The organism is Streptomyces sp. McG3, from assembly GCF_018619185.1.
Lineage (GTDB): Bacteria > Actinomycetota > Actinomycetes > Streptomycetales > Streptomycetaceae > Streptomyces.
In genome coordinates this window covers 1-56,394 of record NZ_JAAXYC010000016.1, presented here as the reverse complement: position 1 = coordinate 56,394, position 56,394 = coordinate 1, and the positions used below count along the sequence as shown (strand labels likewise).

Genomic DNA, 56,394 nt, shown 5'->3' with positions numbered 1-56,394 from the left:
CCCGGGGCCCCACGCACCGCCCCAGGCGCACGCCGCCCTCGCACCGAACCCGCCCCAAGGAGCCCCTGGGCAGCCCCAGGGAGCCCCCGAGCACCAGGGGCAGCACCCCGCACCGCAACCGCACGCGCAGCAGCACACGCAGTGGCTCCAGTACGACCCGTGGGGCGCTCCCGGACAGCCGCTGACCCGGCCGGGACCCCCCGAGGGCACCGAACCCGGCCGCAGGAGGAAGCGCCGTGGCGGGGCCTTCATGGGGGTGCTCCTGCTGACCCTGGTCGCCAGTGGCATCGGCGGCGGCGTCGGCGCGTACATCGAGCGCAACGGCGGCCTGACCACCGTCGAGCTGCCGCAGGCGGGCCGCGACAACGGCGACCGGGCCCCCGAGAGCGTCGCGGGCATCGCCGCCAGCGCCCTGCCCAGCGTGGTCACCCTGCACGTCAGCGGCACCGCCGAGTCCGGCACGGGCACCGGCTTCGTCCTCGACGGCCGGGGCCACATCCTCACCAACAACCACGTCGTCGCCCCGGCCGGTTCCAGCGGGGACATCACCGTGACGTTCAGCAGCGGCGAGACGGCCTCCGCCGAGCTCGTCGGCAAGGACAGCGGCTACGACCTCGCGGTCGTCCGGGTCCGCGGGGTCTCCGGACTCAAGCCCCTGCCCCTGGGCAACTCCGACAACGTCCAGGTCGGCGACCCGGTGGTGGCCATCGGCGCCCCCTTCGACCTGTCCAACACGGTCACCTCGGGCATCATCAGCGCCAAGCAGCGGCCGATCACCGCGGGCGGCGAGAAGGGCGACGGCAGCGACATCAGCTACGTCGACGCCCTCCAGACCGACGCCCCGATCAACCCCGGCAACTCAGGCGGTCCGCTGGTCGACACCCAGGCCCACGTCATCGGCATCAACAGCGCCATCCGCGCGGCCGACAGCGCCCGGGGACCCGAGGCGGGCGGCCAGTCCGGCTCCATCGGCCTCGGCTTCGCCATACCCATCAACCAGGGCAAGCGCGTCGCCGAGGAGCTGATCAGCACCGGCAAGGCCACCCACCCGGTCATCGGCGTCACGCTGGACATGAAGTACACCGGCGACGGGGCCAAGGTCGGCACGAAGGGGGCCGACGGCGCGCCCGCAGTGGCGAAGGACGGCCCCGCCGCCAAGGCGGGCATCCGGTCCGGCGACGTCATCACCCAGGTCGAGGGCCAGCGGGTGCACAGCGGCGAGGAGCTGATCGTGAAGATCCGGGCCCACCGCCCCGGCGACGAGCTCGACCTCAAGCTGACCCGCGGCGGCGAGGAGCGGACGGTGACCCTGACGCTGGGCTCGGCGAGCGGCACGTGACGTCCACCGCGAGGTACCGCCCGGACACCTTCGACAGGTACCTTTGAGCGGTCCGGGCAGCTGGGAGCCCCGGGCCGCGATCGCACGGAGAACACGCGGAGAACACGAGGAGCAACAAGGTGTTCAATGACATTGGCGCACTGGAGCTGTTGACGCTCGGGGTGCTGGCCGTGCTGGTCTTCGGCCCGGACAAGCTGCCCAAGCTGATCCAGGACGTCACGCGCACCATCCGTAAGATCCGCGAGTTCTCGGACAGCGCCAAGGAAGACATCCGCTCGGAGCTCGGCCCGCAGTTCAAGGACTTCGAGTTCGAGGACCTCAACCCCAAGACGTTCGTCCGCAAGCAGCTGATGGACGGCAACGACGACCTGGGGCTGAAGGACATCCGCGAGAGCTTCGACCTCCGCAAGGAGATCTCCGACGTCACCGACGCCGTCAACGGGCGCACCCCGACCGCGTCCGATACCGCCAACAGTGCGGCGAACGGCTCGGCGGGCGCGGCGGCCGACGGCTCGACGACCAGCCTCACCAAGACCGGCGAAACCGCTCCTGACCTGCTGAAGAAGACCCCGCAGCAGGACCGGCCCGAGCGCCCGCCGTTCGATGCGGACGCCACCTGACCCCGGTCAATCCCGACTCGTCCGGACGGTATGGCTATTCTCCATCTGTCCGGTTGCGAGGATGCCCAAGCCCGCGGGGGGCGGGCCGCTCCGGATCCTGACTGATCGAGGAGGCGGCCGCGCAGATGGAGACGACGAGTCGGATTGATACGGACGGTGTCCCGGGCACGGCCACGGCGGAGGAGGTGCCGGAGACACGGCGTACCGTCGACGGCTACCGGGAAGCGACCTTCCCCTGGTACGGCCTGGACGAGGCCTTCACCGGCCCGCGCTGGCTGATGCAGGTCGGCACCGCGGCGGACGGCACGGTGCAGCACGGTGCGACGGGGCACGGCGACGAGCCGTCGGTGAAGTCGGACGGCTCCGCCGACAAGGAGCGGTTCGCGGCGGTGATCACCGTGGCCGCGAGCCCGGTGAGACGCAGCGGTGACGGTACGGGCGTGCTGGACGCCACCACGGTGTCCTCGGCGGCCTGGCTCGCGGGCTCCGGCCTGCTGGCGTACACCTGGCCGCCGCAGATGGACCACACCCTGCGCGACGACTGGCTGGACCAGCAGACCGAGACGGCGTTCACCCTCGCCGACGACCTCGGCAGCGCGCCCTGGTCGACCCTCTCCCTGCCGGTGGACGGGGTGCCGGTGGAGTTCCACTACCGCGAGTCCGAGTTCGGCTGGGTCCTCGCCGGGTCCGCCCACGAGGGCGTGCACATCGGGGCCTACGGGCGGGGGATGAGCGCGTACGGTCTCGGCTTCGCGGCCATCAAGGACATCGGGACCTACGCGTAGCGACGCGACAGGGCGGGACGTACGCGTAGCGACGCGACAGGGCGGGTCCTACGCGCGGCGACGTGACAGGGCGGGCCGGATGACCACCGGCCCGCCCTGTGCCGCCCCGAGGAGCGTCAGAACTTGTTGCGCGGGGTGATTCCCAGCGACATGCCCGACAGGCCGCGCTGACGGCCGCCCAGCTTCTCCGCGATCGAGCGCAGCGCGCTGCCGGCCGGCGAGTCGGGGTCGGACAGGACGACCGGCTTGCCCTCGTCGCCGCCCTCGCGCAGCCGTACGTCGATCGGGATCGAGCCGAGCACCGGTACCTCGGCGCCGATCGTACGGGTCAGCCCCTCCGCGACCCGTGCGCCACCGCCCGAGCCGAACACGTCGACCATCTCGTCGCAGTGCGGGCACGGCATGCCCGACATGTTCTCCACCACGCCGACGATCTTCTGGTGGGTCTGCACGGCGATCGAGCCGGCCCGCTCGGCCACCTCGGCCGCCGCCTGCTGCGGGGTCGTGACGACCAGGATCTCCGCGTTCGGCACGAGCTGCGCGACCGAGATCGCGATGTCGCCGGTGCCCGGCGGCAGGTCGAGCAGCAGGACGTCCAGGTCGCCCCAGTACACATCGGCGAGGAACTGCTGGAGCGCCCGGTGCAGCATCGGACCGCGCCAGACCACGGGCGCGTTGCCCGGGGTGAACATGCCGATGGAGATGACCTTCACGCCGTGCGCGGACGGCGGCATGATCATGTTCTCGACCTGGGTGGGCTTGCCGTCCGCACCGAGCATCCGGGGCACGCTGTGCCCGTAGATGTCCGCGTCCACGACGCCGACCTTCAGTCCGTCGGCCGCCATCGCCGCGGCGAGGTTCACCGTGACCGAGGACTTGCCGACGCCGCCCTTGCCGGAGGCCACCGCGTACACCCGGGTCAGCGAGCCGGGCTGGGCGAAGGGCACCTCCCGCTCGGCGGTGCCGCCGCGCAGCGAGCTCGCCAGGTCCTTGCGCTGTTCGTCGCTCATGACGTCGAGGGTCACCTCGACCCGCGAGACGCCCTCGACCCGGGCGACCGCCTCGGTCACGTTCCGGGTGATCGTCTCGCGCATCGGACAGCCGGAGACCGTGAGATACACCGTGACAGCGACTACACCGTCAGGATCGATCTCGACCGATTTCACCATGCCCAGCTCGGTGATCGGGCGGTGGATCTCCGGGTCGTTCACTGTCGCCAGTGCCTCAAGCACCGCGTCTTCCGTAGCCATACAGACGATGTTACGGCGCGGAGCGCTACGGGCGGGTAGCCCTTCAGCGGTCGCCTTCGTCACTCTCGGCCGGGAACAGCACCTGCCGGTCCTCCATGTCCCTCACCATGTCCTGCAGTTCCGAGCGGATCCAGTCCCGGGTGGCGACCTCGCCCAGGCCCATGCGCAGGGCCGCGATCTCCCGTGTCAGGTATTCGGTGTCGGCGATGGAGCGCTCGTTCTGCTTCCGGTCCTGCTCGTGCGTGACCCGGTCGCGGTCGTCCTGCCGGTTCTGCGCGAGGAGGATCAGCGGCGCGGCGTAGGAGGCCTGGAGCGACAGCATCAGCGTCAGGAAGATGAACGGGTACTGGTCGAAGCGCAGATCCTTGGGCGCGAAGATGTTCCACAGCACCCAGATGATGATGATCAGCGTCATCCAGACGATGAACCGCCCGGTCCCCAGGAACCGCGCGATCCGCTCCGAGAACCGGCCGAACGCCTCCGGGTCGTACTCCGGCAGCAGCCGCCGACGCGGGTCCTTCGGCTGGTCCAGCCGGGTGCGCGGGGGCCGCACCAGGCCCGAGGCGCCGGTCGACCCCGCCTTCGCCCGCTCATCGCCCGCCATGACCGATCCCCTCCTCCCCGTGCAGATCCGTCTCGCGCCAGTCGTCCGGCAGCAGGTGGTCCAGGACATCGTCCACGGTCACCGCGCCCAGCAGCGAACCGGTCTCGTCCACGACGGGCACCGAGACCATGTTGTACGCGGCCAGATAACTGGTGACCGTCGGCAGCGGGGTGTCCGGCGACAGCGGCACCAGGTCGCTGTCGACGATCGAGCTGACCAGGGTGAACGGCGGGTCGCGCAGCAGCCGCTGGAAATGCACCGTGCCCAGGTACTTCCCGGTCGGGGTGTCGTCGGGGGAGCGGCACACGTACACCTGCGCGGCGAGCGCCGGGGACAGGTCCGCCTGCCGCACCCGGGCCAGCGCGTCGGCCACCGTGGCGTCGGGCAGCAGCACGATCGGCTCGGTCGTCATCAGACCGCCCGCCGTCCGCTCCTCGTACGACATCAGACGGCGGACATCGGCGGCGTCGTCCGGCCGCATCAGCGCCAGCAGCCGTTCCTTGTCCTCCTCCGGCAGCTCGGAGAGCAGGTCCGCCGCGTCGTCGGGGTCCATCGCCTCCAGGACGTCGGCGGCCCGCTCCTCGGCGAGCTTGCCGATGATCTCCACCTGGTCGTCCTCGGGCAGCTCCTCCAGGACGTCGGCGAGCCGGTCGTCGTCCAGGGCGGCGGCGACCTCCACCCGGCGCTTGGGCGAGAGGTGGTGCAGGGCGTTCGCCACATCGGTGGGCCGCAGCCGCTCGAACGTGGCGACCAGGCTCTCCGCGCCCTGGCCGTGCTCGTCCAGCGAGAAGCCGCTGACCGCCGACCACTCCACTGTCAGGGTCTCGCCCTTGCGGCGCAGCGCCCCGCCGCGCCCCTTGCGGACGAAGTACTTGTCGATCTCCCAGTCGCGGCGGGCCGGCAGCTGCTGGATGGCCACGTCCAGGACGGTGACCTCCTCGCCGTCCTGGTCATGGCCATCCACCAGCCGCACCCGCCGGTCCAGGAACTCGCCGAGGACGAGACGTTCCGTGGGCCGCTGTTCGAAGCGCCGCATGTTGACGACGCCGGTGGTGATGACCTGGCCGGACTCGACGCCCGTCACCCGGGTCATCGGCAGGAAGATCCGCCGGCGGCTGATCACCTCGACCACCAGGCCCAGGATGCGCGGCGGGCGTCCGCCGACCCGCAGCATCGCCACCAGATCACGGACCCGGCCGACCTGGTCCCCGTTCGGGTCGAATACGGGTACGCCGGACAGGTGCGAGACGAAGACCCTGGGGGTGACCGCCGCCATCCTCGGCCTCCTTCGTCCGTCCGTGTCCACTGTGTCGTCACGTATCCCGTGACCGTCCGCGCCCGACCGTCCCGGACGGGCCCCGCGGGCCGGCGGAATCCGTCGGTACGCCGGGATCAGGCTAGCCCGTACCGCCGCACCGCGCCCCGGCGGACCGGTCCGTACGGCTGGCTGCCGGGAGGCACGCGCCTCCCGGGTACGCTGCCGTCTGCCACCCCCCGATCGCAGTTGAGAGGCAGTGCGCCCGTGACCTCTTTCGCCCCGGCCGTGCGGAACCATCGCCGGACCGCCCTCGCTCTCGTGCTGTGCGGAGGGCTCACCGCGGCCCTGGCCGCCTGCGGCACGGAGGAGGACCCGGACAAGGGGACCAACGGCGTCGCCAAACTCTCCGCCACCGAGATCGACGAGAAGGCCAGAGCGGCGGCCGGAGCGGCGAGCGCCGTACGCCTGTCGGGCACGCTCGTCAGCAAGGGCGGCACCTACCGGCTGGAGATGAAGCTCAACGCCGAGGGCGGCATGGGCTCGGTGACCTCCAAGCAGCAGAGCTTCGCCCTGCTGCGGGTGGACGACGAGCTCTACCTGAAGGCGCCCGCGGAGTTCTGGACCCACGAGGAGAGCGGCGGCGGCGGCGAGGGCGGGTCCTCCGACGTGGCGGCCGCCGACAAGCTGGGCGGCAAGTACGTGAAGGTCCCCGAGGGCGACCCCAGCTACCGCCAGCTGCGCGGCTTCACCGACAAGAAGGTCCTGCTCGACGGGCTCCTCGCGCTGAACGGAAAGGTCAGCAAAGGCGGCCGGGACACGGTCGCCGGGCACCGCACCATCCAGATCCTGGGCGGCAAGGGCGAGGGCGGGGCGTTCGACGTCTCGCTGGAGGACCAGCCGTACCCGGTCCGGGTGGCCCGGGGCGGCGGCGGGGGCACGGTCACGCTGGCCGACTGGGGGCAGGCCTTCCCGCTGGAGGCGCCCCAGGAGGACGACACCGTCGACTACGGCGGCCAGCTCCCCAAGTCCTCCGGCTGAGCGACCCGTACCGCGAGGCCCTGGCTCAGCGCTTCCCGCGACGCTTCAGCAGCAGCCGGGGGAGCGCGGCCGGGGCCGGCTGCCGGGTGGTGGCCCCGGTCGGCAGCGGGACTGCCGCCAGCGAGGTGTCCGGCAGCGCGGTGCTGACGGTGTCCGGCGTCAGCCGCACCACGGTGCACTCGCGCGCCCACCGCTCCGTCATCGACTCGGCGTCCGGCGCGTTCAGCCGCTTGCCCTTCAGCTCGGCGACCGCCGCCTCCCACTCCTCGGAGTGCGGCGGGAGGAAACGGCACGCCGCACCCCAGGCGACGATCCGGCCCCCCTTGTCCTTGCTGCGTACGGTCACCTCGGCGCGGCCGCCGTCGGCCAGGCCCTCGGGCAGGGGCTGCTCGCCGGGGCCGCCGCCGACCAGGTGTGCCGCGCCGTCGTGCCAGATGTGCCAGACGGCTCGGGCCGGCCCGTCGCCCCGCACCCAGACGAGACCGGACTTCTTCGTGGCCTCCTCGACGAGGGCCCTCTCCAGCAGGTCGGCGGCGGCATCGGGCGCGACGGCGTCAGTCATGGGCGCGAGCTTAGACCCACCGGCGATCGGGGGGCGGCCGCGCTCAGAGCCAGCCGTTGCGCTTGAGGATGCGGTGGATGGAGAAACAGACCACCCCGATGACGCCGAGCACCAGCGGATAGCCGTACTTCCACTGGAGCTCGGGCATGTGCTCGAAGTTCATGCCGTAGACACCGCAGATCATCGTCGGCACGGCGATGATCGCCGCCCAGGAGGTGATCTTGCGCATGTCCTCGTTCTGCGTGACGGTCGCCTGCGCCAGATTCGCCTGGAGGATCGAGTTGAGCAGCTCGTCGAAGCCGAGGACCTCCTCCTGGACCCGGGCGAGGTGGTCGGCGACGTCGCGGAAGTACTTCTGGATGTCGGGGTCGATCAGCCGCATCGGCCGCTCGCTCAGCAGCTGCATGGGCCGCAGCAGTGGCGAGACGGCCCGCTTGAACTCCAGCACCTCGCGCTTGAGCTGGTAGATCCGGCCCGCGTCCGAACCGCGCGGGCTGCCCTTGGCCGGGGTGGAGAAGACATCGATCTCCACCTCGTCGATGTCGTCCTGCACCGCCTCGGCCACCGCGATGTACCCGTCGACCACATGGTCGGCGATGGCGTGCAGCACGGCGGAGGGGCCCTTGGTGAGCAGCTCCGGATCGTCCTGGAGGCGGTGGCGCAGAGCGCGCAGGGAGCCCTGACCGCCGTGCCGGACGGTGATGACGAAGTCCCGGCCGGTGAAACACATCACCTCGCCGGTCTCCACGACCTCGCTGGTCGCGGTCAGTTCGGCGTGCTCCACGTAGTGGATCGTCTTGAAGACGGTGAACAGCGTGTCGTCGTAGCGCTCCAGCTTGGGCCTCTGGTGGGCGTGTACGGCGTCCTCGACGGCCAGCGGGTGCAGCCCGAACTCCCGGGCGATGCCCGCGAATTCGGCCTCGGTCGGCTCGTGCAGACCGATCCACGCGAAGCCGCCCTCCTCCCGCACCTGGAGCATCGCCTCGTGCGGCGTCGGGGCCGCGGGCGTCGCCAGCCGGCGGCCGTCGCGGTAGACGGCGCAGTCGACGACGGCGCTGGAGGCGGACGGGTCGCGGGTGGAGTCGTACGCGCTGTAGGGGGCGCTGTTCTTACGGAGGGACGGGCGCAGGGACGGGCGCACGGCGGCGCGCAGGTCACGGATCATCGACATGGCTGGCTCCTTCACGGAGGGCCGTCGGCGAGGGCGTGGAACAGCCCGGAACGAGGACGTGTGCTCACGTCCGCAAAGCGGGCGGCACCGCGCGGGCGCGATGACGGCGTTCGCTACAGACAGGCAAAAACGAAGGGCTCTTCCGTCGCGCGAACTGCTGTCGAGGAGTCATCCGGATACGACGGCGATGTCGGCACCGGGCGACCGACGAGGCGTCGGATCAACGGGAAATGCGAGGCGCGGAAGAGCGGTTGGTACTGCACGGTCGACTTGGATCCATAGCAGTCCCCACCTCCTCCGGCCGGTCCCCCGTGGGGGACGACGTGTCGTCGGGACGAAGAAGAGCAACGCTTCTGCGTGCTGTCCCGACCGGCGGCCAGGCTATCAGCCGCCCAAGGCCCAATCCCGTACTTTGCCCATTCCCTACGCGATCTATGCTCGCGGCATGGCAGAAATTCTCGCTCTGGTCGAGGCCCGGCTCCGTTCCGCTCTCGGGGATCCGGACGCCCGCGCCGACGTGACGTTCCTGGGCACCGACCGCATCGAGGTGCTGCGCTTCCTCGACGGCGACGTGGTGCGCTACGCGACGCTCGGCATGTCCGGTCAGCCGATGGCCGACCCCACCTCCCCGCTCGCCGACCCGGTGAAGGGGCCCCGCGCCGAGCTGATCCTCTCCGTACGGGGCGGACTCGCCGACACCGACCAGGTGCTGCGCCCGCTCGCCGTGCTGGCCGCGTCCCCGCAGGTCGAGGGGTTGATCGTGGCCGCCGGCGCCTCGCTGGACCTGGGGGAGCCGCTGTGGACCGGGGCGCCGTTCACCTCGGTGCTGGTCGCGGAGTCCGGTGGTCTGGTGGAGGACCTGGAGCTGGACGAGCCGATGGACCCGGTGCGCTTCCTGCCGCTGCTGCCGATGACGCACAACGAGGCCGCCTGGAAGCGGGTGCGCGGCGCACAGGAGCTCCAGGAGCGGTGGCTGACGCACGGTACGGACCTGCGCGACCCGCTGCGCACGTCCGTACCGCTGGACTGACCGGTCCGCGCGGTCAGTCGGCGAAGACCGCCACGCCGTCCTCCCGCGCGTGGACCGGCTCCAGCTCCTCGGCCTCGTGGGTCAGCGCCGTACGCCGTACGCCCACGACCGCCGCTCCGACGAGGGCGGCGAGCGCGGCCACCACGAACGGGATGTGGACGTCGGTCCACTCCTCGATCTTCGGGGCGAGGAAGGGGGCGGCCGCCGCCGCGAACCAGCGGACGAAGTTGTATCCGGCGCTCGCCACCGGGCGCGGCGCGTCCGAGACCCCGAGGGCCAGCTCGGTGAAGACGGTGTTGTTCATGCCGATGAACGCGCCGGAGACGATCGTGGCGACGACGGCCGTGCCGTGGCTGCCGTAGCCGAGGACCAGCAGATCGACGGCGAGCAGCACCAGGGACGCCCCCAGCACCTTGAGCGAGCCGAAGCGGCGCTGGAGACGCGGGGCGACCAGCACGGAGAAGACGGCCAGCAGCAGGCCCCAGGCGAAGAAGACCGCGCCGGACTTGTACGGGGTCATGTCCAGCACGAACGGTGTGAAGGCCAGGATCGTGAAGAACGCGTAGTTGTAGAAGAACGCCGAGGCCGCGACCGAGGCCAGCCCGCCGTGCCCCAGCGCCTTCACCGGGTCGAGCAGTGACGTCTTGCGGGCGGGCTTCGGCTGCTCCTTGAGGAACGCGGCGATGCAGAGGAAGCCGATCGCCATCAGCGCCGCCGTGCCGAAGAAGGGGTAGCGCCAGCTGGCGTCCCCGAGCAGCGCGCCGAGCAGCGGCCCGCACGCCATGCCGAGGCCGAGCGCCGACTCGTACAGCAGGATCGCCGCCGCGCTGCCGCCCGCCGCCGCCCCGACGATCACCGCGAGGGCGGTGGAGACGAACAGGGCGTTGCCCAGGCCCCAGCCGGCCCGGAAGCCGACCAGTTCGGCGACGGAGGACGAGGTGCCGGACAGCGCGGCGAAGACGATCACGAGGGCGAGGCCGGCCAGCAGGGTCCTGCGGCCGCCGATGCGGCTGGAGACGAAGCCGGTGACCAGCATCGCGAAGGCGGTGATCAGGAAGTACGAGGTGAACAGCAGCGACACCTGACTCGCCGAGGCGTCCAGCCCCTGGGCGATGGACGGCAGGATCGGGTCCACCAGGCCGATGCCCATGAAGGCCACCACCGAGGCGCCCGCCGTGGCCCAGACGGCCCTCGGCTGGCGCAGGATGCCGCCCCCCGTCGCTCCTTCGTCGAACGGATCCTCTCCCTGCATGGGTTCTCTCCTTCTCCTCCGGCCTCCGGAGTTCTTCGGCTCCGGATCGATGCGTTATGCACAGAATAAGTTAGGCAAGCTAATAAGTGCAAGCTACATCTATTCTCCCCGGTCAGGGCCACGCTGCGGACGGGTGATCGTCCTTGACGCGAGGACCGGCGGGGAGGACGGTTGGTCCCTATGAGGGGCGAACCCAGTTGCCCGAAGTGCGGTGGCCGGGTCAGGGCGCCCGGTCTCTTCGCCGACGCCTGGCAGTGCTCCGTGCACGGCCAGGTCCATCCGATGCAGCCGGTCATCCCGCCGAGCGTCGAAGGTCTCGGCGTCGTGGTGCACCGTGCTCAGGTCCCCGTCTGGATGCCCTGGCCGCTCCCCGTGGGCTGGCTGTTCACCGGGGTCGCCAGCGCGGGCGACGACCGCAGCGGCGGCCGCGCGAGCGCCGTGGCCTGCTCGGGGCCAGGACCGCTGGGCGGGATGGGCGAGCTGCTGCTGGTCGCCGAGGAGCTCGGCGTCGGGCTCGGCGCCCGGTACGCCGGGATCGAGGGCCCGGACCCCGGCCTCCACCTCGACGTCGACTCCGCCCCCGACGCCAAGGTGCACGCCGCCGGCCGCCCCACCCCCCTCTGGCACGTGAAGAACGCTCCGCCTGACCGCGCCGTCTTCGCGGGCGAGGCGCGGGGGCTGTGGCTCTGGGCGATCCTGTGGCCCGAACAGTCGGGGCTGCTGATGTACGACGAGCTGGTGCTCACCGACCTGCGGGACGCCGGGGGAGAGGTGGACCTCGTCCCCTGCGGCGCGATCACCCCCCGCCTGCTCACCGCCCCCGAGGCGCCGCCCCGGCAGGCGACGGGCGAGCGGTAGGAGCGGCGAGCGCGGCGGGCGGCGGGGGCGGCTCCGGCGCGGGCCAGGGGCGGGGCCGTGGGCGGCCGGAGACCCGGAGCGCGGCGGTTATCCTTGAGCGGTCCCCCGTCCGCCCGCGATCCCCGGAGTCACGCGTCGTGCGCATCGACCTGCACACCCACTCCACCGCGTCGGACGGCACGGACACCCCCGCCGAGCTGGTCGCGAACGCCGCCGCCGCGGGGCTGGACGTCGTCGCGCTCACCGACCACGACACCGTGGGCGGCCACAAGCAGGCCATCGACGCGCTGCCCGAGGGGCTCACCCTCGTCACCGGCGCCGAACTCTCCTGCCGCGTCGACGGCGTGGGCCTGCACATGCTGGCCTACCTCTTCGACCCCGCGGACGCCGAGCTGGAGCGCGCCCGGGAACTCGTCCGCGACGACCGGGTGCCGCGCGCCCGGGAGATGGTCCGCAAGCTGCGCGCCCTCGACGTCCCCATCACCTGGGAGCAGGTCGCCCGCATCGCCGGGGACGGCTCGGTCGGTCGCCCGCACGTCGCCGCCGCCCTCGTCGAACTCGGCGTCGTACCCACGGTCTCCGACGCCTTCACGCCCGACTGGCTGGGTACCGGAGGCAGGGCGTACGCGGAGAAGCACGAGTTCGACCCCTTCGAGGCGATCCGCCTGGTGAAGGCGGCGGGCGGGGTCACCGTCTTCGCCCACCCGGCCGCCGTGAAACGCGGCGCGGTGGTCCCCGAGTCCACGATCGTCGCGCTCGCCGAAGCCGGTCTCGACGGCGTCGAGGTCGACCACATGGACCACGACGAGCCCACCCGGGCCCGACTGCGCGGCCTCGCCCGCGAGCTGGGGCTGCTCACGACCGGTTCCAGCGACTACCACGGCACCCGGAAAACCGTCGAGCTCGGCGCCTGCACCACCGACCCCGAGATCTACGGCGAGATCACCCGGCGCGCCACGGGAGCCTTCCCGGTGCCGGGCGCCGGCGGAGCCGGTCCCCGCTAGAGATCCGGCGGATCACGGCCGGACAGCTCCTGGGCCCCGCCCACTTTCACCGCACCACCTTCCTTACTCCCCGCGCGCCCCTGTGCGTACCGCCGCGTGCCCGACACGGCGACGGCCGCCGCCCGGACCCCGCGCCACCTCCGTACCGCCCGCTCTCCTCTCGCAAGGCTCACTGTGTTCGACGTCGCTGTCTTCGGATCCCTTTTTCTCACCCTATTTGTGATCATGGACCCGCCCGGGATCACGCCGATCTTCCTCGCGCTCACCGCGGGACGCCCCGCCAAGGTGCAGCGCGGGATGGCGCTCCAGGCGGTCATGGTCGCGTTCGGCGTGATCGCCGTCTTCGGTCTGCTCGGCCAGCAGATCCTCGACTACCTGCATGTCTCCGTGCCCGCCCTGATGATCGCGGGCGGACTCCTGCTGCTGCTGATCGCGCTCGACCTGCTGACCGGCAAGACGGACGAGCCGACGCAGACCAAGGACGTCAATGTGGCGCTCGTACCGCTGGGCATGCCGCTGCTGGCCGGGCCCGGTGCGATCGTCTCGGTCATCCTCGCGGTGCAGCACGCCGACGGCGTGGGCGGCCAGCTCTCGGTATGGTCCGCGATCGTCGCCATGCACGTGGTGCTCTGGCTGGCCATGCGCTACTCGCTGGTCATCATCCGCGTGATCAAGGACGGGGGTGTGGTGCTGGTGACCCGGCTCGCCGGCATGATGCTCTCCGCCATCGCCGTCCAGCAGATCATCAACGGCGTCACCCAGGTCATCCAGACCTCCTGAACCTCCCCCAGGCACCACAGCGCCCCCGCACGGACGTTCCGTACGGGGGCGCTTCGTCTTTAGCGGCGCAATGCGATGAGGCGCGGGGCCTCGTGGGGCGTCATGAGCCCAGATGCGTTACGAAGCCGAGCTGTCGGCCGGCCGGATGTAGATGCGCTGGCCCATCGCTGCGGCCTGCTGCACGATCCGGTTGACGGAGGCGGCGTCCACGACGGTGCTGTCCACGGCGGTACCGTCGACGTCGTCGAGTCGCATGATCTCGAAGCGCATAGGGCTTCCCTTCGTCTGATCCTCCTGCTGGAGAACTGCTGGCGCCGGTGGGGCGTCCCACCGGCAAGACCAGGAACGCGAGGCTTCCCTCGCGTTCCACGTGGGTGACAACGGCTTGTCCCCTGCAAACATTCCCTACGCTAAGGAAATTTTTTGGATGTCTAAGTACCCGTCGGTAGTCACGCCACCACAGACCATGAGGTTCGCATGAACGAGGCGGACCCGCAGTCCATCGCCGGAGCCGGTCTCGGCGCCCGGCTGGACCGCACCAACGAGCTGCTCCAGCGGATGCTCATCGAGGTCTCCAAGACCCCGTCGACGCACGCCATCTTCGTGGACGCGGGCTATGTGTACGCCGCGGCCGGGCTGCTCGTCACCGGCACCGAGGACCGGCGCTCCTTCGATCTCGACGCCGAAGGGCTGATCGAGGCCTTCATCGACAAGGCCCGCACGATCTTCGCGGACAGCAGGCTGCTGCGGGTCTACTGGTACGACGGGGCCCGCCGCCGCATCCACACCACCGAGCAGCAGGCCATCGCCGAACTCCCCGATGTCAAGGTGCGGCTCGGCAACCTCAACGCCAACAACCAGCAGAAGGGCGTCGACTCGCTCATCCGCACCGACCTCGAATCCCTCGCCCGGCACCGCGCCATCAGCGACGCGGCGCTCGTCGGCGGTGACGAGGACCTGGTCTCGGCGGTCGAGGCCGCCCAGGGCTACGGGGCGCGCGTCCACCTCTGGGGCATCGAGGCCGCCGAAGGACGCAACCAGGCCGAACCGCTGCTGTGGGAGGTCGACAGCCAGCGCACCTTCGAGCTCGACTTCTGCCGCCCCTACGTCACGCGGCGGCCCGTCACCACGTACGAGGACGACAGCCCGGCCCCCTCCCGGGAGGACGTCCGCTTCGTCGGCGCACAGATCGCGGCCGCCTGGCTCGCCGCGCGCGGCCGGGAGTCCCTGGCCGACCTGCTGCCCGGCCACCCCTATCTGCCGGGCTCCGTCGACCAGGACCTGCTGGTGGAGGCGGAACGCCTGCTCCAGCACTCGCTGCGCGGCCACGCGCACCTGCGACGGGCGCTCCGCGACGGCTTCTGGCAGCACCTGCAGTCGCAGTACTGACGGAAGCGGGGCTGGCCGGTGGCGGCGCCTCCGACGGCCGGTGGGACGCGTCGGGGGGCGCCGCCGGCGCGTCAGACGGCCGGCAGGCCGTCCCAGAACGCGGCCAGCGCCTCCGCGGTCTCCTGCGGGCGGGCGGTGTTGGGGGAGTGCTCGGCGCCGGCGATCGTGGTGCGGCGGGCGCCGAGACGCCGCGCCATGGAGTCGAACAGCTCCACCGGCCACACGTCGTCGCGCTCCCCGGACAGGACGTGGACGGGCAGCCCGACGGCGGCCAGCTCGTCCACCCGGTCCGGTTCGGCGGCCAACTGGGCCCCGGTGGCGATCAACTGGGCCGGATGGTGGGCGAGCCAGCGGTGGCGCATGTCCGCACCGTCGCCGGTGTCCGCGTCCTGCGGCGGATCCAGCGCCCGCATCGCCTCCCACACCTCGTCCATCGACAGCACGGACAACGCGTCGCTCAGCATCTTCACCTTGTCCCGCTGGGCCGCGACGACCTCGGCGGGGCCCGAGGACATCAACGTCAGCGAGCGGAACGGGGTGGCGTCCAGCAGTACGGCGGCGCGGGCGATCTGCCCGCCGAGCGAGTGCCCGAGCAGATGCAGCTCCCCGCCCCCGTCGCCCAGGGCCGCCGCCTGAGCGAGCACATCGCGGGCCAACTCGGCCTGGGCGTAGCTTTCCTGACGGTCCGTCCCCTTCGATTCGTACTGCCCCCGGCCGTCCACCGCGACCACCCGGTAGCCCGCCGCGCACAGCGGCTCCAGCAGCGCGATGAAGTCCTCCTTGCTGCCGGTGTATCCGGGCAGCAGCAGGGCGGTGGCCCGTGCCGGGGTCCCCGGTACGGCGTCCAGGACGGCGAAGTCGCCGCGCTCGGTCGCCAGGACACGGGCGCGGGCGCAGGGCGGCGGGGCGAAGGTGGGCGGGCGGCTCATACGGCGAGGCTATCCCCGCCGCACCCGTCCTCGCCTCACCGGGCGGCTCATCCGACGGAGGCGCCGGGAGGCCCTCATGGCGGCATCGGGCAGCGGAACGGCCCCGGCCCCCGCGTGTGCGGGGGCCGGGGCCGTAGGTGGTGCTGTGTCGCCGGGAGCGTCAGCTCTCGGTCGTCGTCGCCGACGCCTTGCCCGCCGGGCGGGTGGCGCGACGGCGGCGCGGCTTCGTCTCGGCGGCGGCCTCGCTCACCACGGCCTCGGCCTCGGAGACCACGGCGGCCTCCTGGGTCGCGGTCGAGGTGACGCTGCGGGTGGCACGGCGGCGGCGCGGCTTGGCGTCCGCCTCGGCGGCCGGGGCCTCGACGGCGGGCTGCTCGACGGCGACCGCCTTCGCGGCGGCCTTGGTGGCGGCCTTCGCGGTGACCTTCTCCGCGGTCGGCGCGGTCTCCGCCTTCGCCCGGGACTTCGTCGTCCTGGTCGCCCGGGCCTTGGGCTCGGCCGACGTGGCCGCGGCCTTCGGCTCCGACTTGGTCTTCGTCGTGGCGCGGGCCGGACGACGACGCGTCTTCGCCTCGGGCTCCGGCTCGGCGGCCGGGGCGATCTGGAAGTCGACCTCGTCGGCCGGCTTCACGATCCGGGTGCGGCGGCGCGGCTTGACGGCCGCCTGCTCGACGACCGGCTCCGCGACGCCCGCGGCGACGGCCACGGTCTGGAACTCGGCCGGGGCCGGTGCGGCCGGAGCCGCGGCGACGGGCGAAGCCGTCTCCTCGGCCACCGGCTTCACGGCGGCGCGGCTGCGACGACGGCGCGGCTTGGTCTCCGGCACGGCCTCCGCGACCGGCTCGGCCACGGGTACGGCCACCGGTGCGGCCTCGATCACGGGCGCTGCCTCGGCCACCGGAGCGGGGACCACCGGAGCCTCGGCGACCGCCACGGCCGCCTCGGTGCCGGCCTCGGGGACGCTGACGCGGGTACGGCGGCGACGGCGCGGCGTACGCGGTGCGTCGTCGGACGCCCCGTCGCCGGCCGGTGCGGCCGGAGCGGCCTCCTTGGCGGGTGCGGGCACCGTCGCGGCGCCCTCCTCGGCCGCGGAGCCGCCACGGGTGCGGCGGCGCTGACGCGGCGTACGGGTGCGGGGCTCGCGCTCCTCACGGGCGGGGGCCGGTGCGGCGGCCTTGCGACCGCGGCCGCCGGTCTCGCCGAGGTCCTCGACCTCCTCGGCGCGCAGACCGGCACGGGTCCGCTCGGCGCGCGGCAGCACACCCTTGGTGCCCGCCGGGATGCCCAGCTCCTCGAAGAGGTGCGGCGAGGTGGAGTACGTCTCGGGCGGGTCCGGGAACTTCAGGTCCAGGGCCTTGTTGATCAGCTGCCAGCGCGGGATGTCGTCCCAGTCGACCAGCGTGATCGCGATGCCCTTGGCGCCCGCGCGGCCGGTGCGGCCGATGCGGTGGAGGTAGGTCTTCTCGTCCTCCGGCGACTGGTAGTTGATGACGTGGGTCACACCCTCGACATCGATACCGCGCGCGGCGACGTCGGTGCAGACCAGCACGTCGACCTTGCCGTTGCGGAAGGCGCGCAGCGCCTGCTCGCGGGCGCCCTGGCCGAGGTCGCCGTGGACCGCTCCGGAGGCGAAGCCGCGCTTCTCCAGCTGCTCGGCGATGTCGGCGGCCGTGCGCTTCGTACGGCAGAAGATCATCGCGAGCCCGCGGCCGTCGGCCTGGAGGATGCGGGAGAGCATCTCCGGCTTGTCCATGTTGTGGGCGCGGTAGACGTGCTGGACCGTGTTCTTCACGGTCGTGCCCTCGTCGTCGGGCGACGTGGCGTTGATGTGCGTCGGCTGCGACATGTAGCGGCGCGCGAGGCTGATGACGGCGCCGGGCATGGTGGCCGAGAACAGCATCGTCTGGCGCTTGGGCGGCAGCATCGTGATGATGCGCTCGACGTCGGGCAGGAAGCCCAGGTCCAGCATCTCGTCGGCCTCGTCGAGGACGAGCCCGCGGATGTGGGAGAGGTCGAGCTTGCGCTGGCCCGCCAGGTCCAGGAGACGGCCCGGGGTGCCGACGATCACGTCGACGCCCTTCTTGAGGGCCTCGACCTGGGGCTCGTACGCCCGGCCGCCGTAGATCGCGAGAACGCGGACGTTACGGACCTTGCCGGCCGTGAGCAGGTCGTTGGTGACCTGCTGGCACAGCTCGCGGGTGGGGACGACGACGAGCGCCTGCGGCGCGTCGGTCAGCTGCTCGGGCTTGGCGCGGCCCGCCTCGACGTCGGCGGGGACGGTCACACGCTCCAGGAGCGGGAGACCGAAGCCGAGCGTCTTGCCGGTGCCGGTCTTGGCCTGGCCGATGACGTCGGAGCCGGAGAGGGCTACGGGGAGCGTCAGCTCCTGGATGGGGAACGGGGACGTGATGCCGACAGCCTCAAGGGCTTCGGCCGTCTCGGAAAGAATGCCGAGGTCGCGGAACGTAGTCAGGGTGCTGCCTCTTCTGTGAGACGCGGTCCGAGGCGAACGCTGGGGGTCGTACCGTGCCGGGGTTGGTCATCCGGCCGTGGATGGGCCGGGTGGCGCGGGACCACTGCCGTCGCTCGAGCGCTCGTGCCGCTGAGGGGGCCCCTCAGCCGCAGTCGTACGTGTCGTACGCACCGCGTGGAGGGCTGTCGGGTCGGAGCCGATCGGGCCACCGACCGGGCATCCTCATTCAAGGGCGCGCCTCTGGCACAGCACAGTGCTCAGTAAGCGCAATACCACTGTACCCCGGATTCGCGCATGTGTGTTGGACGAATTCATCGGAACGGTATGAGGCCCCCGGCTGACCAGGCCCTTCCGCCCTGCGCGGAGCGGGCTATCGTTCCGTTCATGGAGACGCCTGACCACGCCACTGAGACCCCCGCCGAAGCTTCCGCAGCCACCGGGATCGCCGCCCAGGACTGGGCCACCGCCGCAGCCGACCCGCAGTACCGCGCCGCGGTCGTGGACCTGCTCGGCGCCCTCGCCTACGGAGAGCTGGCGGCCTTCGAGCGGCTGGCGGAGGACGCGAAGCTCGCGCCGACACTCGGCGACAAGGCGGAACTGGCGAAGATGGCCGCCGCCGAGTTCCACCACTTCGAGCAGCTCAACCAGCGGCTCACCGCCGTGGACGAGGACCCCACCGCCGCGATGGAGCCGTTCGCCAAGGCGCTCGACGACTTCCACCGCCAGACGGCGCCGTCCGACTGGCTGGAGGGCCTGGTCAAGGCGTACGTCGGCGACTCGATCGCCAGCGACTTCTACCGTGAGGTCGCGGCCCGGCTCGACACCGACACCCGGTCCCTGGTGCTGTCCGTGCTCGACGACACGGGCCACGGGAACTTCGCCGTGGAGAAGGTGCGCGCCGCGATCGAGGCCGACCCGCGGCTCGGCGGCCGGCTCGCGCTGTGGGCGCGCCGGCTGATGGGCGAGGCGCTGTCGCAGGCCCAGCGGGTGGTCGCCGACCGCGACGCCCTCTCGACGATGCTGGTGGGCGGCGTCGCGGACGGCTTCGACCTGGCCGAGGTGGGCCGGATGTTCTCCCGGATCACCGAGGCCCACACCAAGCGGATGGCGGCGCTGGGACTGGCCGCGTAACACCCCGCGACCAGGGCCTTTCGTCCGGATCAGGTCGGGCTGGCGATCCGGCCTCATGCAGACGCGGGCCCCTGGGCCGCCGCCGACCGGGCGAGGCGGCGGCCGCGTGGTCGGATCAGGAGCGACAGCGTCACCGCCCCGACGGACACGGCTCCGATCAGCGTCGTCAGGACATGGCCGGTACCCAGCGCGGCGTGCGTCAGATACGCGCCGAACAGGGCGCCCAGCGCGCCGGTGAGATATACCGCACGGCCGGACGGCAGTCGGTCGGCCAGTGATCGGAGCGCCGCCCAGGACAGGGCGAGTCCGAGGACGGCGGCGCCGAAGGATTCCCAGATCACAGAGGATCACCTCGCGGGGGTGTGCGGGGCGGGCAAATCGGTCGTAGGCGGTACTACCCCCAGCCTGCGGGGAGCAACCCTCCAGCGGACCGTTCCGACCCGTACGGGATCCGGGGCGGGCGCAGACCCGCACACACCACAGGAGCGGCCCGGCGGGGATGTTCCCGCCGGGCCGCTCCTGTGATCAACGCGTCCGTGGACTACAGCGCCCCGAACCCCACCCGCCGGGTGGTCGGCTCACCGATCTCCACATACGCGATCCGGTCGGCCGGCACCAGGACCTTGCGGCCCTTGTCGTCCGTGAGGCTGAGCAGCTCCGCCTTGCCGCCCAGTGCCGCGGCGACCGCGCTCTCGACGTCCTCGGCGGAAAGCCCGCTCTCCAGAACGATCTCGCGGGGCGTGTGCTGGACCCCGATCTTGACCTCCACGGCTATGTCCCTCCGACGGTCAGTCCTTGCGCGGCGAACCGCGCCGTACGCAGCCACATTAGCCCGGCGGGAGGGGAGCTCAGGGCCCGACCGGCAACGCCCGCAGCGAACACGGCGTCGGACGTTCCCCGCCGGAGGGCTCAGGTCTGCTCGACGCCGTGCAGCGGGAAGCCCGCGATGCCCCGCCAGGCCAGCGAGGTGAGGAGCTGGACGGCCGTGTCGCGGGGGATGGTGGACCGGCTGGAGAGCCAGTAGCGCGCCACCACCTGGGAGACGCCGCCGAGGCCCACGGCCAGCAGCATGGACTCGTCCTTGGACAGACCGGTGTCCCCGGCGATCACGTCGGAGATGGCCTCGGCGCACTGGAGGGAGACCCGGTCGACCCGCTCGCGCACGGCGGGCTCGTTGGTCAGGTCGGACTCGAAGACCAGCCGGAACGCGCCGCCCTCGTCCTCCACGTACGCGAAGTAGGCGTCCATCGTCGCCTCGACGCGCAGCTTGTTGTCCGTCGTGGAGGCCAGCGCCGTGCGCACGGCCTGGAGCAGGGACTCGCAGTGCTGGTCGAGAAGGGCCAGGTAGAGCTCCAGCTTTCCGGGGAAGTGCTGGTAGAGCACCGGCTTGCTGACTCCGGCTCGCTCGGCGATGTCGTCCATCGCGGCGGAGTGGTAGCCCTGCGCGACGAAGACCTCCTGTGCGGCGCCCAGCAGCTGATTGCGCCGGGCGCGGCGGGGAAGGCGTGTACCCCGCGGGCGCGCGGCCTCTGTCTGCTCGATGGCTGTCACGCCGCCTCCCAAATATGTGTTCCAGCACAGCCGGTCCGTGCACGCTGCGCCGTACAGCCATCGTACTTTTGGGTAACCCGGGTGTGCGCGGCGCGGACGCAGAATTTCATGGACCGGACGGCTGTGGAAGCCACAGTTCTTCCTGGTCGTGAGCAAACCGGGGCGTACTACCGGTAATCGTCCTCATCCAAGGGAATCACCCTGCGCTGCTCCGCCACATCGGCCTCGTTGGCGGTGTCCGGATCGACGCTCTCCGCCCGTTCGTCCTCCTCGGGGCGGACATCCGCCCGCTGCTCGGCGGCGTCCGCCTCCGGAGCCTCGGGCCCCGCCTCTTCCGGTTCGGCGTTCTCGAAGGTGTCCGGGTCGCTCGGGTCGACCGTCATGTGCAGCTCCCTTCCTTCCCCTGAGCGTAGGAGCTACCCGTCCACCCCGCGATGCGGCCTGTGATGGCGAACACATGAATGGGGGCGTGATCGTCTCGTAACATTGCCGCATGTCTTCGACCGAGCTGCCGGGTGTCCAGGCCGCCGCCGCCGCGGTGGCTCCCATGGTCAGTGCCGTCCGGGTCGCCGACGGCGAACGGCTGCGCTCCGTGTCGCTGCCGGGGATCGGCCTGAACGTCCGCTGCCGGCCGGGCGACCGGACCGGACTGCCCCCCGCGCTGTACGTGCACGGCCTCGGCGGCTCGTCGCAGAACTGGTCCGCGTTGATGCCGCTGCTGTCCGGCCTGGTCGACGGCGAGGCGGTCGACCTGCCCGGATTCGGGGGCTCGCCGCCCCCGGACGACGGCAACTACTCGGTGACCGGACACGCCCGCGCGGTGATCCGGCTGCTGGACGCGGAGGAGCGGGGGCCCGTCCACCTGTTCGGCAATTCGCTGGGCGGCGCCGTCGCCACCCGGGTCGCCGCCGTCCGCCCCGACCTGGTGCGCACCCTCACCCTGATCTCGCCCGCCCTGCCGGAGTGGCGGGTGCAGCGACCCGCTGTCCCGACCGGTCTCCTCGCGGTGCCGGGAGTCGCGTCCCTGTTCTCCCGGCTGACGAAGGGCTGGACGGCGGAGCAGCGGACGCGCGGAGTCATGGCACTCTGTTACGGCGATCCGGCACGGGTCTCCGACGAAGCCTTCCGCAACGCGGTGGCCGAGATGGAGCGACGGCTGGAGCTGCCGTACTTCTGGGACGCGATGACGCGTTCGGCCCGGGGCATCGTCGACGCGTACACCCTGGGCGGCCAGCACGGACTGTGGCGCCAGGCCGAGCGGGTGCTCGCACCGACCCAGCTCGTGTACGGCGGACGGGACCAGCTCGTCTCGTACCGGATGGCACGCAGGGCGTCCGCGGCCTTCCGCGACGCCCGGCTGCTGACGCTGCCCGACGCGGGGCACGTGGCGATGATGGAGTACCCGGAGGCGGTCGCCCAGGCGTTCCGGGAACTGCTGGACGATTGCGGCGGGAGCTGATCCGGGGCGTGGGACGACACAGTCGAAAGGGCTCCGGGGCGATCCGCCCGGACGCCGCCGCAACGGATCCGGGCGGCGAGCGCGCCGCGGCGAGGCCCGCGCCGGGCGGCGGCCGGCGCAGGCGGACCGCTCCCGCGCCGACCGGTGGCGGGCAGGGCCCGTTCTCCCCCGACGCCCCGCAGGTGCGCGGCGGCCACCCCGAACAGCGTGAGCCGGGCGGCGGCTGGGGCACCGGACCCGTACCCCGCTACGGCCAGGGGCAGGACGCCCCCGCGCCGCTCAGCACCCCCCGTCCGCAGCCGTCCGAGCAGTACCCGGGCCGGCGCTCCGGTCCGGACAGCCGTCCCGCCGACGCCCGGCCGCATCCCGGCGGGTCCGCCGGGCCCCAGGACGCCGACGCCCGGCAGCAGGCCGTGGCCCGCCAGGTGTCCGCCCAGCGCGCGGCCCAGCGCGCCGCGGACGGCCGGGCGGCGCAGCAGCCGACGCCCGCCGGCACCCCGGTGCCGGGCCCGCGCCGGGAGTTCGTCGACGCCTTCGACGCCGACGCCCCGCCGGACGGACCCGCCGCGCCGCCCTCCGGAACCCCGGACGGCGTGGACGACACCGGCACCGATGCCGGGGAGCCGGACGAAGGCGCCGCGCCCCGGGGCGGCAAGGGGCGGACGTTCACCGGCATCGCCGCCGCCGCGGTGACCACCGTGCTCGCGGTCGTGGTGGCCGGGCAGGTCGCCGAGGACTCCGGCGGCCGCACGGCCGCCGCGCGCGCCGCCGATGTGGAGCGGCAGGGCCCGGGCGGCGAGGCCTCGCGCTCCGACGCCCGCCCGACCCCGGAGCAGCCCTCGGTGAAGCCCGAGGTGAAGCCCCTCTCGTACGCGGCCAAGATGGCGCAGCCGTTTCCGCTGGCCGCGGACCTGAAGGCGAGCGGCACGTTCGAGGCGGTGCCCGGTCTCGCGAAGGCCCCCGGAAAGGGGCAGAAGCACCGCTACCGGATCGATGTGGAGAAGGGCCTCGGCCTCGACGCCGGCCTGTTCGCCGAAGCCGTGCAGAAGACGCTCAACGACGACCGGAGCTGGGCGCACAACGGCGCGATGACCTTCGAACGCGTCTCGTCGGGGACCCCGGACTTCGTGATCACGCTCGCCAGCCCCGGGACCACCGGCGACTGGTGTGCGAAATCCGGTCTCGACACCACGATCGACAACGTCTCCTGCGATTCCGCCGCGACCGACCGCGTCATGATCAACGCCTATCGCTGGGCGCAGGGCGCCGCCACCTTCGGCCCGGAGAAACTGCTGTCCTACCGTCAGATGCTCATCAACCACGAGGTCGGCCACCGGCTGGGCCACAACCACGTGAGCTGCCGCACCCCCGGCGCCCTGGCCCCGGTCATGCAGCAGCAGACCAAGACCCTGAAGCTCGAAGGCGTCTCGTGCAAGCCCAACCCCTGGGTGCACCCCGAGGGCTGACCCCCGCGCTTCCCCGCGTCGGGCCCGCGGCGGCGGCGCGCGGGAGGGCCCGCAAGGAGCTGGCCCCGGCCTGACTCTCCGTAACAACCGACCGCTGTATCGCGACGGAACGCGACCGGGGCGGGAAAGTTACGACGGTTCACCCCTTTCGGTGGCGCGACGGACAACCGTCCGTCGCGCCACCGGCGTATCCGCTTACGGTCGTCCCGCTGCGAGTCGCCATTTCAACGGCGGCCGCCCACAAGGGAGATCGGGGGTGTATTCGTGCGGATCGGACTGCTCACCGACGGTGGTTATCCGTATGCGACCGGTGAGTCCAGACTCTGGTGCGACCGACTGGTGCGCGGGCTGCCGCAGCACGAGTTCGACCTGTTCGCACTGAGCCGCTCCGCCCACCAGGAGGACCAGGGCTGGGTCCGGCTGCCGCCCCAGGTCAGCCGGGTGCGCACCGCGCCGCTGTGGACCCCCGAGGACGGCACCCTGCGCGGCAGCGGCGAACGCGGCCTGCTGGCCCGGCTGGTGACCGGGGGCGCACAGTCCTACGGGCGGCGCGACCGCAGGCGCTTCACCGACCGCCTCACCGCCCTCGCCACCGCGATCTGCACCCCCGACGAGGCCGGTACGGAAGCGGGCGAGGGCCCCGGTACGGAACTGTTCGCCGAAGGGCTCTACGGCCTCGCCGAGCTGGCCCGCGAGCGCGGCGGACTCCATCTCGCCCTGCGCTCCGAGGACACCGTCCGGATCCTGGAGGCCGCCTCCCGCGCCCGGGGCACCGGCCGCACCGTGCAGAGCGCCACCGTCCCCGACCACCTCGCCTTCGCCGCCGAGCTGGAACGCGCGCTGCGCCCGCTCTCGCTGGACTGGTACGACCAGGAGAGCCTCGGGGCGGTCGACCTCTGCCATGCGGCCTCCGGTGGAGCGGCCGCCCTCCCGGGGCTCCTGGCCAAACGCTTCTTCGGGGTGCCGTTGCTGGTGACCGAGCACGGCGTCCCGCTGCGCGCGCACTACCTGGCCGCCTGCGACACCCCGTACGGAACCCCTGTGCGCGCCCTCCTCGCCGGATTCCACGGCCGCCTCACCACCGAGGTCTACCGGCAGGCCGCGCTCGTCACCCCCGGCAACACCCACGTCCGCCGCTGGCAGCAGCGCTGCGGAGCGGACCCCGCCAAGCAGCGCACGGTCTACCCGGGCATGGCGGCCGAGCGCTTCGGCCAGGTCGGCGAGGACGCCGAACGCCTCGCCGCGGCCGGCGAGGGCGAGGGCGCCGGCGGCCCCGACACACTGGTCTGGGTCGGCCGGATCGAGCCGTCCAAGGACCTGATCGCCCTCCTCCACGCCTTCGCCGAGGTCCGCCGCGCCGAGCCCGGCGCCCGGCTGCGCGTCTTCGGCGCCCCGGCGGACGGCGACGAGGCCACCGCCTACCTCGCCCACTGCACGGCCCTGGCCGCCCAGCTCTTCCCGGACGAGGCCGCCGGCGCGCACACCGAGGGCGTCAGCCCGGTCACCTTCGAGGAGATCGGCGGCCCCGAGGTCCCCGACCTCGCCGAGGCCTACGGCGCGGGCGGCGTGATCGTGCTGTCCAGCGTCGTCGAGGGCTTCCCAGTCAGCCTCGTCGAAGCCATGTTCTGCGGTCGGGCCACCGTCTCCACCGACGTGGGAGCGGTCGTCGAAGTCATCGGCGGCACCGGCCTGGTGGTGCCCCCGCGCAACCCCAAGGCGCTCGCCGACGCCTGCGTCGCGCTGCTGCGCGACCCCGAGCGTCGAGCACGCCTGGGGGCCGCCGCAAGGGCCCGCGCGCTCGAACTCTTCACCGTCGAACAGAACCTCGCGGCATTTCGCGGCATTTACCTGGAGCTGATCTCGCACACCCCGGTACGCCGCGAGGCCGACACCGTGGACGCCGACGGCGACCCGCTGCCCTTCGCCACCCCGCCGGAAGCCCGGCTCCTCGGCCACTGGACCCAGCCCGGGCCGCACCTCCGTCCACAGCCCAACCGCCGTCCACAGCCGGACCCGGGGCAGCCCGACGTCCCCGTGCCGAACCGGGCGTCCGCGCCCGGGAGCCGGCTGCCGGACCGGCCCGGGGAGCCCGAGCCGCAGCACACGCGGGAGCCGGAGCCCGAGGGCGTCTGCGCGATCGCGGCCGGACCGGCGGGGGACGGCGATGCGTGACCAACCGGCCCTTCGCGGACCGGTCCTCTGCGGACCGGCCCTTCACGAACTCGCCTTCCACGAACTGGCCTTCCACGAACCCGCCCTCCACGAACCGAGCCTCCCCGGCCCCGGAGGCCGCCCCGACCACGGAGACCCCCCGATGACCCGTCCGGACGACCCGGCGACCCCCGCTGCCGCCCCGGAACGCCCCGCGGAGATCCGGCCCCGCACCACGGCGCGCCGGGCGCCGGGCGCCGCCGCCCGCCGGGGCCCGGCCGACCCGGTGAAGTCCCTCCTCCACCACCACCGCGACCTGTGCGAACGGGCCGTGGACCCCCTGGAGATCGCCGCCGGACTGGAAGCGCACGGCCTCACCGACCGCACCGCCGCCCGCTACCGCCACCGGGACGTCTTCGCCCTCGCCGAGGAGCTGTACGCCCGCATGCCGCCCCGTACGCGGGAGCCCGCCGCCGGCGGGGCCCCCGGCCCCGGTCCCGACACCGACGCGCGGGCCGCGTGGACGCTCCTCGCCCTGCTCCCGGGCGCCGCCTGCCTGGCGACCGCCGGGGTGCTCCGGGTCACCGAGGGCGTCCTCGGCGACGGGACGCGGGCCCTGGTCACCGTCGTCGGCGCCGTCCTGGCCTGCCTGGCGCTCCGGGCGTGCCTGGGCCGCGGCCCCCTGCGCGCCCCCGAAGGAGCGGGCCGCGCCGGGATGTACGGCTGCTGGCTGCTCAGCTACGCGGTGTACGGCGAGGAACTGCTCGCCCAGGTCATGACCGGTGGCCCGGACGGTCCGTGGGACGGCACCGCGGCCCCGCTGCTCGGTCTCGCCGCCGCCGTCGCCCCGGCGGCCTGGTGCGCCCATCTCTTCACCGTCCACGCCCACCGCAAACTGTCCGGCAGCCGCGCCCTGGAGGAGTTCGGCGCGGGCGTGCGGCCCCTGCTCCTGGCGGCCGTCACCCTCTTCCTCGGCGCACTGCTGCCCCTGCTGTACCTGGCCGACCTCGGCCTCGGCGGAGGCACCCCCCTGGCTGCCGCGGCCCTCGGGGTCCTGTTCTTCGTGGCCCGGCTGCTCGCCGCGCACGGGCTGCCCGAACCGGGCACCGTCGCGCTCGCCGCCGCCTGCGCCGTCGAGGCCGGGGCCCCGGCCCTCGTCCTCGCCGCCCGGCTCCCCGGCCTCGAACCCCTCGCCCAGCCCGTGAACGCCCTCGTCTCGGCGGGCGGGACCGGAGCCGTGTCCGCCCTCGCCTGCGGCGGGGCCGCCGTCGGCCTGCTGCTGCACGCGGCGTTCGCGCTCTCCCGCGCCTCCGCCCACACCCGGACCTGAGCCTGCCCCACCGACGTACCAACGCCTGCCCCACCTACGTACCACCGCACACGCCCCACCGACGTACCAACGCCAGCCCCACCTACGGACCACCGCAGGACCCGCCCACCGGCCACCGCACCAGCCACTCCGACCGTTCCACCGCTTCACCGCCCCACTCCCGCGGAGCCGACGCCGCGGGCTCGTCCAGCACCGCACGACCGACTCGATGACCTAGGAGAAACCCGCCATGACCCCCCAATCCCCCGCACCGGCAGTGAGCCGTCGGCACCGAGGCGGTGCGCGATGAGGGTGCTGCTGCTCGGAGCCAACGGATTCCTCGGCCGCTTCGTCGCCGACCGTCTGCTCGCCGATCCGGCCGTCCACCTCACGGCTCTCGGCCGCGGCGACGACGCCGACGTCCGGTTCGACCTCGCGGGCGGCAGCCCCGGGGCGCTCACCCGCTTCCTGGACGCCGTCCACCCCGGTGTCGTCGTCAACTGCGCGGGCGCCACACGCGGCGGGGCCCGCGACCTCACCCGGCACAACACCGTCGCCGTCGCCACCGTCTGCGAGGCCCTGCGCCGCAGCGGCTGCGGGGCGCGGCTCGTCCAGGTCGGCTGTGCCTCGGAGTACGGGCCCTCGCAGCCGGGGTCCTCCACCGCCGAGGACGCGGTCCCGCGCCCCGGCGGCCCGTACGGCGTCAGCAAGCTCGCCGCCACCGAACTGGTCCTCGGCTCCGGCCTCGACGCCGTCGTCCTGCGGGTCTTCTCGCCCGTCGGCCCCGGCACCCCCGCGGGCTCCCCGCTCGGCCGGCTCGCCGAGGCGATGCGCCGGGCCATGCAGTCCGGCGACGGCGAACTGAAGCTCAGCGGCCTCGGCGTGCAGCGGGACTTCGTCGACGTACGGGACGTGGCGCGGGCCGTCCACGCCGCCTCGCTCTCCGCAGCCCAGGGCGTCGTCAACATCGGCACCGGGCGGGCCGTCCGCCTCCGCGACGCCGCCGCCGTCCTGGCGAGAGTCGCCGGCTACGCGGGCGCGCTCCACGAGCTGGACACGCCCCCCGCGCGCCTGCCCATCGGGGCTCCGCGCACCTCCGCCGAGTCCGTCATGGAGCACCTCGCCGCCACCCCGTCCCCGTATCCCGACGGCTGCGGCGCCTGGCAGCAGGCCGACGTCCGCACCGCGCGGGACCGGCTCGGCTGGCGGCCCCGGATCAATCTGGAGGAGTCCCTGGCGGACATCTGGATGGAGGCGGCGTGCCGCATCTGACCGCTCCCGCCGACGCCCGCCGCACCGCGGGCGGCGAACAGCTCGGCTTCGGCGTCCCCGGCTACGCCCACCCGCTGCTCGCCCCCGCCGAATGGGCCGAACTGGCCCGCCCCGGCACCCCGCTGCACTGGGCCGTCCTCAACATCGCGGACGGCCCCGGCTCCCGGCCCGACCCGCACTGCCTGGAGGCGGCGGGCCGGCTGCGCAACGCCCGCGAACGCGCCCTGCACGGCGGCTCCCCGGACGACACCGTCCGGGCCTCCGGCGGCAGGCTGCTCGGCCACCTCGACCTGGCCTGGGGCGAGCGGCCGTTCGAGGAGCTGATCGCGGACGCCCGGTCCTTCGTCGACTGGTACCGGATCGGCGGCTTCTACCTCGCCCGCTGCCCCGCCGAGCGGGCCGGCCTGCCGGCCGTCCGCCGGCTCACCGGTACGCTCCACGCCCTGCTGGCGGAGAGCGACAGCGCCGACGACGGGGGCCGCCTGGTGCTGGGCCACGGCACGCAGCCGTATCCCGGGTACGCGGAGGCGGCCGACCAGCTGGTCACCTTCCGGGGCCCGTGGACGGACTACCGCTGGTCCCAGGTGGCCGAGTGGACGGCCGACTATCCACCGGAGCGGTTCGCCCACTTCGTCCACGGGGTGCCGCGCACCCATCTGGAGGAGGCCATGCGCATCGCCCGCTGGCAGGGCGCCGGGACGATCTTCTTCACCGACCGGACCGACCGGACCGACCGCGACGACCGAAGCGGACAAAGCGACCCATTCGCGGCGCTGCCCAGGTACTGGGACGAAATCGTCTCGCGGATCGGACCTGGTATCTCGGAATGAGAAGGGGCGTGGCAGTGTTACGGGGAGAACAACCGTACGTAGTCGACCGTAAGAAGTCGGTCTACGTAGAATCCGACCACCTGCATTGTTGAGGTTCCTGTGTCGCTGCCACCCCTGGTCGAGCCAGCTGCTGAGCTCACCGTCGACGAGGTCCGCAGGTACTCCCGCCACCTGATCATCCCGGATGTCGGGATGGACGGACAGAAGCGCCTGAAGAACGCCAAGGTGCTGTGTGTCGGCGCCGGCGGCCTCGGCTCGCCGGCCCTGATGTATCTGGCCGCGGCCGGTGTCGGCACGCTCGGCATCGTGGAGTTCGACGAGGTCGACGAGTCGAACCTGCAGCGCCAGATCATCCACAGCCAGGCCGACATCGGCCGGTCCAAGGCGGAGTCCGCCAAGGACTCGGTGCTGGGCATCAACCCGTACGTCAACGTGGTCCTTCACGAAGAGCGGCTCGAAGCCGAGAACGTGATGGAGATCTTCGCGCAGTACGACCTGATCGTGGACGGCACGGACAACTTCGCCACCCGCTATCTCGTCAACGACGCCGCGGTGCTGCTGAACAAGCCGTACGTGTGGGGTTCGATCTACCGCTTCGACGGCCAGGCCTCCGTGTTCTGGTCCGAGCACGGGCCCTGCTACCGCTGCCTCTACCCGGAGCCCCCGCCGCCGGGCATGGTCCCCTCCTGCGCCGAGGGCGGCGTGCTGGGCGTGCTCTGCGCGTCCGTCGGCTCCATCCAGGTCACCGAGGCCATCAAGCTGCTCGCCGGGGTCGGCGACCCGCTGGTCGGCCGCCTGATGATCTACGACGCCCTGGAGATGCAGTACCGCCAGGTCAAGATCCGCAAGGACCCCGACTGCGCGGTCTGCGGCGAGAACCCCACCGTCACCGAGCTCATCGACTACGAGGCCTTCTGCGGCGTCGTGTCCGAGGAGGCCCAGGAGGCGGCGCTCGGCGCGACGATCACTCCCAAGCAGCTCAAGGAGTGGATCGACGCCGACGAGAAGATCGAGATCATCGACGTCCGCGAGAAGAACGAGTACGAGATCGTCTCGATCCCCGGCGCGAAGCTGATCCCGAAGAACGAGTTCCTCATGGGCACCGCCCTCCAGGACCTCCCGCAGGACAAGCGCATCGTCCTGCACTGCAAGACGGGCGTCCGCAGCGCCGAGGTCCTCGCGGTCCTCAAGTCCGCGGGCTTCGCCGACGCGGTGCACGTCGGCGGCGGCGTGATCGGCTGGGTCAACCAGATCGAGCCCGAGAAGCCGGTGTACTAGCACCACCCGTACGGGAAAGGGGCCCGGTCCGCGCGCTGCGGGCCGGGCCCCTCCGTGTGTCCGGCCGGGCCAGGGCCTCTCGTTCGGATCGGCCCGGGCTCGCGGGGTCCGGGGTCCGGCCTGGTCCAACGAAAGACCCTAGGAGCAGGTCTTCCCGTCCTCCGGGACCTTCCCGTCCAGGAAGTAGTCGTCGATCGTCGAGGTCACACAGTCGTTGCCGCCGTAGGCCCCGTGCCCCTCGCCCTTGTTGGTCAGCAGGATGCCGACGCCCTTGCCCAGCTCGTCCGCCATCCGCCGTGCCCCCTCGTACGGGGTCGCCGGGTCGCCGGTCGTCCCGACGACCAGGATCGGGCCCGCGCCCGGCGCACTGGTCTGCGGTGTCTCGTGCTCCCCCTCTACCGGCCACTGGGCGCACCAGCCCGCGGTGTCCCAGGCCAGGAACGGGCCGAAGACCGGTGACAGCTTCCGGAACTCCGGCAGCAGCGCGCGGGCCTCGTCCACGGTGGGGCGGGACGCCGAGTCGGCGCAGGAGATCGCCCGCTGCGCGTGGTTCTGGGCGTCGTAACGCCCTTGCTCGTCCCGCCCGTTGTACGAGTCGGCGAGCCGGAGCAGACCATTGCCCGTTCCGGCGTTCTCCGCCTCGTCGAGCGCGGCGGTCAGGGCGGGCCAGCCCGACTCGGAGTACAGGGGGGTGACGATGCCGGTGATGGCGAGCGACTCGCTCAGTTCGCGGCCCGAGTCGGTCCGCAGTGGGCTCCGGTCTATGCGGGCCAGCAGACGGGCGATGCGCTCGGAGCCCTCCTCCGGGTCCTGGCCGCGGTCCTTGAGGTAGTTCGCCAGGGCGCGCTGGAAGCCCGTGGTCTGGTTGCGGGCGTGCCCGGTCCCGTCGGCCGTCGGGTCGACGACCGCGTCCAGCACGGTGCGGCCCACCCTGTGCGGGAAGAGGTGCGCGTACGTTCCGCCCAGCTCCGTACCGTAGGAGAAGCCGAAGTAGGACAGCTTCTCGTCACCCAGGACCTCGCGGATCAGGTCCAGGTCGCGGGCGGCGTTGGTGGTCCCTACGTGCGGCAGGAGCGCGCCCGAGCGGCGCTCGCAGCCGGCGCCGAAGTCCGCGGCGTCCTCGATGAACGCCGTCTCCTCGGCCGCCGTGTCCGGCGTCAGGTCGACGCTGCGGTGGGCCTGCTCCTGCTCCTTGTCGGTGCGGCAGCGCACCCCGGAGCTGGCCGCGACCCCGCGCGGGTCGAAACTCACCAGGTCGTAGCGGGAGTTGAGCTTCGCGTACGCGTCGGCCGAGCGCGGCAGTATTCCGACGCCGGACCCCCCGGGCCCGCCGAAGTTGAACAGCAGCGAGCCGAGCCGCCGCCCCTTGTCACGGGCCTTCTTGCGGACCAGCGCGATGGAGAGCGTCTCCCCCGAGGGCTCCGCGTAGTCCAGCGGCACGTCCACGCTCGCGCAACGCCAGACGGAACCGGGGGCCTCGCCGGTCCCCGGTGCGGGGCAGCGCTTCCAGTCGAGGCGCTGCGAGGTGAGGGCGGAGGGCAGCTGCGGTGTCCTGGGGGAGTCCTTCAGGTCCGTCGGCTCGGGCGCGGCGGAGGCGTCGGCGGGGCGGCCGTGGGCCGGCTCGCTCGCCTCCGGCTCCGAACTCAACAGGCCGCAGCCGGCGAGCAGTCCGGCCGAGAGGAGAGCTGCTCCTGTCCTGACGGCGGCCCGATGGACACGGCGGTGCGCACGCATGATCCGGCTTCCCTCCCCTAGGAGGGGCGTCTTGCCGGTCAGGGCCGGGCCCGCGACGCCCCCTGGCCCGAAGCCGGTGGTGACACCTCGGGCGGCTGTGATGTGCGGCCATGCTAACCGCCGTGCAGGACAGGGGAGTCGGGGGTCGGAGTCACCCGCAGACGGTGCCGGACTTCGGCACCGTACCGTTCAACAGATAGCCGTCGACCGTCCGTTGCACACACGCGTCCTTGCTGTTGTACGCCCCGTGACCCTCGCCCTTGTAGGTGAGCTCGACGCCGACGCCCTCGCCCAGCTTCTCCACCATCGCCTTCGCGCCCGCGTACGGGGTCGCCGGGTCACCGGTGTTGCCGATGACCAGGATCGGGGCGGAGCCGGGGGCAGCGACGTCCGGGGTCTTCCAGGCGCCCGCCACCGGCCAGCCGGTGCAGCTCATCAGGCCCCAGCCCAGGTAGTCCCCGAACAGCGGGGACGCCTTGCGGAACGCGGGCAGCGCCGCCTTCGTCTGCTCCAGGGAGAACCGCTGCTCGCTGTCCGCGCAGTTGATGGAGATGTTGGCGGCGTTGGAGTTGTCGTACCGCCCGTCCTCCGAGCGGCCGTTCAGCGAATCGGCCAGGGCGAGGAGCAGCCCGCCGTTACCACCGCCCGCCTCGTCCAGGCCCTGCTCCAGCAGCGGCCAGGTCTCCTTGGAGTACAGCGCGGACGCGATGCCGGTGGTGGCGAGCGTCTGCGTCAGCGCCCGGTCGCCGAGCCCGTCGACGGGCTCCTCCTCCAGCTCGGCCAGCAGATCGGCGATGCCCTGCTCGACCTCCTCCGGGGTGGCCCCGGGCAGTGCGCAGTCGTCGCGTTCCGCGCAGTCCTTCGTGAAGTTGTCCAGGGCCAACTGGAATCCCTCGGCCTGGCCGATGGAGGACTGCTCGGCGTCCTTCGTGGGATCGACCACCGCGTCGAAGACCGCCCGGCCGACCTTGTCGGGGAAGAGGTGGGCGTAGACGCCGCCCAGCTCGGTGCCGTACGAGATGCCGAAGTAGTGCAGCTGGTCGTCGCCCAGCACGGTGCGCATCAGGTCCATGTCGCGGGCGGCGTTCGTCGTTCCCACGAAGGGGAGTTCGGGGCCGGAGTTCTCCTCGCAGTCCGCGATGAAGTCCTTCTGCCCCTGGACGAACTGCTTCTCCTCGGCCGCGTCGTCCGGGGTGGAGTCCTCCTGGTAGAAGGCGTCGAGCTGGGCGTCGTCGGCGCACTCGACGCCCTCGCTGCGGCCGACCCCGCGCGGGTCGAAGCTCACCAGGTCGTACCGGGTGCGGAGCTTGTCGTACTCGGTGCCGAACGCGGGCAGCGTCGCGACGCCGGACGCGCCGGGTCCGCCGAAGTTGAACACCAGCGAGCCGATCCGCCGCTTCCGGTCCTTGGCCTTCGCCCGCACCAGCGCCAGTTCGATCGTGCGGCCGTCCGGCTCCGCGTAGTCGAGGGGTACGTCCATGAAGGAGCACTCCCACACCACGCCGCCGGGCAGTGGCGACGGTGACTCGCCGCCGCCCTGGGCGGAGTTCGGAGGCGGGCACGGGGACCAGGCGAGCTGCTGCGACGCCAGGTCCTCGGGGGTGGAGGACGGCGAGGCGGTCGAGGCCCCGGTGGGAGTCGAGGACCCCTCCCCGTCACCGTCGTCCGAACAGGCGGCCAGCGGCAGCAGCACGGTGGCGGTGGCGGCGAGGGCGGCGGCACGCAGAGCGGGGGAAGTCCTCATGCCCCCATCGTGCGGCGGGCCGCCGGGGAGCGCGGCCGGGCGCGGTCCATGCGGGTGGCGGAGGCCCGCTGCCGCCGCCGGGCCGCCCGTCCGGCTACAGCTCGCCCTTGCGGGTGAGCTGGTTGAAGCAGATCCACCCCGGCAGCACCGGCAGCCACAGCGTCATCACGCGGTACAGCAGCACCGCGGGAGCCGCGACCTCCGCCGGCAGGCCGACCGCGATCAGGCCCAGCGTCAGCGCACCCTCCACCGCGCCCATCCCGCCCGGCGTCGGGGCCGCCGAACCGATCGCGTTCCCCGCCAGGAAGACCACCGCGATGCTCGCGTAGCTCAGCTGGGGGACGCCCGGGCCGCTGAACGCCCGGATCGAGGCGTCCAGGCAGAGCACGAACAGGCCGGTCAGCAGCAGCATGCCGCTGATGCCGGTGAGCAGCTTCTGCGGCCGCTGCACCACGTCCAGCATGCGCGGCACGACCCCGGCGAACAGCGAGCGCACCCGGGTCACCACGAACTTCCGCAGGAACGGGATCGCCGTCACCACCAGCACCAGCACCGCGACCGTCAGCAGACCGGCGATCACCGTCCGGGACGGGGTCAGCGAGTCCGGGGTCCTCTCCGTACCGGTGAGATAACCGAACAGCGCCAGCAGCATGATGTGGGCGCCGAGCCCGAAGAGCTGCGAGGCCCCGACGCTCGCCACCGCGAGCCCGGGGCGCACCCCGGCCCGCTGGAGGAAGCGGGTGTTCAGCGCCACGCCCCCGATGGCGGCCGGGGCGACGATCTTCACGAAGGAGCCGGCCACCTGCGCCTGCACCGTCTTGCGGAACGGCACCCGCTCCGGCACGAAGCCCAGCAGGCTCATCGCCGCCGCCACGTAGCTCAGCGCGGAGAAGCCGAGGGCGGCCGCCACCCAGCCCCACTCGGCCTGCTCCACGACCACCCCGAAGTTGGCCTGGGTGACCTGTGAGATGAGGAAGTACGCGGCGATGGCCCCGGCGATGAAGCTGAACAGGGTGCGCGGCTTGATGCGCTCCAGACGCACCGGTTCGACCGGGGCCTGCGGGCGGATCAGCAGCACCTGACGCCGGATCTGGGCGAGCAGATCCTCCTCGCGGGCCTCCTCCAGCGCGTCGTCGATGGCGCGCTTCTCGGCCTGCTTCTCGGTGCGCAGCGACTTGCGCTCCGCCTTGTGGTCCGCCTTGAGGTCTGCCTTGGGGCCGGTCCTGGTGCCCGCGTTCTGCTCCGCCTGGTGGTCCGTGCCGTGATCCGTGAGGGTCTCCCCGGCGGCCTCCGCGGCGGCCTGCGCCTTCGCCTGCTTGGCGGCCTGCGAGGCCTCCACCACCGCTTCCCGCTCGCGCTGCGAACGCTCTCGGGCGATCCGGCGCAGCGTCGCCCGGGTGGAGCGGCTCAGCGCGATCGGCTGGAGCAGCGGCAGACAGTCCGCCACCGCGTCCGGGCCGAGCACGGCCAGCGCCCCGGCGACCGACCGCTCGGCCCCCACCCGCAGTCCCAGCGTGGTCAGCAACTGGGCCACGTCCATCCGCAGCACCAGATCGCCGGCGGCGATCTCGCCGCCGCGCAGATCCGTCACGAACGCCCTGCCCGACCGGTCCACCAGGAGCGCGTCACCTGTCAGCCTGCGGTGCGCGATCCGCCGTGACTGGAGGGCCTTCACCTGACGCCAGGTGCCGCGCACCAGGTCGTCGGTGATCTCCTCGTCCTCCATCGAGTCCAGCGTCCGGCCGCCGATGTGCTCGTAGACGAGCATCACCGCGTCGGGGCCCAGCTCCGAGGTGGCGATCAGCTTGGGCGCGTTCGCCCCGGCGGCGATGGCCGCGTACGCGAGCAGCGCCTCCTGCTCCAGCGCCTGGCGCAACGACTGGATCGAGCGCCGCTGGGTGATCCCGCGCAGCGTGAGCCGCCGCCAGGCCCGGTAGAAGAAGCCCTGGGCCTGCTGTTCCCGGTCGACGACGGTGACGTCCAGCGGGGGGCCGTCCTCCAGGGTGACCAGATAGCGCCGCCCCCGGTCGTTCTGGTCGGCGTGGTCCGTGGCGTCCTCGGTGCGCATCGCCGCGACCGGGCGGAAGCCCACGTGCCGCAGCCCCGCCATCAGGTGCTGGCCGGTGGGGCGGACGTTCGGCGAGCCGACCGCGTACAGCGTCCCGTACGCCACGGTCCAGCCGATCAGCACGGTGAGGATGATCGAGAACGGGGTGGTGTACCCGCCCACCAGCATCGCGAACGCGTCGAGCAGCAGCACCACCCACAGCACCACGCGCCAGCGCGGCCGCCGTGCCATCCCGACCGCGGTCATGTACGCGATGACCGGCGCGAGATAGCCGTGCACCGGGTCGGTGAGACCGCCGGCCGTCTGCGGCTGGGTCAGCGCGTCCTGGATGGTGCCGGGCGCGGAGCGCGAGACCCAGAGGTCGGTGGCGAGCGTCACCCCGTGGGCGAGCACGGCCGCGAGCACCCCGTCCGCGATGCGCAGCCCGTCGCGTTTGATGAGACGTTCGATGGCGAAGGCGACGGGCACCAGCAGCACGGCGATGCTGGACACCAGGCCGGCGATCTTGATCAACAGATCGGGCGCCTGTTCGGTGCCCTTGGAGATGTCGTCCTCCAGGCCGGTGGTGGTGCCCTGGGCGAACGCGGCGATCGAGAACAGCACCGCGATCGCGAGCACCCCGATGAGCAGCCGCATCAGGTCGGAGGGGCGGTGCACCCGGGCGGGCAGCAGCGGCTCGTCACCGGAGACGCGGTCGGTCAGAGCGGCCTCGGCCGAGGCCAGCGTCGAGCCGGCCAGATGTCCGGTGGTGGACGTCGTGGGGCCGTCGGCACGGGGCGCTCCGGAGGACTCGGAATCACCCTGCGGGCGCTCCCCGGCATCGGAGGCGTCCGCCGCCTTCGGTGGCTGCACGCCCTGCTCCTTCATCGCCTCTGGTCTGTCTTCGTGGTCTGGTATCACCGGTCACCGCCCGCATGATGGTGGCACGGCCCGTAGACGGAGGAGGGCATCAGGGTGCATCGCACGGGCGCGGGAAGCGCAACATACGCTCCTTTCCACCCGTGTGCACGCGGTGTGCCCGGACGGATACCGTTTCGGCCGGGCTGTCGGTGGCGTACGGCAGGATGGGGCGGATGAGCCAGGACCAGACGGGCGAGGGCGGGACCGGCACCGCCCCGACCGGCGCCGAAATGCCGGAGTACGCGGAGCGCGTCCTCGATGTGACCGACCTGATCCCGCCCGGCCGGGTGATGACCTACGGCGACATCGCGGAGTGGCTGGGCGAGGGGGGACCCCGCCAGGTCGGCCGGGTCATGGCGCTGTACGGATCGGCCGTGCCGTGGTGGCGCGTCGTCCGCTCCGACGGGACCCTGCTCCCCGCCCACGAGCTGCGGGCGCTGGACCACTACCGCGCCGAGGGCACCCCGCTGCGCGAGGCGTCGCACCGGGCGGAGGGGCACATCCCGCGCATCGACATGCGGCGCGCCCGCTGGGACGGCGGCGTGCACCCGGAAGGCGGCGGCGGTGAGGGCGGGCAGACGGGAGCCGCGCCTGATGAAGGGCGCGGTCCGGGCGGTGACGCCGGCGGCGCGGGCGGTCGGGGCGAGAAAGCTCACACCTGACAGCTTCCGCCATCGGCCCCCGGCGGATACGGCCCGACGCGGCAGAGCACGCGACGACGGCACCGCACGTGACGAGTGACGCGGCACGGCCGCCGCCTCCCGTGCCGTCGCCGGAGTAGCGTCGTCATCGCGCGGCACGCTCCGCCCCTTCCCTCTTCCCCGTCCGCACCGAACCCGTCCCTCATCACCCGTACATCCCCGTACACCCACCAGGACCGGCGATCCACGTGAGTTCCTCCTCCACCCGGCACAGTCCGCACCGTGAGTCACGGCCGCGGACCACGGGTGCGTACCGTCTGGTGCGCACTCCGCCCGGCTCGGTGGATCCTCCTCTGCTGGACGCAGGCCAGCGCGCGGTGGTTGACCACCCGGGCGGCCCGCTGCTGGTCCTCGCCGGGCCCGGCACCGGCAAGACCACCACCCTCGTCGAATCCGTCGCCGCGCGGGTGAACCGCGGCGCCGATCCCGCCCGCATCCTCGTCCTCACCTTCAGCCGCAAGGCCGCCGTCGAGCTGCGTGACCGGATGGCCGCCCGCCTCGGGGCGGCCCGCGGCCCGCAGGCCACCACGTTCCACTCGTACTGCTACGCCCTGGTCCGGGCCCACCAGGACGCCGACCTGTTCGCCGATCCGCTGCGCCTGCTGTCCGGGCCCGAGCAGGACGTCACCGTCCGCGAGCTGCTCGCGGGCCAGCTCGACCTGGAGAAGGAGGGCCTGGCCCACGTCCGCTGGCCGGACGAGCTGCGGTCCTGCCTGACCACCCGCGGCTTCGCCGACGAGGTGCGCGCGGTGCTCGCCCGCAGCCGCGAACTGGGCCTCGGCCCGGACGCGCTGGCCGCCTTCGCCCGCCGCACCGGCCGCCCGGACTGGACGGCGGCGGCCCAGTTCCTCGCCGAGTACCTCGACATCCTCGACGCCCAGGGCGTCCTGGACTACGCCGAGCTGGTGCACCGCGCGGTCCTGCTCGCCGAGCGCCCCGAGGTGGCGGAGCGGCTGGCCGGGAGCTACGACGCGGTGTACGTCGACGAGTACCAGGACACCGACCCGTCCCAGGTGCGCCTGCTGCACGCGCTGGCGGGCAACCGGGGGCGCGCGCCGGGGTACGCCGAGGAACGCGGGACGGCTGCGCGCGGCGGGCGGACGCTGATCGCCTTCGGCGACCCCGACCAGTCGATCTACACGTTCCGGGGCGCCGACGTGAACGGCATCCTCGACTTCCCGGACACCTTCCGCCGGGCGGACGGGGGCCCCGCGCCCGTGGGCGTCCTCACCACCTCCCGCCGCTCCGGGGCCGGACTGCTCGCGGCGACCCGGCTGCTCACCCGCCGGATGCCGCTGACCCGGCTGCCCGCCGGCATGGTCCGCGCCCACCGCGACCCGGCCGCCGTCCGGGACGGCGGCCAGGTCGAGACGTACACCTACCCGACCGCGTCCACGGAGCTGGAGAACATCGCGGACCTGCTGCGCCGCGCCCACCTGGAGGACGGGGTGCCGTGGCAGGAGATGGCCGTGCTGGTACGGGCCGGAGGCCGCTCGCTGCCCGCCGTCCGCCGCGCCCTCACCTCCGCCGGAGTCCCCCTGGAGGTCGACGGCGACGACCTGCCGCTGCGCCACGAACCGGCCGTCGCCCCCCTGCTGACGGCGCTGCGGACGGTGGCCGCGGCCGCGCTGCACACCGCCCGCGCCGACGAGGAGCAGGACGAAGCGGCCCCCTGGCTCGACTCCGAGACCGCCCTCACCCTCCTCACCTCCCCGCTCGGCTCCATGGACGCCGCCGACCTGCGCCGCCTCGGCCGGGCCCTGCGCGACGAGGAGCGCGCCGCCGGGATCCGGGTCCCCGCGCCCTCCGACGCCCTGCTGGCCCGCGCCCTCGCCGAGCCCGAACGACTCGTCACCCACGACCCGGCGTACGCCCACGGCGCGCAGCGTCTCGGCGCGCTCCTGCGCAAGGCCCGCGAACTCCTCGAAGGCGGCGGCACCGCCGAGGAGGCCCTGTGGACCCTGTGGAACGGCACCCCCTGGCCGGGCAGGCTGGAGCGGGCCGCGCTGCGCGGCGGGGCGGGCGGGCGCAACGCCGACCGCGATCTCGACGCGGTGTGCGCCCTGTTCGAGACGGCCGCCCGCGCCGAGGAGCGCACCGGCGGGCGCGGGGCCCTCAACTTCCTCGAAGAGGTCGACGCCCAGGACATCGCCGCGGACACCCTCTCGCGGCGGACCGCCCGCCCCGACGCCGTACGCCTGATGACCGCCCACCGCTCCAAGGGCCTGGAGTGGCGGCTCGTCGTCGTCGCCGGGGTCCAGGAAGGCGTCTGGCCCGACCTGCGCCGCCGGGGCTCCCTCCTGGAGGCCGACCGGATCGGCCGCGACGGACTCGCCGAACCCCTCACGCCCGGGGCCCTCCTCGCCGAGGAACGCCGGCTCTTCTACGTCGCCGCCACCCGCGCCCGCGACCGCCTCGTCGTCACCGCCGTGAAGGCCCTCGCCGACGACGGCGACCAGCCCTCCCGCTTCCTGACCGAGCTGGGCGTCGAACCCCGCGACGTCACCGGCCGCCCCCGCCGCCCCCTCGCCGTCGCCGCGCTCGTCGCCGAGCTGCGCGCCACCACCGTCGACCCGGCCGCCTCCGACGCGCTGCGCGAGGCCGCCGCCCACCGCCTCGCCCGGCTCGCCGCGCTCACCGACGACGAGGGGCAGCCGCTGGTGCCCGCGGCCCACCCGTACCGCTGGTGGGGCCTGGAGGAGCCGACCCGCTCCGCCGTCCCGCTCCGCGACCGCGACCAGCCCGTCACCCTCTCCGGCAGCGCGCTGGACCAGCTCGCCAACACCTGCGCCCTCCAGTGGTTCCTGGGCCGCGAGGTGAAGGCCGACGCCCCGGCCACCGCCGCCCAGGGATTCGGCAACGTCGTCCACGTACTCGCCGACGAGGTCGCCTCCAGCCGGACCCCTGCCGACCTGGACGTCCTCATGGAACGCCTGGACTCGGTGTGGAACGGCCTCGCCTTCGACGCCCCCTGGAAGTCCGAACAGGAGAAGGACCACGCCCGGGCCGCCCTGGAACGCTTCCTGCACTGGCACGTCCTGGACCGGGGCGGCCGCACCCCCACCGCGAGCGAGCACGACTTCGACGTGACGCTGGAGGCGGGCGAGTACGCCGTCCGCATCCGGGGCTCGATGGACCGGGTCGAACAGGACGCCGAGGGCCGGGCGTACGTCGTCGACTTCAAGACCGGCAAGGGCGCGCCCACCAAGGACGAGGTCGCCGCCCACCCCCAGCTCGCCGTCTACCAGCTCGCCGTCCGCGAGGGCGCGGTCGACGAGGTCTTCGACGGCCGGCGACCCGAGCCGGGCGGCGCCGAGCTGGTCCAGCTCCGCCAGCCCGCGCCCAAGAAGGAGGGCGGCGACGCCTTCCCCAAGGTCCAGGCCCAGGAGCCGCTGGCGGGGGAGTGGGTCTCCGGCCTGCTCGCCACCGCCGCCGGAAAGGTCCTGGACGAACGCTTCACCCCCACCACCGGCACCCACTGCTCCCACTGCGCCTTCCGCGCCTCGTGCAGCGCCCAGGCGGAGGGCCGTCAGGTGGTGGAGTAGGGCCTTTCGTGGGCATCGGCCCGGGTTGTCAGCGGCTCCGGTTACCGTTGTCCGGGTGTCCCCACGCATCACCGATCCCGAGCAGCTCAAGGAGCTCCTCGGGATCCCGTTCACCCCGGAGCAGACGGCCTGCATCACCGCGCCGCCCGCCCCGCAGGTGATCGTGGCCGGGGCCGGATCGGGCAAGACCACGGTGATGGCCGCCCGTGTGGTCTGGCTGGTGGGCACCGGACAGGTCGCGCCGGAGCAGGTCCTCGGCCTCACCTTCACCAACAAGGCGGCGGGCGAGCTGGCCGAGCGCGTCCGCAGGGCGCTCATCGCCGCCGGGGTCACCGACCCCGACGTCATCGACCCGGACAACCCCCCGGGCGAGCCCACCATCTCCACCTACCACGCCTTCGCCGGCCGCCTCCTCACCGAGCACGGCCTGCGCATCGGCCTGGAGCCGACCACCCGCCTCCTCGCCGACGCCACCCGCTACCAACTCGCCGCGAAGGTGCTGCGCGAGGCCCCGGGCCCCTATCCGGCGCTCACCCGGTCCTTCCCCACCCTGGTCAGCGATCTCCTGGCGCTCGACGGGGAGCTGTCCGAACACCTCGTACGGCCCGGCGCGCTGCACCGTCACGACACCGAACTGCTGAGCGCCCTGGAGCACACGAAACTCAGCAACGCCGACCTCCGCAAGATCCCCGAGACCGCCGAGGCCCGCCGCTCCCTCCTCGGCCTCACCGAGCGCTACCGAACCGCCAAGCGCAGCCGGGACCTGCTGGACTTCGGCGACCAGATCGCCCTCTCCGCCGAGCTGGCCCTGACCCGGCCCGAGGTCGGGAAGATCCTGCGCGAGGAGTTCCGGGTGGTCCTCCTCGACGAATACCAGGACACGTCGGTGGCCCAGCGGCTGCTGCTCTCCGCGCTGTTCGGAGCCGGTACGGAGTCCGGGGAGAGCGGTCACACGCCCACCGGCCACGCGGTGACCGCCGTGGGCGACCCCTGCCAGGCGATCTACGGCTGGCGCGGCGCGTCCGTCGCCAACCTCGACGACTTCCCCGAGCACTTCCCGCACTCCGACGGCGCCCCCGCCACCCGCTACAGCCTCAGCGAGAACCGGCGCAGCGGCGGCCGGCTCCTCCAGCTCGCCAACGGCCTCGCCGAACCCCTGCGGGCGATGCACGAGGGCGTCGAGGCGCTGCGCCCCGCCCCGGGCGCCGAGCGGGACGGCATGGTCCGCTGCGCCCTGCTGACCACGCACACCGAGGAGATCGACTGGCTCGCCGACTCCCTCGCCCACCTCGTGCGCACCGGCACCCCGCCGGGCGAGATCGCCGTCCTGTGCCGCACCGCCGGGGACTTCCCCGAGATCCAGGCGGCGCTGGTCGCCCGGGACATCCCGGTCGAGGTCGTCGGCCTCGCCGGGCTGCTCCACCTTCCCGAGGTGGCGGACCTGGTCGCCGTCTGCGAGGTCCTCCAGGACCCGGGGGCCAACGCCTCCCTGGTCCGCCTCCTCACCGGACCGCGCTGGCGCATCGGCCCCCGGGACCTCGCGCTCCTGGGCCGCCGCGCCCGCCTCCTCGTGCACCGGGCCGGCCACGCGGACGACGCCGACGCGGACCAGCGGCTCGCGGACGCGGTCGAGGGCACGGACCCGGCCGAGGTGATATCGCTCGCGGACGCGCTGGACACCTTCCTGGTCGTGGGGGACGCGGCCGACGACGGGCTGCCGTTCTCCGCCGAGGCCCGGGTCCGCTTCGCCCGCCTCGCCCGGGAGCTGCGCGACCTGCGCCGCTCGCTCGCGGACCCCCTGATGGACGTCCTGCACCGGGTCCTGGCCACCACCGGACTGGAGGTCGAGCTGTCCGCGTCCCCGCAGGCGCTGGCCGCCCGCCGACGGGAGACCCTCGCCAACTTCCTGGACACCGCGGCCCGGTTCGCCTCCCTCGACGGCGAGGCGACCCTGCTCGCCTTCCTCGGCTTCCTGCGGACCGCCGCGCAGTACGAGAAGGGCCTGGACAACGCGCTGCCCGGCGGCGAGAACACCGTCAAGGTCCTCACCGCCCACAAGTCCAAGGGCCTGGAGTGGGACGTCGTCGCCGCACCCGGACTGGTCACGGGCCAGTTCCCGAGCGACCGGGCCCGGGAGGCGTGGACCGCCCAGGCCCAGGTGCTCCCGCACGCCCTGCGCGGCGACGCGGCGACGCTCCCGGCCCTGGACACGCACGACGGCCTCGACGCCCAGGGGATCAAGGCGTTCAAGGCGCAGATGAAGGAGCACCAGCACACGGAGGAACTGCGCCTCGGCTACGTCACCTTCACCCGCCCCCGCTCCCTGCTCCTCGGCTCCGGCCACTGGTGGGGCCCGTCCCAGAAGCGGACGCGGGGCCCGTCCGCCTTCCTCGACGCGCTGTACGAGCACTGCGCGGCGGGCCACGGGGAGATCGAGGCCTGGGCGGACGAGCCCGCCGAGGACGAGGAGAACCCGGCCCTCGCGGAACGGGACGCCGACCTGGCCTGGCCGCTCCCGCTGGACGCCGACGCCCTCGCCCGCCGCCGCGCCGCCCGGGACACGGTGCTGGCCCACCTGGAGCGACTGGCCACCGGTGAGCCTTCGTACGAGCCCGATGACACACCGGTCGACGCGGACCTGTTCGACGCGGACCTGTTCGAGGAGGAGCCGTTCGACGCGGAGCCGGTCGACGAGGACTGGGACTGGGACGCGCTCCCCACCGAACGCCCCCCGGGCGCACCCGAGACGGCACCGGCGACCGCGCAGGACACACCGGCGACCGTGCTGGACACGGACACGGACACGGACACGGGACCTGACACCGCACCGCATCCACCCCCGCACATCCCGGCCGCCCGCCACCCCCAGGACGCCGGTCCCGCGGAACGGCTCACCCCCGAGGAGGCCCGCACCCTCGCCTCCTGGGACCGGGACCTGGACTCCCTGGCCGGGGAGCTGCGCCGCGCCCGCGCCACCGTGCGCGAGGTCCTCGTGCCCGCCGCGCTCTCCGCCACCCAACTGCTGCGCCTGGCCGATGACCCCGACGGCTTCGCCCGGGAGCTGGCCCGGCCCATGCCCCGTCCGCCCCAGCCCGCCGCCCGCCGGGGCACCCGGTTCCACGCCTGGGTGGAGTCGCGGTACGAGGAACTGCCGCTGCCCATGCTCGGCCCCGACGAACTGCCCGGGGGCGACGAGAGCGACGCGGAGATCGCCGACGAGCGGGACCTCGCCGAGCTGAAGGAGGCGTTCGAGCGCACCGCGTACGCCCGGCGCACGCCGTACCGGGTGGAGACCCCGTTCCAGATCACCCTGGCGGGCCGCGTCATCCGGGGCCGCATCGACGCCGTCTACCGCACGGGCGACCGGTACGAGATCGTCGACTGGAAGACCACCCGCCACCGCACCGCCGACCCGCTCCAGCTCGCCGTCTACCGCCTCGCCTGGGCCGAACTGCACGATCTGCCGCTCGAAGAGGTCACCGCCGCCTTCCTCTACGTACGCAGCGGGGAGACCGTCCATCCGCGCGGACTGCCCGGCCGGGCAGAGCTGGAGCGCATCCTGCTGGACGAGCCGGCCCCCGAGGACGGATAGGCTCAAGAGCATGAGCGAGACCCCGGACAGCGCCGTCCGTACGTACACCGAACAGCATCGCGCAGCCTTCCTCGACGACCTCGCGGAGTGGCTGCGCATCCCGTCCGTGTCCGCGCAGCCGGAGCACGACGGGGACGTACGGCGCAGCGCGGAGTGGCTGAGCGCCAAGCTCAAGGAGACCGGCTTCCCGGTCACCGAGATCTGGGAGACCCCCGGAGCGCCGGCGGTCTTCGCCGAGTGGCCCAGCGAGGACCCGGACGCCCCGACGGTCCTGGTCTACGGCCATCACGACGTGCAGCCCGCCGCCCGCGAGGACGGCTGGGCGACCGACCCGTTCGAGCCGGTGATCCGGGACGGCCGGATGCACGGACGCGGCGCGGCCGACGACAAGGGCCAGGTGTTCTTCCACACCCTCGGGGTCCGCGCCCACCTCGCGGCGACCGGCCGCTCCACCCCCGCCGTCCACCTCAAGCTGCTGATCGAGGGCGAGGAGGAGTCGGGCTCCCCGAACTTCCGCGCCCTGGCCGAGCGGCAGGCGGACCGGCTCGCCGCCGACGCGGTGATCGTCTCGGACACCGGCATGTGGGACGAGGACACCCCGACCGTCTGCACCGGCATGCGCGGCCTCGCGGAGTGCGAGATCGAGCTGTACGGCCCCGCCCAGGACATCCACTCCGGATCGTTCGGCGGAGCCGTCCCCAACCCGGCCACCGAGATCGCCCGCCTCGTCGCCGCCCTCCACGACACGGACGGCAAGGTCGCGGTCCCCGGCTTCTACGACGGGGTCACCGACCTCACCGACACCGAGCGGGCCCTCTTCGCCGAGCTGCCCTTCGACGAGGCCACCTGGCTGCGCACCGCGAAGTCGGGTGCCGCGGCCGGCGAGGCCGGTTATTCCACGCTGGAGCGCGTCTGGGCCCGCCCCACCGCCGAGGTCAACGGCATCGGCGGTGGCTACCAGGGCGCCGGCAGCAAGACGATCATTCCCTCCTCGGCCCTGGTGAAGATCAGCTTCCGGCTGGTCGACGGCCAGGACCCCGACCGCGTGCAGCAGGCCGTCCGGAGCTGGGCCGAGTCCCGCATCCCGGCGGGCGTCCGCCACCGGATCGCCTTCCAGCCGGCCACCCGCCCCTGCCTGACCCCGCTGGACCACCCCGCCCTCCAGGCGGTGGCCCGCGCGATGGGCCGGGCCTTCGGGAAGAAGATCCTCTTCACCCGCGAGGGAGGCTCCGGCCCCGCCGCCGACCTCAGGGACGTGCTCGGCGCACCCGTCCTCTTCCTCGGCATCTCCGTACCCTCCGACGGCTGGCACGCCCCCGACGAGAAGGTCGAGCTCGACCTGCTGCTCAAGGGTGTGGAGACGACCGCCCACCTGTGGGGCGAGCTGGCCACGGCACTGCGCTGAATGCCCGGAACTCCTGAACGCCCGGAACCGGAACTCCGCTGAATCCTCTGCACACCCTCCACGTACCTGTGCACACCCGATCCACCCAGGGGGAGTAGGAAGCACCTGTGAGCACCTTCGACAACGCCACCGCAGACCGCCCGATCGGCCTCACCGCGCCGAGCGGCATCGACCGCGCGGCACACCACCGCCTCGACGAGGCGTGGCTGGCCGTGGCGTGGAGCCACCCGACGACCCGCGTCTTCGTCGTCTCCGGCGGGCAGGTGCTGATCGACGACACCCCCGACGGGGGCACCGAGATCGTCATGACCCAGGCCTTCGAGGCCCCGGTCACCGAGACCCACCGGTATTTCCTCGGCACCGACGAGGACGGCGTCAGTTACTTCGCGCTCCAGAAGGACTCGCTGCCCGGCCGCATGGACCAGTCGGCCCGGCCCGCCGGGCTCCGCGAGGCGGGACTTCTCCTCGGCCCCCGCGACGCGGGCCTGATGGCGCACGCCGTCGCCCTGGAGAACTGGCAGCGGCTGCACCGCTTCTGCTCCCGCTGCGGCGAGCGCACCGTCATCGCGGCGGCCGGCCACATCCGCCGCTGCCAGGCCTGCGGCGCCGAGCACTACCCGCGCACCGACCCGGCGGTCATCATGCTGGTCACCGACGATCAGGACCGGGCCCTGCTGGGCCGCCAGGTGCACTGGCCGGAGGGCCGCTTCTCCACGCTCGCCGGGTTCGTCGAGCCGGGGGAGTCGATCGAACAGTCCGTGGCCCGCGAGGTCTACGAGGAGGCCGGGGTCACCGTCGGCGAGGTCGAGTACATCGCCAGCCAGCCCTGGCCGTTCCCCTCCAGCCTGATGCTCGGCTTCATGGCGCGGGCGACCACCTTCGACATCACCGTCGACGGCGAGGAGATCGAGGAGGCCCGCTGGTTCTCCCGCGAGGACCTCACCGCCGCCTTCGAGTCCGGCGAGGTCATGCCCCCGTTCGGCATCTCGATCGCGGCCCGCCTGATCGAGCTCTGGTACGGCAAGCCGCTCCCGCGGCCCGGCAGCGCGAAGCGGACCGACTGAGCACCCCCGGACACACGACTGCCCCCGGCGGTGCCGGGGGCAGTCGTACGCGCGACGGGCGGTCGTCCATCGGCCGGGATCAGGCGGCGAGCGCCTGCTTCACCTGGGCGAGGGACGGGTTCGTCATGACCGACTCGGTGCCCGAGGGGGCCACGATCAGCAGCGTGGGGACCGTCTGGTTTCCGCCATTCGCCTTCTCGACGAACGCGGCCGACTCCGGGTCGTGCTCGATGTTGACCTCGTTGTACGCGATGCCCTCGCGGTCCATCTGGCTCTTCAGCCGACGGCAGTAGCCGCACCAGGTGGTGCTGTACATCGTCACAGTGCCCGCCATGTCGCTGGCGCTCCTTCGTCTCGTCCCTACGCTGCGCGGCCGGCAGCGTCACTCGCGGTCCGGCCGCTGTCGGTGGCCCTTCCGCATGGATAAGGAACGTACGGGACGCGGCCACCATTCCCACCACGCCCCCGTACCGGCCCCCGTGCCGCGCCAGCCGGTACGACGAATACCTCACCCCTGTGGACAACCGCCGCATCCGCCCCTGGGGACCTGGCAGCATGGCGGGGTGACAGCAGCAACGCACTCCACCCTCTTCCCCCAGGTTCCCGAGACCCCGGACGCCGTGCTCGACGGGCTCGACCCCGAGCAGCGCGAGGTGGCTCTGGCCCTGCACGGACCGGTGTGCGTGCTGGCCGGAGCCGGTACGGGCAAGACCCGCGCGATCACGCACCGCATCGCGTACGGGGTGCGTGCGGGCATCCTCCAGCCGGCCACCGTGCTCGCCGTCACCTTCACCAACCGGGCCGCCGGGGAGATGCGCGGCCGCCTGCGACAGCTCGGCGCGACCGGCGTCCAGGCACGGACCTTCCACTCCGCCGCCCTCCGCCAGCTCCAGTACTTCTGGCCGAAAGCAGTCGGTGGCGAGCTGCCCCGGCTGCTGGAGCGGAAGGTGCAGCTGGTCGCCGAGGCCGCCGCCCGCTGCGAGCTGCGGCTCGACCGCAACGAGCTGCGGGACGTCACCAGCGAGATTGAGTGGGCCAAGGTCACCCAGACCGTCCCCGCCGACTATCCGGCTGCCGTCGCCAAGACCCAGCGGGACGCCCCCCGCGATCCGGCGGTCCTCTCCCAGATCTACTCCACGTACGAACAGCTCAAGCGCGACCGCTCGGTGATCGACTTCGAGGACGTGCTGCTGCTCACCGTCGGCATCCTCCAGGACCGGAGCGACATCGCCGAGCACGTGCGCGGCCAGTACCAGCACTTCGTCGTCGACGAGTACCAGGACGTGAGCCCGCTCCAGCAGCGGCTGCTCGACCTCTGGGTCGGCGACCGGGACGATCTCTGCGTCGTCGGCGACGCCAGCCAGACGATCTACTCCTTCACCGGGGCCACCCCCGACCACCTGCTGAACTTCCGCACCCGCCACCCCGGGGCGACCGTGGTCAAGCTGGTGCGGGACTACCGCTCCACCCCCCAGGTCGTCCACCTCGCCAACGGCCTGCTGAGCCAGGCCCACGGCAAGGCGGCCGACCACCGGCTTGAGCTGGTCTCGCAGCGCGACAAGGGGCCCGAGCCCGCCTACACGGAGTATTCCGACGAGCCCACCGAGGCCGAGGGCACCGCCCGGCGGATCCGCGATCTCGTCGCCGCGGGTGTGCCGGCCGGTGAGATCGCCGTCCTCTACCGCGTCAACTCCCAGTCCGAGGTCTACGAGCAGGCACTCGCGGACGCCGGGGTGCCCTACCAGCTGCGCGGCGCCGAGCGGTTCTTCGAGCGGGCCGAGGTCCGCGAGGCGGGCACCGCCCTGCGCGGCGCGGCCCGCGCCGGAGGCAACGACTCCCTCCTCGACGGGGCGGAGGACCTGGCCTCCCAGGTGCGGGCGGTCCTCTCCACCAAGGGCTGGACCAGCCGGCCGCCCGCCGGGTCGGGAGCCGTGCGGGACCGCTGGGAGTCGCTGGCCGCGCTGGTGCGCCTCGCGGAGGACTTCGAGACGGCGAAACCGGGGGCGACCCTGACCGACCTGGTGCGTGAGCTGGACGAGCGGGCGGCCGCCCAGCACGCCCCGACGGTCCAGGGGGTGACCCTGGCCTCGCTGCACTCGGCGAAGGGCCTGGAATGGGACGCCGTGTTCCTGGTCGGCCTCACCGAGGGCATGATGCCGATCGCCTACGCCAAGACCGACGAGCAGGTCGAGGAGGAGCGGCGCCTGATGTACGTCGGAATCACCCGCGCCCGCGTCCACCTCTCGCTCTCCTGGGCGCTGTCCCGGTCACCGGGCGGCCGGGCGAGCCGGCGGCCGACCCGCTTCCTGAACGGGCTGCGGCCGGGCTCGGCGGGGGCCGGCACGCGGGGCGGCGTCGGCGGTGGCGGCGGGATCGACCGGGGATCCGGCCGGGCCGCCGTCGAGCGGACCCCGGCCGTCGAGCGCAAGCCCAGGAGCCCGGTGCGCTGCCGGGTCTGCGGACGCACGCTCACCGACGCGGGTGAGATGAAGCTGATGCGCTGCGAGGAGTGCCCCTCGGACATGGACGAGGCGCTGTACGGGCGGCTGTACGACTGGCGCGCGGCCCAGGCGGCCCTGCTGGGGCAGCCGGACTTCTGCGTGTTCACCGAGAAGACGCTCATGGCGATCGCCGAGGCCGTGCCGTCCACCGAGGGCGAGCTGGTCGTCATCGCCGGCGTCGGCAACCGGAAGTTGAGCCGCTTCGGCACCGATGTTCTGGCCATCTGCGCAGGTGAGGCGATTGATGGTGAGCCCGAGGAGGGCGCGGACGAGACCTGATGAAAACTCGTCCAGAAAATAGTTTGCGCCTGCCCCAGTCGTCACCATAGGTTCTTAACCACGGGAACAGCGACTTCTCTGAAGCCCTGATTCCGTGCTGTACTTATCCGAATACGCAGGACCGGTCCCGGCCGGTCCCCCTGAGACGCCGAGAGGAGGCGATTGAAGTGATCAGCATCATCGAAACCCAGAAAATGACCGATCTCTCGGTCGTCTCCGCCTGCTCGCTCGGCCTCACCCGCTCCTCGGTTGCCTCGCTTCGCGCCACCGGTCTGTCCGGCATCTCCGCCGCCCGTCCGCTGTCCCTGGTGAGCCTCCCCGTGACGCGGGAGCGTAATGAGCGACCGATCGAGGCACCGGCGGCAGCAGTAGCGAAGGCAGCACAGGCTCAGGCCTATGCCTTTGCGGCAGCCGGTGCCGGAGCCGAGAAGCAGACGCAGCACCACCACACGATGTGGGCCTTCCGTGGGCCTGAACCCTGGAGCGATCCAGCCTGATCCAGCATCAGGCCGGCGCCTTCAGGGCCGCGGAACCCCACTCGGGATCCGCGGCCCTTTTGTTTTGTCCGAACGGACAGGACGGAGCGAAGGAGCCTCGGGACAAGCAGGACCTGGTACCAGCAGCCGCCAACCGGCCCACAGGCCGGCACGACCAGACGAGGACACCACCCACCGTGCACATCGAAACGCACGCCCCGTCAGTACCGCTTTCCACCCCGATCTCGCCGCCCGGCTCCACGGAGGACTCCGCCTTGACCCCGCTCACCACGCTCACCGCGCTCGACGACGCCATCGAGAACCTCGGCGTACCCGTCCCCTGCCGTTCCTACGACCCGGAGGTCTTCTTCGCCGAGTCGCCGGCCGACGTCGAGTACGCCAAGTCCCTCTGCCGCACCTGCCCGCTCGTCGAGGCCTGCCTCGCCGGGGCGAAGGACCGCCGCGAGCCGTGGGGTGTCTGGGGCGGTGAGCTCTTCGTCCAAGGCGTCGTCGTGGCCCGCAAGCGTCCGCGTGGCCGTCCGCGCAAGAACCCGGTCGCAGCGTGACCGCGACCTGTGGGGTCCCCGCCCCCACACGCAGGTTCCGCCTCGGAACGATCGACCGTCCCCAGACCCATGACCCCCGGAATCAGGCACCGATGATCACCCCCACGAAGGAGCCCGTCGGCTCCGCCACCCCCGACGTCACCATCATCGGCGCGAACGACTCGCGTCAGAACAGGACCCGCGAAATGCAACTCATCCCAGAAGCCATGGCGCGTGCGCATATGCGCGACCGCCTGCGGGAGGCCCAGGAGGACCGCCAGTCGGCCCGCCTGATCGCCGCCCGCCGGATGCAGCGCCGGGCGGAGCGCGCCTCGCTGCGCGCCCGCCGCGCGCTGGCCATGGCGGTCATGCACTGACCGTGCACCCGCGTGCACCCATCACCTCACCGCGGGGCCGTCCGGACACGGACGGCCCCGCGGTGCGTTGTACCGTCGCCCATCCGGTCACGGGGATATCGTCAGGAGGTGGACGAGGAGACCCATCCCCCCGAACGACCCGCCGGGCACGGCGTGGTGTGCGCCCGCTGCGGCACCGTCGCCGAGGGCGACACAGCCCCTCCGACCTGGCTCTGTTCCGTCGAGGACGGACGCCGCCTCCTCTTCTGCGAGGGCTGCGCCCGCCTCCACATCCGCGCGATCGAGAGCCGCCTCGACTCACTCTGGTGGTGAGCGAGGTCCCCTCGGCCTCCCTTACGCCTGGACGGGCTCCCCTTCCTGCTCGCCCTCCTCCTCGGCGTACTCCGTCCCCTCCACCTCGGTGTCACCGGCGTCCTCCGCCAGGAACCCCGGCAGCCACGCCTCGAGCTCGTCGCGCAGCCGGACCGTCGCGCCCAGCTGGCACAGCACCCCGATCGTGCTGAGCGTCACCCGGTGTATGAGGACGTAGGACGGCGGGAGATTCAGCTGCCGGCCGAGCTGATGGGCGGGGGAGCGCGGATCGGCTATCCGGGCCGCCTGTTCGCGGATCCAGCCCCGGCTGAAGGTGAACTCCTCCACCCGCGTGGGCTCGATGATCGGGAGCAGGTAGTCGAGCACCGCCTCCGGGTCCAGGTCGATCGACTCCTTCACGAAGCCCTCCTCGCGCAGCAGCCCGTACACCCCCGCCGCGTCGCCCTCCAGCGTCAGCCGCAGGGAGTCGCCGATGTTCCGCGGCAGCCCGCCCGGCAGCCGGTCGACCGTGCCGAAGTCCAGCACCCCCAGCCGCCAGGACCCCATCGGACCGCCGTCCTCCTCCGGGAGCCCCCCGTCCTCCGTGTGCTCCGCGTTCTCCGCCGCCGGGGGCATCAGCCGGAAGTTGCCCGGATGCGGGTCGGCGTGCAGCAGGCCGGTGCGTGCCGGACCGGAGAAGAGGAAGCGGGCCAGCAACTGTCCCGCACGGTCGCGCTGCTCCGCCGTCCCCTCCGCGATGACCTCGGACAGCGGGATCCCGTCGATCCACTCCGTCACCAGCACCTGGTCGGACTGGTGCACCACCTGGGGGATCACCACATCCGGGTCGTCCTCGAACTCCGCCGCGTGCTCCTGCTGCGCCCGGGCCTCCAGCTCGTAGTCCAGTTCCTCCGAAACCCGGTCCCGCAACTCCTTGATCAGCGGCTTGATGTCCATCCCCGGGACCAGCGGGCCGAGCAGCCGGGCGAAGCGGCTGAGCTGGGCGAGGTCGGAGAGCAACGCCTCGCCCGCCCCGGGATACTGCACCTTCACCGCGACCTCGCGGCCGTCGTGCCACACCGCCCGGTGCACCTGCCCGATCGAGGCGGCAGCCGCCGGCGTGTCCTCGAACTCCAGGAAATACTCCCGCCAGTCCTCCCCGATCCGTTCCGCGAGAACCCCGTGGACCGTGCGCGCGGGCAGTGGCGGCGCGGCCTCCTGGAGCTTGGTCAGCGCGGCCCGATAGGGGCCGGCGATCTCCTCGGGCAGGGCCGACTCGAAGACGGAGAGGGCCTGGCCCAGCTTCATGGCCCCGCCCTTCAGCTCGCCCAGGGTCTTGAACAGCTGGTCCGCCGTGCGCTGCTGCACCTCACGGGCGACCAGCTCGGCCGACTTCCCGCCGATCCGCTTGCCCAGACCCCATGTGGCACGGCCGGCGAAGCCGAGCGGAAGCGCGGCCAGCTTGGCCGTACGCGTAACCGCCTTCCGGGGAAGATCAGACATGTGCCCCTCCAGTTCCCAGACTGCCGTGCCGCTCGCGCCTCCCGTGTCGCTCCGGCGACGGCGGTCACCCCGCCATTGTGTCCTGCGCCGGAAGAGCACCGGAGGGCCGTTCCCCCATAGCGCCCCCAGCCGCCCCGCAGGAGCAGTCCGCATGCGGGCCGATCGGCTCGGAACGCCAGTCCAGCAAGGGCAGAGCGGCCTCCCAGCGAGCTCCGGTACAGGAAGGGAGGTCACCGTCCAGAAAGGCCAGGGCATGTGCCGCGGCGAGACCGGCGACCGCCGTCGCGAGCCCCAGATCGCAGGCGGGCACCGCCCCCCGCCGCCCGGAACGCCACTGCGCCAGCATCCGGGGCCACTGCGGATCCCGGTCCGCGCGGTGCAGTTCCAGGCAGCCCGCACAGCCGGTGCCCCCGGGCAGGACGAGAGGCCCGACCACGCCGGTGGCCTCGATCACTCCCGCATAGAGATGGGGAGTGCCCGACGCGATCCAGGGACCGGCCGTGTCCGCGACGGGCGCGTACACCGCGAGCCCGTCCCGGGGAGCGACGACGATCAGGGACAGACCGGGCTGCCCGGCGCTCCCCGGCAGGCCGGCCGCCGCTCCGTCCGTCCTCGCCGGCCGGGGAGCGGGCCCGGGAGCGCACCGGCGGACGAGCCGGCGGGCCGCCACATCGCGCCGTTCCCCCACGGATGCCGGGGGGAGCCCGCCGGGCGCCACGTCCCAGTGCTCGGCCCGGCCCCCGTCGAGCACTTCCACGTGCCCCACACCGGCGCCCGACAGCACCGAGGCGATGGACGCCCCGACCCGGCCCGCTCCCCGGACCTGGACCCGCATCGCCCGCCGGGCCGCCATCCGGCGCGTGCCGCCGCCCGGCTCGGGACGGACCACCGACAGGGAGGCCACATCGGGACGCTGGCGGTCCATCACCTCGGCGCGACGGCACAGGACATCGGCTCCCGGACCGGCCGACCTCGGGTCGTCCAGGAGCCCGGCCTCCGCCAACCGCGACAACAAGGTGTCCACATGACGTTCCGACAGGTCCAGAGCGCGGGCCTCCTCGTGCAGCAGCGGAAGTCCTCGCGTGCCGTCGAGCAGTTCCAGAAAGCTCCCCGTGGCGAGGTCCACCGGTCCGAGCGTCACGGCATGTGCGGGTGTCACACCGAATTGCACGGTGTTCCGTCCGCGCCAGGCGCGGCGCAGTGCGGGCTTCAGCATCGGATACATGATTTCTCCCCCGAGCGGTGTCGCGGGCACAGCTGTGCCCGCAGACCGGTTGATCCACGGGTCTTTCCGCGGGACCTCCGCCAGAATGCGGGCCCGCGCCGAGCCGTGCCCGGAGTTGTCCACAGGCACAGGTCGTCAGTCGTTCAATCCTTTGGTCCTTCGAGCATCTGATCGCACCTGCGGTGCGTGCCGTGGTGCGGATCGCCGCGAACCGTTCCCGGGGGCGGGACTTCCCCCACGGACAGCGGGTAACGTCGTGGCGTGCCCGCCGACCCGTCGTCCGGCTTCGCCGGTGAGACCCCCGCGCCCGGCGCCGGAAGCCATCAGCGCAGCGCGGCAGCCCATCCGGCCCGCGCTTCGGCGACGAGCGCGGTCGAGGTCCGCAGGAGCACCCGGCGCAGGAAATCGGTCTCCGCGTACCGCGAGGGCGACCGCACGATCGTGCTCATCCCCGCCCGGATGTCGGAGGCGGAGGAGCGGCGCTGGGTGGGCGTGATGCTGGCCAAGCTCGCCGCCCAGGAGAACCGGCGCGTCCTGGGCGACACCGAACTCGTCGAGCGTGCCGGGCGGCTGTCCGCCCAGTACTTCGACGGTCGCGCCAGGCCCGTCTCGGTGCGCTGGGTGACCAACCAGAACACCCGCTGGGGCTCGTGCACCCCTGCCGAGGGAAGCATCAGGCTCTCGCACCGGCTGCAGGGCATGCCGGAGTACGTGGTCGACTACGTACTCCTCCACGAGCTGGCACATCTGCTCGTTCCCGGACACGGTCCCGGCTTCTGGCGGCTGCTGGAGGCGTACCCGCGCACCGAGCGCGCCCGGGGGTATCTGGAGGGCGTCGTGGCGGCCGGCCGACTGCCCCACCTGCCCGCCGCCCGCGAGGAGTGACCGGGGCCGGTCGCGTTCGCCGATTCTGTACCGGGTGTGTACCGGCTTGGTCGGATGTCGTCGTTTGCGGTTAGCCTGACGCGACGCATTTACCTTCGGGATGGGGGACGGTCGTTACGCATGGCCAGGGAATTCCAACGCGGCCACAAGGCCAAGATCAGTGATCTCACGCCAGGGACGGATCTGTACGTAGGCGTGCAGATCGCGGCCCCGGGGCTGACCTTCGACATCAGCTGCTTCGGCCTCGACGCCCATGAGCAGCTCTCCGACGACCGGTACTTCATCTTCTTCAATCAGCCGAAATCGCCCGAGGAGTCCATCCAGCTCCTCGGCGCGCAGTCCGGTGACACCGAGTCCTTCCGCGTCACGCTCGACCGCATTCCGGCAGCCATCCAGAAGCTCTCCTTCACCGCGGCGCTCGACGGTTCCGGGCAGATGTCCCAGATCGGTCCGGGATACATCCGGATCGTCGCGGGCGGCGAGGAAGTGGTGAGGTACGCCTTCACCGGATCGGAGTTCACCACCGAGCGCGCCGTGATGCTCGGTGACTTCTACCTGAAGGACGTCTGGCGTTTCGCCGCCGTCGGCCAGGGATTCGACGGCGGTCTCGACGCGCTCCTGAAGAACTTCGGGGGCGAGGTCGCCGAGGAAGAGGCGCCGCCCGCCGCCGCACCGGCCGCCGCTCCGGGATTTGCCCCGCCGGCCCAGGCCACGGCGCCCCCCGCCTTCGGCGCGCCGCCCGCAGCCCCGCAGCCCGCACCGGCCTTCGG

The 56,394-nt window shown here is 72.8% G+C and carries 48 protein-coding genes; 29 read left to right on the top strand and 19 right to left on the bottom strand.

Going from position 1 to position 56,394, the window contains the following annotated elements:
• The 3 genes from HET64_RS04865 to HET64_RS04855 form a co-directional block, all read left to right on the top strand.
• A partial coding sequence (locus tag HET64_RS04865) for a trypsin-like peptidase domain-containing protein (RefSeq protein ID WP_251144782.1) occupies window positions 1-1,339 on the top strand: 1,339 nt, incomplete at its 5' end.
• A gap of 119 nt (window positions 1,340-1,458) precedes the next feature.
• Complete coding sequence (locus HET64_RS04860; protein ID WP_215102672.1) at window positions 1,459-1,959, top strand: sec-independent translocase; 501 nt, start codon at window positions 1,459-1,461, stop codon at window positions 1,957-1,959.
• Window positions 1,960-2,084: 125 nt separating this feature from the next.
• Complete coding sequence (locus HET64_RS04855) at window positions 2,085-2,744, top strand: hypothetical protein (protein ID WP_215102670.1); 660 nt, start codon at window positions 2,085-2,087, stop codon at window positions 2,742-2,744.
• Between the two features lie 116 nt (window positions 2,745-2,860).
• Here HET64_RS04855 and HET64_RS04850 read toward each other — a convergent pair whose 3' ends face one another.
• The 3 genes from HET64_RS04850 to HET64_RS04840 are packed head-to-tail and all read right to left on the bottom strand — an operon-like array spanning window position 2,861 to window position 5,874.
• A complete protein-coding gene (locus tag HET64_RS04850) occupies window positions 2,861-3,994 on the bottom strand; it encodes an Mrp/NBP35 family ATP-binding protein (RefSeq protein ID WP_215102668.1) in 1,134 nt (377 codons plus the stop codon).
• Window positions 3,995-4,037: 43 nt separating this feature from the next.
• Window positions 4,038-4,598: a DUF1003 domain-containing protein gene (locus tag HET64_RS04845; RefSeq protein ID WP_215102666.1), complete on the bottom strand. Its 561-nt coding sequence runs from the start codon at window positions 4,596-4,598 to the stop codon at window positions 4,038-4,040.
• Window positions 4,585-5,874 carry a magnesium transporter MgtE N-terminal domain-containing protein gene (locus HET64_RS04840; protein WP_215102664.1) on the bottom strand — a complete coding sequence of 430 codons (1,290 nt, stop codon included), beginning with the start codon at window positions 5,872-5,874 and terminating at the stop codon, window positions 4,585-4,587. The genes HET64_RS04845 and HET64_RS04840 overlap by 14 nt, the downstream gene beginning before the upstream one ends.
• Window positions 5,875-6,120: 246 nt before the next feature.
• On the opposite strand from HET64_RS04840, the gene HET64_RS04835 reads away from it, so the two are divergent.
• Window positions 6,121-6,894, top strand: coding sequence for a hypothetical protein (locus HET64_RS04835; protein ID WP_215102660.1), 774 nt, complete (start codon window positions 6,121-6,123; stop codon window positions 6,892-6,894).
• Between the two features lie 25 nt (window positions 6,895-6,919).
• Here the strand turns inward: HET64_RS04835 and HET64_RS04830 are convergent, their stop codons facing one another.
• Together HET64_RS04830 and HET64_RS04825 are read right to left on the bottom strand one after the other, a co-directional pair.
• Window positions 6,920-7,456, bottom strand: a complete 537-nt coding sequence (locus tag HET64_RS04830; protein WP_215102659.1) for a hypothetical protein — start codon at window positions 7,454-7,456, stop codon at window positions 6,920-6,922.
• A 43-nt stretch (window positions 7,457-7,499) separates the two neighbouring features.
• On the bottom strand, window positions 7,500-8,627 hold the full coding sequence (locus HET64_RS04825; RefSeq protein ID WP_215102657.1) for a magnesium and cobalt transport protein CorA: 1,128 nt from the start codon (window positions 8,625-8,627) through the stop codon (window positions 7,500-7,502).
• 445 nt (window positions 8,628-9,072) lie between these two features.
• Here HET64_RS04825 and HET64_RS04820 point away from each other — a divergent pair, with 445 nt between their 5' ends.
• Window positions 9,073-9,657 carry a suppressor of fused domain protein gene (locus HET64_RS04820; protein WP_073866364.1) on the top strand — a complete coding sequence of 195 codons (585 nt, stop codon included), beginning with the start codon at window positions 9,073-9,075 and terminating at the stop codon, window positions 9,655-9,657.
• 13 nt (window positions 9,658-9,670) lie between these two features.
• Here HET64_RS04820 and HET64_RS04815 read toward each other — a convergent pair whose 3' ends face one another.
• Window positions 9,671-10,909, bottom strand: a complete 1,239-nt coding sequence (locus tag HET64_RS04815) for an MFS transporter (RefSeq protein WP_215102655.1) — start codon at window positions 10,907-10,909, stop codon at window positions 9,671-9,673.
• A gap of 180 nt (window positions 10,910-11,089) precedes the next feature.
• On the opposite strand from HET64_RS04815, the gene HET64_RS04810 reads away from it, so the two are divergent.
• The 3 genes from HET64_RS04810 (at window position 11,090) to HET64_RS04800 (ending at window position 13,551) form a co-directional block, all read left to right on the top strand.
• Entirely contained in the window at window positions 11,090-11,767 is a 678-nt protein-coding gene (locus HET64_RS04810; protein ID WP_215102653.1) for a DUF6758 family protein, read from the top strand.
• A gap of 137 nt (window positions 11,768-11,904) precedes the next feature.
• Complete coding sequence (locus tag HET64_RS04805; RefSeq protein WP_215102651.1) at window positions 11,905-12,771, top strand: PHP domain-containing protein; 867 nt, start codon at window positions 11,905-11,907, stop codon at window positions 12,769-12,771.
• Between the two features lie 174 nt (window positions 12,772-12,945).
• On the top strand, window positions 12,946-13,551 hold the full coding sequence (locus HET64_RS04800; RefSeq protein WP_215102642.1) for a MarC family protein: 606 nt from the start codon (window positions 12,946-12,948) through the stop codon (window positions 13,549-13,551).
• 117 nt (window positions 13,552-13,668) lie between these two features.
• Here HET64_RS04800 and HET64_RS04795 read toward each other — a convergent pair whose 3' ends face one another.
• Complete coding sequence (locus tag HET64_RS04795) at window positions 13,669-13,821, bottom strand: hypothetical protein (protein ID WP_007446805.1); 153 nt, start codon at window positions 13,819-13,821, stop codon at window positions 13,669-13,671.
• Window positions 13,822-14,028: 207 nt separating this feature from the next.
• Between HET64_RS04795 and HET64_RS04790 the strand changes: the two genes are divergently transcribed.
• Window positions 14,029-14,940 (top strand): NYN domain-containing protein, encoded by a 912-nt coding sequence (locus HET64_RS04790; RefSeq protein ID WP_215102640.1) that lies wholly within the window; start codon window positions 14,029-14,031, stop codon window positions 14,938-14,940.
• Window positions 14,941-15,011: 71 nt separating this feature from the next.
• Here the strand turns inward: HET64_RS04790 and HET64_RS04785 are convergent, their stop codons facing one another.
• Both HET64_RS04785 and HET64_RS04780 read right to left on the bottom strand, forming a co-directional pair.
• Window positions 15,012-15,869 (bottom strand): alpha/beta fold hydrolase, encoded by an 858-nt coding sequence (locus tag HET64_RS04785; protein ID WP_215102638.1) that lies wholly within the window; start codon window positions 15,867-15,869, stop codon window positions 15,012-15,014.
• 160 nt (window positions 15,870-16,029) lie between these two features.
• Window positions 16,030-18,252 (bottom strand): DEAD/DEAH box helicase, encoded by a 2,223-nt coding sequence (locus HET64_RS04780; RefSeq protein ID WP_215102680.1) that lies wholly within the window; start codon window positions 18,250-18,252, stop codon window positions 16,030-16,032.
• Between the two features lie 474 nt (window positions 18,253-18,726).
• On the opposite strand from HET64_RS04780, the gene HET64_RS04775 reads away from it, so the two are divergent.
• On the top strand, window positions 18,727-19,473 hold the full coding sequence (locus tag HET64_RS04775; protein ID WP_007446800.1) for a ferritin-like fold-containing protein: 747 nt from the start codon (window positions 18,727-18,729) through the stop codon (window positions 19,471-19,473).
• A 53-nt stretch (window positions 19,474-19,526) separates the two neighbouring features.
• Here HET64_RS04775 and HET64_RS04770 read toward each other — a convergent pair whose 3' ends face one another.
• From HET64_RS04770 to HET64_RS04755, 4 genes are all read right to left on the bottom strand, one after another.
• On the bottom strand, window positions 19,527-19,814 hold the full coding sequence (locus HET64_RS04770; RefSeq protein WP_215102636.1) for a hypothetical protein: 288 nt from the start codon (window positions 19,812-19,814) through the stop codon (window positions 19,527-19,529).
• Between the two features lie 200 nt (window positions 19,815-20,014).
• Window positions 20,015-20,242: a DUF3107 domain-containing protein gene (locus HET64_RS04765; protein WP_010061602.1), complete on the bottom strand. Its 228-nt coding sequence runs from the start codon at window positions 20,240-20,242 to the stop codon at window positions 20,015-20,017.
• A gap of 140 nt (window positions 20,243-20,382) precedes the next feature.
• Window positions 20,383-21,024: a TetR/AcrR family transcriptional regulator gene (locus HET64_RS04760; RefSeq protein ID WP_215102634.1), complete on the bottom strand. Its 642-nt coding sequence runs from the start codon at window positions 21,022-21,024 to the stop codon at window positions 20,383-20,385.
• A 167-nt stretch (window positions 21,025-21,191) separates the two neighbouring features.
• Window positions 21,192-21,407, bottom strand: coding sequence for a hypothetical protein (locus HET64_RS04755; protein ID WP_215102631.1), 216 nt, complete (start codon window positions 21,405-21,407; stop codon window positions 21,192-21,194).
• Between the two features lie 110 nt (window positions 21,408-21,517).
• Between HET64_RS04755 and HET64_RS04750 the strand changes: the two genes are divergently transcribed.
• From HET64_RS04750 to moeZ, 7 genes are all read left to right on the top strand, one after another.
• The gene (locus HET64_RS04750) at window positions 21,518-22,483 is read left to right on the top strand and encodes an alpha/beta fold hydrolase (RefSeq protein ID WP_215102629.1); all 966 of its coding nucleotides are present in this window, start codon (window positions 21,518-21,520) and stop codon (window positions 22,481-22,483) included.
• Window positions 22,484-22,491: 8 nt separating this feature from the next.
• Window positions 22,492-23,949 carry a DUF3152 domain-containing protein gene (locus tag HET64_RS04745; protein WP_215102627.1) on the top strand — a complete coding sequence of 486 codons (1,458 nt, stop codon included), beginning with the start codon at window positions 22,492-22,494 and terminating at the stop codon, window positions 23,947-23,949.
• Between the two features lie 264 nt (window positions 23,950-24,213).
• Entirely contained in the window at window positions 24,214-26,121 is a 1,908-nt protein-coding gene (locus tag HET64_RS04740; RefSeq protein ID WP_215102625.1) for a DUF3492 domain-containing protein, read from the top strand.
• Window positions 26,122-26,263: 142 nt separating this feature from the next.
• On the top strand, window positions 26,264-27,430 hold the full coding sequence (locus HET64_RS04735) for a hypothetical protein (protein WP_251144778.1): 1,167 nt from the start codon (window positions 26,264-26,266) through the stop codon (window positions 27,428-27,430).
• Window positions 27,431-27,715: 285 nt separating this feature from the next.
• Window positions 27,716-28,681 carry an NAD(P)-dependent oxidoreductase gene (locus tag HET64_RS04730; RefSeq protein WP_003966459.1) on the top strand — a complete coding sequence of 322 codons (966 nt, stop codon included), beginning with the start codon at window positions 27,716-27,718 and terminating at the stop codon, window positions 28,679-28,681.
• Window positions 28,669-29,511, top strand: coding sequence for a spherulation-specific family 4 protein (locus tag HET64_RS04725; RefSeq protein ID WP_215102623.1), 843 nt, complete (start codon window positions 28,669-28,671; stop codon window positions 29,509-29,511). The genes HET64_RS04730 and HET64_RS04725 overlap by 13 nt, the downstream gene beginning before the upstream one ends.
• A gap of 99 nt (window positions 29,512-29,610) precedes the next feature.
• A complete protein-coding gene (gene moeZ / locus HET64_RS04720; protein WP_215102621.1) occupies window positions 29,611-30,789 on the top strand; it encodes an adenylyltransferase/sulfurtransferase MoeZ in 1,179 nt (392 codons plus the stop codon).
• A gap of 138 nt (window positions 30,790-30,927) precedes the next feature.
• Here moeZ and HET64_RS04715 read toward each other — a convergent pair whose 3' ends face one another.
• From HET64_RS04715 to HET64_RS04705, 3 genes are all read right to left on the bottom strand, one after another.
• Window positions 30,928-32,523, bottom strand: a complete 1,596-nt coding sequence (locus HET64_RS04715) for an alpha/beta hydrolase (RefSeq protein ID WP_215102619.1) — start codon at window positions 32,521-32,523, stop codon at window positions 30,928-30,930.
• A 151-nt stretch (window positions 32,524-32,674) separates the two neighbouring features.
• Window positions 32,675-34,267: an alpha/beta hydrolase gene (locus HET64_RS04710; protein ID WP_215102617.1), complete on the bottom strand. Its 1,593-nt coding sequence runs from the start codon at window positions 34,265-34,267 to the stop codon at window positions 32,675-32,677.
• A 94-nt stretch (window positions 34,268-34,361) separates the two neighbouring features.
• Window positions 34,362-37,202, bottom strand: coding sequence for a lysylphosphatidylglycerol synthase transmembrane domain-containing protein (locus HET64_RS04705; RefSeq protein ID WP_251144777.1), 2,841 nt, complete (start codon window positions 37,200-37,202; stop codon window positions 34,362-34,364).
• Window positions 37,203-37,408: 206 nt separating this feature from the next.
• Between HET64_RS04705 and HET64_RS04700 the strand changes: the two genes are divergently transcribed.
• The 5 genes from HET64_RS04700 (at window position 37,409) to nudC (ending at window position 47,542) form a co-directional block, all read left to right on the top strand.
• Window positions 37,409-37,897 (top strand): MGMT family protein, encoded by a 489-nt coding sequence (locus HET64_RS04700; RefSeq protein ID WP_215102613.1) that lies wholly within the window; start codon window positions 37,409-37,411, stop codon window positions 37,895-37,897.
• Window positions 37,898-38,124: 227 nt separating this feature from the next.
• Window positions 38,125-41,481, top strand: a complete 3,357-nt coding sequence (locus HET64_RS04695) for an ATP-dependent DNA helicase (RefSeq protein WP_215102611.1) — start codon at window positions 38,125-38,127, stop codon at window positions 41,479-41,481.
• A gap of 55 nt (window positions 41,482-41,536) precedes the next feature.
• A complete protein-coding gene (locus HET64_RS04690; protein WP_215102609.1) occupies window positions 41,537-45,073 on the top strand; it encodes an ATP-dependent DNA helicase in 3,537 nt (1,178 codons plus the stop codon).
• Between the two features lie 10 nt (window positions 45,074-45,083).
• Entirely contained in the window at window positions 45,084-46,478 is a 1,395-nt protein-coding gene (locus tag HET64_RS04685; protein WP_215102607.1) for a dipeptidase, read from the top strand.
• Window positions 46,479-46,585: 107 nt separating this feature from the next.
• Window positions 46,586-47,542 (top strand): NAD(+) diphosphatase, encoded by a 957-nt coding sequence (gene nudC, locus HET64_RS04680; protein WP_215102605.1) that lies wholly within the window; start codon window positions 46,586-46,588, stop codon window positions 47,540-47,542.
• A 79-nt stretch (window positions 47,543-47,621) separates the two neighbouring features.
• Here nudC and HET64_RS04675 read toward each other — a convergent pair whose 3' ends face one another.
• Entirely contained in the window at window positions 47,622-47,876 is a 255-nt protein-coding gene (locus HET64_RS04675; RefSeq protein WP_006127421.1) for a glutaredoxin domain-containing protein, read from the bottom strand.
• Window positions 47,877-48,105: 229 nt separating this feature from the next.
• Here HET64_RS04675 and HET64_RS04670 point away from each other — a divergent pair, with 229 nt between their 5' ends.
• The 5 genes from HET64_RS04670 (at window position 48,106) to HET64_RS04650 (ending at window position 52,032) form a co-directional block, all read left to right on the top strand.
• Window positions 48,106-50,322: an ATP-dependent DNA helicase UvrD2 gene (locus tag HET64_RS04670; RefSeq protein ID WP_215102603.1), complete on the top strand. Its 2,217-nt coding sequence runs from the start codon at window positions 48,106-48,108 to the stop codon at window positions 50,320-50,322.
• 167 nt (window positions 50,323-50,489) lie between these two features.
• Window positions 50,490-50,819: a hypothetical protein gene (locus HET64_RS04665; RefSeq protein ID WP_215102601.1), complete on the top strand. Its 330-nt coding sequence runs from the start codon at window positions 50,490-50,492 to the stop codon at window positions 50,817-50,819.
• A 176-nt stretch (window positions 50,820-50,995) separates the two neighbouring features.
• Window positions 50,996-51,364: a WhiB family transcriptional regulator gene (locus HET64_RS04660; RefSeq protein ID WP_007460056.1), complete on the top strand. Its 369-nt coding sequence runs from the start codon at window positions 50,996-50,998 to the stop codon at window positions 51,362-51,364.
• Window positions 51,361-51,720, top strand: coding sequence for a hypothetical protein (locus HET64_RS04655; RefSeq protein WP_215102599.1), 360 nt, complete (start codon window positions 51,361-51,363; stop codon window positions 51,718-51,720). Before HET64_RS04660 ends, HET64_RS04655 begins: the two co-directional genes overlap by 4 nt.
• Before the next feature lie 108 nt (window positions 51,721-51,828).
• Window positions 51,829-52,032: a hypothetical protein gene (locus tag HET64_RS04650; protein WP_215102597.1), complete on the top strand. Its 204-nt coding sequence runs from the start codon at window positions 51,829-51,831 to the stop codon at window positions 52,030-52,032.
• Between the two features lie 21 nt (window positions 52,033-52,053).
• On the opposite strand, the gene HET64_RS04645 is transcribed toward HET64_RS04650, so the two are convergent.
• Window positions 52,054-53,514: an AarF/ABC1/UbiB kinase family protein gene (locus tag HET64_RS04645; protein WP_215102595.1), complete on the bottom strand. Its 1,461-nt coding sequence runs from the start codon at window positions 53,512-53,514 to the stop codon at window positions 52,054-52,056.
• Window positions 53,515-53,578: 64 nt separating this feature from the next.
• Window positions 53,579-54,739, bottom strand: a complete 1,161-nt coding sequence (locus HET64_RS04640; RefSeq protein WP_215102593.1) for a ThiF family adenylyltransferase — start codon at window positions 54,737-54,739, stop codon at window positions 53,579-53,581.
• A 261-nt stretch (window positions 54,740-55,000) separates the two neighbouring features.
• Here HET64_RS04640 and HET64_RS04635 point away from each other — a divergent pair, with 261 nt between their 5' ends.
• Both HET64_RS04635 and HET64_RS04630 read left to right on the top strand, forming a co-directional pair.
• Window positions 55,001-55,624 (top strand): M48 family metallopeptidase, encoded by a 624-nt coding sequence (locus HET64_RS04635; RefSeq protein WP_215102591.1) that lies wholly within the window; start codon window positions 55,001-55,003, stop codon window positions 55,622-55,624.
• A 120-nt stretch (window positions 55,625-55,744) separates the two neighbouring features.
• Window positions 55,745-56,394 (top strand): TerD family protein (locus HET64_RS04630; RefSeq protein WP_215102589.1); only part of this gene is annotated, 650 nt, incomplete at its 3' end.

Coding starts and splice junctions, on each gene's coding strand:
- HET64_RS04855 (WP_215102670.1), top strand. CDS start 2,085: ATGGAGACGACGAGTCGGATTGATACGGACGGTGTCCCGGGCACGGCC.
- HET64_RS04850 (WP_215102668.1), bottom strand. CDS start 3,994: ATGGCTACGGAAGACGCGGTGCTTGAGGCACTGGCGACAGTGAACGAC.
- HET64_RS04845 (WP_215102666.1), bottom strand. CDS start 4,598: ATGGCGGGCGATGAGCGGGCGAAGGCGGGGTCGACCGGCGCCTCGGGC.
- HET64_RS04840 (WP_215102664.1), bottom strand. CDS start 5,874: ATGGCGGCGGTCACCCCCAGGGTCTTCGTCTCGCACCTGTCCGGCGTA.
- HET64_RS04830 (WP_215102659.1), bottom strand. CDS start 7,456: ATGACTGACGCCGTCGCGCCCGATGCCGCCGCCGACCTGCTGGAGAGG.
- HET64_RS04825 (WP_215102657.1), bottom strand. CDS start 8,627: ATGTCGATGATCCGTGACCTGCGCGCCGCCGTGCGCCCGTCCCTGCGC.
- HET64_RS04820 (WP_073866364.1), top strand. CDS start 9,073: ATGGCAGAAATTCTCGCTCTGGTCGAGGCCCGGCTCCGTTCCGCTCTC.
- HET64_RS04815 (WP_215102655.1), bottom strand. CDS start 10,909: ATGCAGGGAGAGGATCCGTTCGACGAAGGAGCGACGGGGGGCGGCATC.
- HET64_RS04810 (WP_215102653.1), top strand. CDS start 11,090: ATGAGGGGCGAACCCAGTTGCCCGAAGTGCGGTGGCCGGGTCAGGGCG.
- HET64_RS04795 (WP_007446805.1), bottom strand. CDS start 13,821: ATGCGCTTCGAGATCATGCGACTCGACGACGTCGACGGTACCGCCGTG.
- HET64_RS04790 (WP_215102640.1), top strand. CDS start 14,029: ATGAACGAGGCGGACCCGCAGTCCATCGCCGGAGCCGGTCTCGGCGCC.
- HET64_RS04785 (WP_215102638.1), bottom strand. CDS start 15,869: ATGAGCCGCCCGCCCACCTTCGCCCCGCCGCCCTGCGCCCGCGCCCGT.
- HET64_RS04775 (WP_007446800.1), top strand. CDS start 18,727: ATGGAGACGCCTGACCACGCCACTGAGACCCCCGCCGAAGCTTCCGCA.
- HET64_RS04755 (WP_215102631.1), bottom strand. CDS start 21,407: ATGACGGTCGACCCGAGCGACCCGGACACCTTCGAGAACGCCGAACCG.
- HET64_RS04750 (WP_215102629.1), top strand. CDS start 21,518: ATGTCTTCGACCGAGCTGCCGGGTGTCCAGGCCGCCGCCGCCGCGGTG.
- HET64_RS04735 (WP_251144778.1), top strand. CDS start 26,264: ATGACCCGTCCGGACGACCCGGCGACCCCCGCTGCCGCCCCGGAACGC.
- HET64_RS04730 (WP_003966459.1), top strand. CDS start 27,716: ATGAGGGTGCTGCTGCTCGGAGCCAACGGATTCCTCGGCCGCTTCGTC.
- HET64_RS04715 (WP_215102619.1), bottom strand. CDS start 32,523: ATGCGTGCGCACCGCCGTGTCCATCGGGCCGCCGTCAGGACAGGAGCA.
- HET64_RS04710 (WP_215102617.1), bottom strand. CDS start 34,267: ATGAGGACTTCCCCCGCTCTGCGTGCCGCCGCCCTCGCCGCCACCGCC.
- HET64_RS04705 (WP_251144777.1), bottom strand. CDS start 37,202: ATGAAGGAGCAGGGCGTGCAGCCACCGAAGGCGGCGGACGCCTCCGAT.
- HET64_RS04700 (WP_215102613.1), top strand. CDS start 37,409: ATGAGCCAGGACCAGACGGGCGAGGGCGGGACCGGCACCGCCCCGACC.
- HET64_RS04685 (WP_215102607.1), top strand. CDS start 45,084: ATGAGCGAGACCCCGGACAGCGCCGTCCGTACGTACACCGAACAGCAT.
- HET64_RS04675 (WP_006127421.1), bottom strand. CDS start 47,876: ATGGCGGGCACTGTGACGATGTACAGCACCACCTGGTGCGGCTACTGC.
- HET64_RS04645 (WP_215102595.1), bottom strand. CDS start 53,514: ATGTCTGATCTTCCCCGGAAGGCGGTTACGCGTACGGCCAAGCTGGCC.
- HET64_RS04640 (WP_215102593.1), bottom strand. CDS start 54,739: ATGTATCCGATGCTGAAGCCCGCACTGCGCCGCGCCTGGCGCGGACGG.